Origin of the sequence: Marvinbryantia formatexigens DSM 14469 (genome assembly GCF_025148285.1) — a bacterium.
GTDB classification, from domain to species: Bacteria; Bacillota; Clostridia; order Lachnospirales; family Lachnospiraceae; genus Marvinbryantia; species Marvinbryantia formatexigens.
In genome coordinates, this window is record NZ_CP102268.1 from 1,547,734 (window position 1) to 1,595,000 (window position 47,267).

General features: G+C 50.3%; 45 protein-coding genes, 3 tRNA genes and 1 rRNA gene (2 of these 49 only partly in view). 9 read left to right on the top strand and 40 right to left on the bottom strand.

The genetic code is table 11. The features are described 5' to 3' along the window. Together NQ534_RS07570 and NQ534_RS07575 are read left to right on the top strand one after the other, a co-directional pair. Positions 1-407, top strand: partial view of a Fur family transcriptional regulator gene (locus NQ534_RS07570; protein ID WP_040784389.1) — the 3' portion only. The gene continues 16 nt to the left of window position 1, outside the view; 407 of the gene's 423 nt are visible here — the last part of the coding sequence; its start codon lies beyond the left edge, outside the window; it ends in the stop codon at positions 405-407. 240 nt (positions 408-647) lie between these two features. Next, entirely contained in the window at positions 648-1,190 is a 543-nt protein-coding gene (locus NQ534_RS07575; RefSeq protein WP_040784386.1) for an NADH peroxidase, read from the top strand. A gap of 366 nt (positions 1,191-1,556) precedes the next feature. On the opposite strand, the gene NQ534_RS07580 is transcribed toward NQ534_RS07575, so the two are convergent. The 9 genes from NQ534_RS07580 to NQ534_RS07620 all read right to left on the bottom strand — a co-directional run bounded on the left by NQ534_RS07580 (position 1,557) and on the right by NQ534_RS07620 (position 12,190). After that, positions 1,557-3,053, bottom strand: coding sequence for a sulfatase (locus tag NQ534_RS07580; protein ID WP_006863201.1), 1,497 nt, complete (start codon positions 3,051-3,053; stop codon positions 1,557-1,559). 17 nt (positions 3,054-3,070) lie between these two features. Continuing rightward, positions 3,071-4,579 carry a response regulator gene (locus NQ534_RS07585; protein WP_006863200.1) on the bottom strand — a complete coding sequence of 503 codons (1,509 nt, stop codon included), beginning with the start codon at positions 4,577-4,579 and terminating at the stop codon, positions 3,071-3,073. Beyond that, positions 4,557-6,374, bottom strand: coding sequence for a cache domain-containing sensor histidine kinase (locus NQ534_RS07590; protein ID WP_006863199.1), 1,818 nt, complete (start codon positions 6,372-6,374; stop codon positions 4,557-4,559). Before NQ534_RS07590 ends, NQ534_RS07585 begins: the two co-directional genes overlap by 23 nt. A gap of 18 nt (positions 6,375-6,392) precedes the next feature. Then, positions 6,393-7,829: a sulfatase family protein gene (locus tag NQ534_RS07595; protein WP_040784383.1), complete on the bottom strand. Its 1,437-nt coding sequence runs from the start codon at positions 7,827-7,829 to the stop codon at positions 6,393-6,395. 56 nt (positions 7,830-7,885) lie between these two features. Next, positions 7,886-8,635: an ABC transporter ATP-binding protein gene (locus tag NQ534_RS07600; RefSeq protein WP_006863197.1), complete on the bottom strand. Its 750-nt coding sequence runs from the start codon at positions 8,633-8,635 to the stop codon at positions 7,886-7,888. 16 nt (positions 8,636-8,651) lie between these two features. Beyond that, positions 8,652-9,440 (bottom strand): ABC transporter ATP-binding protein, encoded by a 789-nt coding sequence (locus NQ534_RS07605; RefSeq protein WP_006863196.1) that lies wholly within the window; start codon positions 9,438-9,440, stop codon positions 8,652-8,654. Beyond that, entirely contained in the window at positions 9,416-10,219 is an 804-nt protein-coding gene (locus NQ534_RS07610) for an ABC transporter permease (protein ID WP_006863195.1), read from the bottom strand. Before NQ534_RS07610 ends, NQ534_RS07605 begins: the two co-directional genes overlap by 25 nt. A gap of 1 nt (position 10,220) precedes the next feature. Beyond that, positions 10,221-11,006, bottom strand: a complete 786-nt coding sequence (locus NQ534_RS07615) for an ABC transporter permease (RefSeq protein ID WP_006863194.1) — start codon at positions 11,004-11,006, stop codon at positions 10,221-10,223. A 143-nt stretch (positions 11,007-11,149) separates the two neighbouring features. Further along, the gene (locus tag NQ534_RS07620) at positions 11,150-12,190 is read right to left on the bottom strand and encodes an ABC transporter substrate-binding protein (RefSeq protein ID WP_006863193.1); all 1,041 of its coding nucleotides are present in this window, start codon (positions 12,188-12,190) and stop codon (positions 11,150-11,152) included. A 410-nt stretch (positions 12,191-12,600) separates the two neighbouring features. On the opposite strand from NQ534_RS07620, the gene NQ534_RS07625 reads away from it, so the two are divergent. Next, positions 12,601-13,611, top strand: coding sequence for an asparaginase (locus NQ534_RS07625; protein WP_006863191.1), 1,011 nt, complete (start codon positions 12,601-12,603; stop codon positions 13,609-13,611). A gap of 12 nt (positions 13,612-13,623) precedes the next feature. Here the strand turns inward: NQ534_RS07625 and NQ534_RS07630 are convergent, their stop codons facing one another. The 4 genes from NQ534_RS07630 to NQ534_RS07645 form a co-directional block, all read right to left on the bottom strand. Then, complete coding sequence (locus tag NQ534_RS07630; protein ID WP_006863190.1) at positions 13,624-14,175, bottom strand: GNAT family N-acetyltransferase; 552 nt, start codon at positions 14,173-14,175, stop codon at positions 13,624-13,626. Between the two features lie 251 nt (positions 14,176-14,426). Next, the gene (locus NQ534_RS07635) at positions 14,427-15,020 is read right to left on the bottom strand and encodes an ECF transporter S component (RefSeq protein ID WP_006863189.1); all 594 of its coding nucleotides are present in this window, start codon (positions 15,018-15,020) and stop codon (positions 14,427-14,429) included. Positions 15,021-15,169: 149 nt separating this feature from the next. Then, a complete protein-coding gene (locus tag NQ534_RS07640) occupies positions 15,170-16,405 on the bottom strand; it encodes a toxic anion resistance protein (protein ID WP_006863188.1) in 1,236 nt (411 codons plus the stop codon). A gap of 44 nt (positions 16,406-16,449) precedes the next feature. Further along, positions 16,450-17,931: a 5-bromo-4-chloroindolyl phosphate hydrolysis family protein gene (locus NQ534_RS07645; RefSeq protein ID WP_050778348.1), complete on the bottom strand. Its 1,482-nt coding sequence runs from the start codon at positions 17,929-17,931 to the stop codon at positions 16,450-16,452. 270 nt (positions 17,932-18,201) lie between these two features. Between NQ534_RS07645 and trhA the strand changes: the two genes are divergently transcribed. Both trhA and NQ534_RS07655 read left to right on the top strand, forming a co-directional pair. Continuing rightward, the gene (gene trhA / locus NQ534_RS07650; protein WP_006863186.1) at positions 18,202-18,882 is read left to right on the top strand and encodes a PAQR family membrane homeostasis protein TrhA; all 681 of its coding nucleotides are present in this window, start codon (positions 18,202-18,204) and stop codon (positions 18,880-18,882) included. A 290-nt stretch (positions 18,883-19,172) separates the two neighbouring features. After that, positions 19,173-19,433, top strand: a complete 261-nt coding sequence (locus NQ534_RS07655; RefSeq protein WP_006863185.1) for a GIY-YIG nuclease family protein — start codon at positions 19,173-19,175, stop codon at positions 19,431-19,433. A 64-nt stretch (positions 19,434-19,497) separates the two neighbouring features. Here NQ534_RS07655 and NQ534_RS07660 read toward each other — a convergent pair whose 3' ends face one another. The 5 genes from NQ534_RS07660 to NQ534_RS07680 all read right to left on the bottom strand — a co-directional run bounded on the left by NQ534_RS07660 (position 19,498) and on the right by NQ534_RS07680 (position 24,651). Further along, positions 19,498-20,385: a DegV family protein gene (locus NQ534_RS07660; protein ID WP_006863184.1), complete on the bottom strand. Its 888-nt coding sequence runs from the start codon at positions 20,383-20,385 to the stop codon at positions 19,498-19,500. 6 nt (positions 20,386-20,391) lie between these two features. After that, entirely contained in the window at positions 20,392-21,441 is a 1,050-nt protein-coding gene (gene hydE / locus NQ534_RS07665) for a [FeFe] hydrogenase H-cluster radical SAM maturase HydE (RefSeq protein WP_006863183.1), read from the bottom strand. Between the two features lie 3 nt (positions 21,442-21,444). Next, positions 21,445-21,951 (bottom strand): flavin reductase family protein, encoded by a 507-nt coding sequence (locus tag NQ534_RS07670; protein ID WP_006863182.1) that lies wholly within the window; start codon positions 21,949-21,951, stop codon positions 21,445-21,447. Between the two features lie 128 nt (positions 21,952-22,079). Next, positions 22,080-23,480, bottom strand: a complete 1,401-nt coding sequence (locus NQ534_RS07675; RefSeq protein WP_006863181.1) for an MATE family efflux transporter — start codon at positions 23,478-23,480, stop codon at positions 22,080-22,082. Positions 23,481-23,637: 157 nt separating this feature from the next. Beyond that, on the bottom strand, positions 23,638-24,651 hold the full coding sequence (locus tag NQ534_RS07680) for an NAD-dependent epimerase/dehydratase family protein (protein ID WP_006863180.1): 1,014 nt from the start codon (positions 24,649-24,651) through the stop codon (positions 23,638-23,640). A gap of 210 nt (positions 24,652-24,861) precedes the next feature. On the opposite strand from NQ534_RS07680, the gene NQ534_RS07685 reads away from it, so the two are divergent. Both NQ534_RS07685 and NQ534_RS07690 read left to right on the top strand, forming a co-directional pair. Next, positions 24,862-25,542, top strand: a complete 681-nt coding sequence (locus NQ534_RS07685; protein WP_006863179.1) for a response regulator transcription factor — start codon at positions 24,862-24,864, stop codon at positions 25,540-25,542. A gap of 1 nt (position 25,543) precedes the next feature. Then, positions 25,544-26,599 carry a HAMP domain-containing sensor histidine kinase gene (locus NQ534_RS07690; protein ID WP_006863178.1) on the top strand — a complete coding sequence of 352 codons (1,056 nt, stop codon included), beginning with the start codon at positions 25,544-25,546 and terminating at the stop codon, positions 26,597-26,599. Positions 26,600-26,633: 34 nt separating this feature from the next. Here the strand turns inward: NQ534_RS07690 and NQ534_RS07695 are convergent. The 5 genes from NQ534_RS07695 to NQ534_RS07715 form a co-directional block, all read right to left on the bottom strand. Then, positions 26,634-26,705, bottom strand: a tRNA-Cys gene (locus tag NQ534_RS07695). A gap of 103 nt (positions 26,706-26,808) precedes the next feature. Beyond that, a tRNA-Glu gene (locus NQ534_RS07700) sits at positions 26,809-26,880 on the bottom strand. A gap of 272 nt (positions 26,881-27,152) precedes the next feature. Further along, entirely contained in the window at positions 27,153-28,187 is a 1,035-nt protein-coding gene (locus NQ534_RS07705; RefSeq protein ID WP_040784377.1) for a uroporphyrinogen decarboxylase family protein, read from the bottom strand. Between the two features lie 110 nt (positions 28,188-28,297). Then, on the bottom strand, positions 28,298-28,936 hold the full coding sequence (locus tag NQ534_RS07710) for a cobalamin B12-binding domain-containing protein (RefSeq protein ID WP_006863175.1): 639 nt from the start codon (positions 28,934-28,936) through the stop codon (positions 28,298-28,300). A gap of 36 nt (positions 28,937-28,972) precedes the next feature. Beyond that, positions 28,973-29,776: a methyltetrahydrofolate cobalamin methyltransferase gene (locus NQ534_RS07715; RefSeq protein WP_006863174.1), complete on the bottom strand. Its 804-nt coding sequence runs from the start codon at positions 29,774-29,776 to the stop codon at positions 28,973-28,975. A gap of 195 nt (positions 29,777-29,971) precedes the next feature. Here NQ534_RS07715 and NQ534_RS07720 point away from each other — a divergent pair, with 195 nt between their 5' ends. Next, positions 29,972-31,510 carry a PucR family transcriptional regulator gene (locus tag NQ534_RS07720; protein ID WP_050778347.1) on the top strand — a complete coding sequence of 513 codons (1,539 nt, stop codon included), beginning with the start codon at positions 29,972-29,974 and terminating at the stop codon, positions 31,508-31,510. Positions 31,511-31,564: 54 nt separating this feature from the next. On the opposite strand, the gene NQ534_RS07725 is transcribed toward NQ534_RS07720, so the two are convergent. The 11 genes from NQ534_RS07725 to NQ534_RS07775 all read right to left on the bottom strand — a co-directional run bounded on the left by NQ534_RS07725 (position 31,565) and on the right by NQ534_RS07775 (position 40,606). Further along, positions 31,565-32,098, bottom strand: coding sequence for a DUF2284 domain-containing protein (locus NQ534_RS07725; RefSeq protein WP_006863171.1), 534 nt, complete (start codon positions 32,096-32,098; stop codon positions 31,565-31,567). Then, the gene (locus NQ534_RS07730; RefSeq protein ID WP_143115763.1) at positions 32,088-33,593 is read right to left on the bottom strand and encodes an ASKHA domain-containing protein; all 1,506 of its coding nucleotides are present in this window, start codon (positions 33,591-33,593) and stop codon (positions 32,088-32,090) included. Before NQ534_RS07730 ends, NQ534_RS07725 begins: the two co-directional genes overlap by 11 nt. Positions 33,594-33,788: 195 nt before the next feature. Further along, complete coding sequence (locus NQ534_RS07735; RefSeq protein ID WP_006863169.1) at positions 33,789-34,151, bottom strand: heavy-metal-associated domain-containing protein; 363 nt, start codon at positions 34,149-34,151, stop codon at positions 33,789-33,791. 11 nt (positions 34,152-34,162) lie between these two features. Beyond that, positions 34,163-34,300, bottom strand: coding sequence for a hypothetical protein (locus tag NQ534_RS07740; protein WP_176944190.1), 138 nt, complete (start codon positions 34,298-34,300; stop codon positions 34,163-34,165). A 1-nt stretch (position 34,301) separates the two neighbouring features. Then, positions 34,302-34,487, bottom strand: coding sequence for a FeoB-associated Cys-rich membrane protein (locus tag NQ534_RS07745; protein ID WP_006863168.1), 186 nt, complete (start codon positions 34,485-34,487; stop codon positions 34,302-34,304). Between the two features lie 63 nt (positions 34,488-34,550). Further along, complete coding sequence (gene feoB, locus NQ534_RS07750) at positions 34,551-36,734, bottom strand: ferrous iron transport protein B (protein WP_006863167.1); 2,184 nt, start codon at positions 36,732-36,734, stop codon at positions 34,551-34,553. Positions 36,735-36,781: 47 nt separating this feature from the next. Continuing rightward, positions 36,782-37,000, bottom strand: coding sequence for a FeoA family protein (locus NQ534_RS07755; RefSeq protein ID WP_006863166.1), 219 nt, complete (start codon positions 36,998-37,000; stop codon positions 36,782-36,784). Positions 37,001-37,086: 86 nt separating this feature from the next. Beyond that, positions 37,087-37,296: a FeoA family protein gene (locus NQ534_RS07760; protein ID WP_006863165.1), complete on the bottom strand. Its 210-nt coding sequence runs from the start codon at positions 37,294-37,296 to the stop codon at positions 37,087-37,089. Between the two features lie 185 nt (positions 37,297-37,481). Beyond that, positions 37,482-38,015: an anaerobic ribonucleoside-triphosphate reductase activating protein gene (nrdG, locus tag NQ534_RS07765; RefSeq protein ID WP_050778346.1), complete on the bottom strand. Its 534-nt coding sequence runs from the start codon at positions 38,013-38,015 to the stop codon at positions 37,482-37,484. Next, complete coding sequence (gene nrdD / locus NQ534_RS07770; protein ID WP_006863163.1) at positions 37,993-38,151, bottom strand: anaerobic ribonucleoside-triphosphate reductase; 159 nt, start codon at positions 38,149-38,151, stop codon at positions 37,993-37,995. Before nrdD ends, nrdG begins: the two co-directional genes overlap by 23 nt. Before the next feature lie 139 nt (positions 38,152-38,290). Beyond that, positions 38,291-40,606, bottom strand: coding sequence for an anaerobic ribonucleoside triphosphate reductase (locus tag NQ534_RS07775; protein ID WP_006863162.1), 2,316 nt, complete (start codon positions 40,604-40,606; stop codon positions 38,291-38,293). Between the two features lie 321 nt (positions 40,607-40,927). On the opposite strand from NQ534_RS07775, the gene NQ534_RS07780 reads away from it, so the two are divergent. Then, positions 40,928-41,380: an Rrf2 family transcriptional regulator gene (locus NQ534_RS07780; protein WP_006863161.1), complete on the top strand. Its 453-nt coding sequence runs from the start codon at positions 40,928-40,930 to the stop codon at positions 41,378-41,380. Here NQ534_RS07780 and NQ534_RS07785 read toward each other — a convergent pair. From NQ534_RS07785 to NQ534_RS07810, 6 genes are all read right to left on the bottom strand, one after another. Next, positions 41,375-42,295: a SufB/SufD family protein gene (locus tag NQ534_RS07785; RefSeq protein ID WP_006863159.1), complete on the bottom strand. Its 921-nt coding sequence runs from the start codon at positions 42,293-42,295 to the stop codon at positions 41,375-41,377. The genes NQ534_RS07780 and NQ534_RS07785 overlap by 6 nt on opposite strands. After that, positions 42,292-43,035: an ABC transporter ATP-binding protein gene (locus tag NQ534_RS07790; protein ID WP_006863158.1), complete on the bottom strand. Its 744-nt coding sequence runs from the start codon at positions 43,033-43,035 to the stop codon at positions 42,292-42,294. The genes NQ534_RS07785 and NQ534_RS07790 overlap by 4 nt, the downstream gene beginning before the upstream one ends. Before the next feature lie 114 nt (positions 43,036-43,149). Further along, a complete protein-coding gene (locus NQ534_RS07795; protein ID WP_006863157.1) occupies positions 43,150-43,896 on the bottom strand; it encodes a carboxymuconolactone decarboxylase family protein in 747 nt (248 codons plus the stop codon). A gap of 123 nt (positions 43,897-44,019) precedes the next feature. Continuing rightward, the gene (locus NQ534_RS07800; RefSeq protein ID WP_040784422.1) at positions 44,020-44,496 is read right to left on the bottom strand and encodes a flavodoxin family protein; all 477 of its coding nucleotides are present in this window, start codon (positions 44,494-44,496) and stop codon (positions 44,020-44,022) included. 193 nt (positions 44,497-44,689) lie between these two features. Continuing rightward, a tRNA-Asn gene (locus tag NQ534_RS07805) sits at positions 44,690-44,761 on the bottom strand. 112 nt (positions 44,762-44,873) lie between these two features. Next, positions 44,874-47,267, bottom strand: a 23S ribosomal RNA gene (locus NQ534_RS07810); it runs 490 nt beyond the window's last position.

Genomic DNA, 47,267 nt, shown 5'->3' on the forward strand with positions numbered 1-47,267 from the left:
ATAGCCGCCAGAGAGAATCCATCAAACATTTTCTCGCAGGGCGCAAAGACCACCCGACAGCAGATACCGTTTATCAGAATCTCCGGCAGGTATATCCCAATATCAGCCTTGGCACCGTGTACCGCAACCTCGGTCTGCTCTCCGAGCTTGGCGAAATTACCCGCATCAACACCGGGGACGGCGCAGAGCGCTTCGACTACAACACCCAGCCGCACAATCATTTTGTGTGCCGCTGCTGTCACAGTGTATCTGATCTGGAAATGGAAAATATCGATTATATCATGGACACCGCACAGAAAAACTTTGGCGGACAGATTGAAAGCTACACCACCATGTTCTTCGGAGTATGCGAAAGCTGCCGCTCAGAGCAGGGTCTCACAAAGCTGGCGGCAACCGCGGATTCCTGAGTTATGCCCCTGCCCCCGGTAGCCGGTGTGCTGGAAACCGCCTGACGTGTTCCTGTTCACTCCGTTCACAGTAACCTTGCCAGGTGGCTGGCTGCCGCGGCCTGCCGTAATCGATAAAGATATTTAAAAAAAGTGTCGCGGATTACTTGACAAGGTTCATTTCTTATGGTATTGTTATATTACAGAAAACAGTAATGATTACTGTTTTTAATAAATCAAATATAAAGGAGAGATATTATCATGGCTAAATTTGTTTGTAATGTATGTGGATACGTTTATGAAGGAGATGCTGCTCCGGCTGAATGTCCGGTATGTCATGCTCCGGCTTCAAAATTTACAAAACAGGAAGGCGAAATGAGCTGGGCTGCTGAGCATGTAGTAGGCGTTGCACAGGGCGCACCGGAAGATATTATGGAGGATTTAAGAGCAAACTTCGCAGGAGAGTGCTCCGAAGTTGGTATGTACCTTGCAATGGCAAGAGTTGCTCACAGAGAAGGTTATCCGGAAATCGGTCTTTACTGGGAAAAAGCTGCTTACGAAGAAGCAGAGCACGCTGCAAAATTCGCAGAGCTCCTTGGTGAAGTTGTAACAGACAGCACCAAGAAGAACCTCGAAATGAGAGTAGAAGCAGAAAACGGCGCAACCGCTGGTAAATTCGACCTCGCAAAGCGCGCGAAAGCTGCAAACCTCGATGCAATCCATGACACCGTTCATGAAATGGCACGCGACGAGGCCCGTCACGGCAAAGCATTCGCTGGTCTTCTGAAGAGATACTTTGGCTAAGCTACAAGCCGGGTAAGGATAAAAATAAAATCGTTGGGGAGAATGCCTGCATTCTCATCCGACGATTTTTATTTTTAGACTTATAGGGCGACAGCCCTCCACTGAGATGAAGTGCAGCGTAATCGAAGGGGCTGCATGGCGCAGAATGTCACACCGGGCGACCGCCCTCCATCGAGAAGGAGCGCAGCGGATTCGAGATGGAACCCCGGCGTTGCCTCCTTTCATTCCTGGGGAGCTTGCTCACCTGGGCGTTTATTTTTGCGATTTTATAGGGCGACAGCCCTCCACTGAGATGAAGCGCAGCGTAATCGAAGGGGCTGCATGGCGCAGAATGTCACACCGGGCGACAGCCCTCCATCATCATCGTTATTCTCCGATTTTTCCCATTCCAAGGCGCTCAAACTGCTCTTTTGGGCAATCATTATCTATCATCATTTTTTTCATAAGCCTTATCATGCGGCGTTCCCTGTCAGAATCCTGCACAGGATAAAGCTCATCCGCATCATCTCTGACGCAAAACAGAAGGGTAGGATAATCCGCCTGAGAGACGTGCCCGATGCTCTCAAGTTCCAGTACCGGCATTCCTTTTGTAAAAGAAAACGGCTGGTGAAGACGCATTGTACGCAGTATTTCGTTATCTATAAAGGCCCGCCTTCCTCCGTGACGGGTGGGCATCAGGGTATACTCATGGCGCGGCTGGTTGCCTGGCAGAGGGCTCCTCATATAAACCCAATCACCATCCGTACAGCAGACCTGTCCGCCGAAAATTCCAAACAAAGCGCCCTCTCTCACCGCCTCATCCTGCTCAAGAACCGGCCGTAAAGCTTTTCCTTCCATATCCTCCGGCAATGACTGTCCAAAATATTCCAGTAAAGTAGCCGGTAAGTCAATCGTCTGTGCAAGACAACCGGTACGTACCCCCGCCCTGCGGCTCCTGGGATCCCATATGAATAATGGAGTGTGCGCAACCTCTGCATAGAACGGACAATGACATTTCGCCCATTGACCATGTTCTGCCAGAAGAAAACCGTGGTCTGTACTCACAATCAGCATTGTATCTTCCCAGAGACCATATTCATCCATCGCATCCAGCACCCGTCCCAGATTCTCATCGCAGAGTCTGAGTACCGCGGCATATTGTTTTCTCATGTGGTCAATAAATTCCGGACTGTCCGTATTATTTACCGGACGATAATCGGGCCAGTCACAGAAAGGACCACTATATCTGTCCGGAAACATATCTTTATATTCCGGCTGGACGAAAAACGGTTCATGCGGGTCAAAGGTTTCAATCTGCAGAAACCAGTTATCCTTATCATGATTAAGGCTCAAAAACTCCAGTCCCTTCTGAAAAGTACGGCACTGAGGCTGGTCAGAAACAGTTCTCATCACCGTCCGGTTTGCAAAATCCTGCCCCACCCAATTGTCCTTAGGTTCTCCGCATACGTTCCCTGTCACACCCGGATACCCCCGAAAGCCTACCATTGGCTGCCAGTTATCCCCTTCCTGTCCACGCTCGCACTCCCATGTGGTATATCGCTGATGATAGGTAGCACCACCATCCTCCCAATAATGGTAATGGTCACTGACTAAATGAGTATGAATCCCCGCCTCCTTCAGAATCTGAGGCATGGAATCATCAAACGGCTCCAGTGGTCCCCAACTGCGATGCAGAAAATTATATCGCCCCGTATGCAATTCCCTGCGCGCTGGCATACACGGCATGCTGCCAATCCAGAAATTATCGAAAGTCACTGTATGACATGCCAGCCGGTTAAAATTTTCCGTCTGCGTCCACTGACATCCATAGGGTCCAAGCATATGACGGTTAAGAGAATCATACATTACCATAATCGCTTTCATAAAAAACTCCCTCCCGGTTACTTTTCCTTACGCCGGTATTCATAAGGACTCATTCCATATTTCTTCTTAAAGATTGTCGAAAAGTAGCTTGCATTATAATAACCTACCTGCTGTGCAATCATCTGTACACGCAGAGCCGTATTTTCCAACAACCAGACAGACCGTGACAATCTGACATCCGTCAGGTAATTGACAAAGGTTTGCCCCGTTTCCATTTTAAAAGCTCTTGAAAAATAATCCGGATTCAGATATACAGAAGCCGCAACCTGCTCCAGACTCAGCTGCTCCGCATAATGCGCGTTAATGTATTCCACTGCCAGTTGTATATTCTTCGATTTGGGAGCATTCTGAAGCTCTGTCAAATGACACTGTCCGGCAAAAGCCTCCATAATCCGCCTGGCCTCCTCCAGGGAAATACATTCCTCCATCTGTTCCCGGAGAATATCCGTTCCAGTCAGGGATATCCCGTTTCCCTTAGCCTCAAATTCCAGAAGTTCAAAAGTATCTCTGCACAGTCCACACAGGGATTCCACCGCAAGAATCCGCCAGCTGGCTGCATTTTTAAGGAATTCATCCAACAGCTCATATCTTTGGTATCCCTTTGCCTGATACAAATGCATATTGAATTCTGTAAAAGCATTTTTCCACAATTCATTCTTTTTAAACAATTCCGTCAACGGGTACCTCGGCACATACACACGCTTTTTCCCCTCATAAAATCCCTCTCCCAAAGAGCAGGACGCCTGCCAGATTGCAAGAGGGATGCGCCTCATTTCATCCGTAATTGCACTTATACCCACCATGCAGTTGTTCATTTTCTGAATATCACCGGCATATACCGCCAGCTTCTCTGCCTTTTCCGCTTCACTGAGCGTTCTTGTAAAATTTCCAACAATTACATAAATCCGATCCGTATAATCAAACCCCGCAACATGACGTATCTGACTTGCACCAGGAAATACAAGACCCCCGTTTAAAATGCTTTTTTTCCACACGGCAAGAGCAAACAGTCCGTTATTGCGCCAGCGTATGTTGCACCTGCGCAGATTTTCAAGCTCTTCCTCTGTCAGTTCCTTATTCTGACGAAGAATACTTCCAATAACGTAATGAGCCTGTGATATACTTGCAGTATCTGTTTCGTCCCTGTTCTCGGCAAGGTGAAGTTCTCCAGCCTCCCTGTTAAGTAAATCCTGCAAAACATCATTCTGCATCTCCGTTTTTAAGAGATACTCCGAAGCTCCGTCCCTCAATGCCTGCCGAATCAGGTCAAACTCAGAAAATGCTGTCAGAAAAACTACCTTCGTCCGGCTGTTAAAAGACCGCAGGGCATGCAGAAACTCCAGTCCATCCATGACCGGCATTTTGACATCAGTCAGGACTAAATCCGGTTCCTCCTTTTGGAACAGTTCCAGCGCTTCCGCACCGTTGTGGGCGACACCGGTAAGCTGACAGAGCGGATTCTGTGAAATACAGAATTCCAGCCATTCGCAAATCATAATTTCATCATCCACGACCAGAACTTTCATGCTTCTCCTCCTTTTGAAAAATGGCAGGCATCAGTAAGGTAACCGTAGTTCCGATTCCTTTTGAACTCTCCACGGTCAGACCATACTCTTCTCCATAATTCAGCCGAATACGGTTATGTACATTCGGCATTCCAATAGAGCTGTCATCCTTTACTGCCGGCTGTTTAAGGCAGGCGCGTACTTTTTCCAGCGTTCTCTCATCCATTCCGGCTCCATCATCTGTTATCGTGAGAAGCAGCCGTTCTCCCAGAAGAGCCGATTCAATTACCACTGTACCCGTTTCATATTTTGCCTCAATCCCATGAAAAATTGCATTTTCTGCCAGCGGCTGCAAAATCAGAGGCAGCACCATACACTGTTCTGTTCCCTCCTGCAGCTCCAGTTCATAATTTATTTTTTCTCCATACCGCAGCTTTTGCACTACCAGATACTTTCTGGTAGCTTCAAATTCATCACATAACGGAATCATCGAATCTCTGACAGCTAACGTACTTCGCAGCAAATCGATAAACGCGCTAATCATCTGTGCAGCCTGATTGTTTTTTCCTACTTCCACCGCACAACGGATAGAAAACAGTGTATTATACAGAAAATGAGGATTAATCTGGGCACGCAGAAAATTTACCTCCAATTCTCTTTTCTGCTCTTCTCTCTCCTGTATGATATCCATCAGGTTTGAAATTTCGTAAGCCATATGCTGGAAGCTCTCCTGAAGATGATTGATTTCCTCAATGCCATTCTTTATGGCGGGCGGTTTAAAATCATTTTTTCCAACCTTATCCATTGCACTGCTTAAGTTTGCCAGCGGATTGGAGACATGCCTCGATATATATGCCGATACTGCCACAGCAAGAAGCAACCCCGCAATAAGAAGACAGCTCATAATCCACCACGTTTTATTCAGAGCTCCCAGAATAATTCTTGTCGGACTTTCCTCCACTATAGTCCAGCCGGTCTTTTCATCCAGATAGGTAGACAGCATGTATGTTTCTCCCATCTTTTCAATAATATTAGAACGGTCAGTTCCATAGACATCCCTCATATAGTCCACATTAATAAATTGTTTTCCAAGCATTTTTTTATTGGAATGTGATACAATGAATCCAGCCTGGTCGTATATATATATTTCTCCGCCCTGCTCCTGTGTAGATACGTAAAGGTCTTCCAGAAGCTGTTCGTCAATCAGAATCAGAAGCACACTCTGATTTTCTCCATTATCCAGCCTCTGTCCGGCTGCAAACCGGTAGACCGTATCACCATTCCGACTGCCGCTAAACGTACGCGAAAACTGCACTTCTCCGGCAGCCCCATTATCAAGCGCCTCCAGAAGTTTTTTATACCACGGCTGATAAACCCATGTGCTTACATCAGTTCCATCGCTATCCGAATTGTATAAAAACCCATTTTCTCCCAAAAGAACCACTTCATACCCAAGACCGATATAACTGAACACTTCATCATATACCTGTTTCTGGGCATCCAGATAGTCCCATGCTTCTTGCCTCTGTTCTTTTGTCATTTCTCCGGAGAGAAAATTATTGCTTAAAATTTCATAGCTGTATAGATTAGATAATGTAGTACTGCTGGTTTTAACAATATTTGCACGCTCCGCTATCTGACGCAGCACAGCCGTACGATTATTGCCAATCTGCCCGATGAGAATGTTCCGTATAGAAACACTCACAAGCAGAATTACTGCTAAAAAGAAGAGAGCAAACACGAGAAAATACGTCAAAAATAATTGTGTGCGCAGCTTTTTCGTACACCCGGCAAATTTTCTGAAGTATTGTTTCATCCTGTTCACTCCCACTATTTATCTGATTCTGTATGGTGCGAAGTTATGATTTTCCTTAATATAATCGTCGCAGCTATATGCCGGAACTCCTTTCCCCCACATACCTGCAAGACCTGTCTGCCCGGACCCATATACGGCTTCTCTGGCACCATCAATTTCCGGATTCACATATTTGGCAAACCATTCTTCCAGACGCTGGCGCATTTTCGTTTCAAGCGATTCAAATCCTCCCGCATTCAGCAAATTTTTCGTTTCCTGAGAATCCATCTGCAAATCATATAATTCATTTGGTCCATACGGATAGCGGACAACATATTTAAAGCGTCTTCCCCGTATCATGCGGTTTGGGCCATATTCGTCCAGCACCACCACTTCCTCATGCTGTGCAAAAGCTTCTCCCCGGAGCGCAGCCGCAAAAGACACCCCCGGTCGCGTTAATGTATCGGATGGCTTAATGTCCAGATATTCCAGCAATGTCGGCATAAAATCATAGGCGGAGACCAGAGCGTCACATACGCTTCCTTCCGGAATATGCCCCGGATGACACGCAATAAAGGGGACCTTTATAGATTCTTCATACATATTCAGCGGGAAAGTAGCGTTTCCTTTTCCCCAGAATCCATGATGCCCACAGGAAAAACCATTATCCGACGTAAATACAACCAGCGTATTTTCCGTCAGCCCCATTTCATCCAGTTTTCCCAGAATACGCCCGATTCCTGCATCCATCGCAGTAATTGCCGCATAATAGCCAATCAGATTTCCTCTCTCATCCTTTGCAACCTCATCGGTCAGATAAATACTGTCCGGGTGCCTTGGCAGATGAGGAACCGACTCAAACGGGCAGTCTTTATAAAGCTCTGTATATTCCTTCGGATGGTTATTCAACCAGGGAGCATGTGGAGCAGTATATGCTACATGAAGATAAAACGGTTGCCGGTCCTCTGTTCTTGATTCCAGAAAACTTACAGCATCATCCGTAATAGCATCTGTCACATAGCGTTCTTCCCGGTACAGTTTTCCATCCCGGTACATAGGCGCTCCATAGTAAGGACCTCCTCCCGATTTATGACTGAACCAGTGTGTAAATCCCTGCTGCACCTTTCCTGATGCACCCATATGCCATTTTCCTGACAGTGCACAACAATATCCGTTTTCCACCAGAGCCCTTGTGTAAGAATACTGTCCCGCCAGATATTCCAGAGACGCCTGGCGTTCATCATCATCTTTGAGCCAGTCATGCACACCATGCCGGGATGGAATCGTTCCCGTCAACAGACTTGCTCTTGCCGGTGAACATACCGGAGATGCACAGAAAAAGTTTTCAAATCTCATTCCACAGGCGGCAAGACGGTCAATATTAGGTGTAAGAATCTCTCTGTTTCCACTGCACCCCAGAGACCAGTATCCCTGGTCGTCCGAAATAATAAATACAATGTTCGGTCTCCTTTCCATTCCTGTCCCTCCCTCAATTATATCCGCAAGCCTTCTTTATGTAAAGCTTTGTTATTTTACCACCACTTAATCAAATCCGTCACCTCATTGCGCAGTTTCACAAAATCAGGACTGGCAATGTTCCGGGGACGTGGAAGTGAATTATCAATCGCCTGCTTAATACTTGTCGGTTTATTAGTAAGCACCAGAATACGCTCTCCCAGATAAACAGCCTCCTCAATATTATGCGTAATAAATATGACGGTTGTTCCAGTACGCTGCCACAGGCTAATCAGCTCGTCTTCCAGACGGTAACGAAGCTGAATATCCAGTTGTCCATAAGGCTCATCCATCAGCAGCAAATCCGGCTGTGTAGCAAATGCTCTGGCGATTACAACACGCTGCAGCATACTGGCGGATAATTGATCCGGATAGTATTTGCGATATTTTGTCAGTCCCACAATCTCCAGATATTCGTCAACCAGAACTCGTGCTTTTTCCTTTGGCACTCCTTTAATATCCAGTCCAAAGCCCACGTTCTCTTCTACCGTCAGCCAGGGCATCGTAGAATATTCCTGGAAAATATAAGCGATGCTCTGTTTCTTCAGGTCTACCGGTTGTCCGTCCAGCAGAATTTCTCCTGCTGTCGGCTCATACAGCTTTGTCAGACTGTTTAAAAATGTTGTCTTTCCACAGCCGGTAGGACCCACAATGCAAAGGAATTCTCCGGCATGAACATCGAAAGAAATATCGTTAAGTACCAGGAGGTCGCCAAACTTTTTTGTCAGATGACGTACCTGTACCTTTGGCATTTTATTGTCCTGCATAGTAACTTCTCCTCTCTTACAGCGTCAAATCCATATTATCCGTAATAAGCTGCCGCAAACGTAAAAACTCGGAATCCACATAGTCGCGGGGATGCGGCATATCGATAATATATTCTTCCTTAATATGAGTGGGGCAATTTGTGAGCAGAATGATACGGTCAGCTAAAAAAAGTGCCTCTTCAATATTATTTGTAACAAAAACTACTGTGCGCTTTTCTTTCTGCCAGATGCGCTGCAGTTCTTCCTCCATCATATAACGTGTCTGGGCATCCAGATGTCCAAACGGTTCATCCATCAGCATAATATCCGGCTGATTAGCGTAGGCCCTGGCAATACCAACGCGCTGCCGCATACCACCAGACAGCTGACCCGGATAACTCTTCTCAAAACCGGTCAGACCAACCAGTTCCAGATACCGCTTTACCAGTTCTCTGCGCTCTTTTTCCGGCACATGACGCACGCTCGGTCCAAAACCTACGTTTTCCTCAACAGTCATCCACGGAAACAAGGATGTTTTCTGATATACTACCCCTCTCTCTGGAGCCGGTCCTGTCACTTTTCTTCCTCTGGTATATACCTCACCCTCTGTCGGCATATCCAGCCCCGCCAAAATGTTCAGCAACGTGGTTTTACCGCATTGCCCCGCCCCAAACAACACAAGAAATTCATTTTCATGAACTTCAAAATTCATATTGCGAAGCACTTCATTCCTGCCGTTCCCATCATAATTATCAAAACTGCGCCCTACATTCCGACACTCCAGTACTGCTCCTCCTGCGATTACATTCCCTTCTGTTCGTTCCATGCACACAGTCTCCTTTCTAAAGCACTGGTCAGATTAGCAAGTATAAAGCCCACAATGCCAATCGCCATAATTCCCACCATAATCTGTACTGTATTTCCGGTATTCATTCCGCGCACAATAACCCATCCCACACCTTCATTAGACTGAATCATTTCCGCTCCCACCACAGCACTCCATCCGGCTGTAACCGCTATCTGCAGACCTGCAAAAATGTAAGGAACAGCAGACGGAAGAACTATTCTGAAAAAAATCTGTCGTTCATTTGCCCCCAACATCCTGGCTGCTCCAATCAGCTCCGGGTCCACATTTTTTGCTCCATCATATGTATTAACTGTAATAAAAGAAAAACATCCCAGAAAAATGATAAAAAATTTTCCTACATCGCTTAAGCCAAACCACAGAATCGAAAGCGGAATCCATGCCAGCGGCGGAATCGGACGGATAAATTCGAAAATCGGCTTGAAAATGGCTTCAGCAAGTCTGGAATAACCCATTGCTATGCCGAGTGAGATGCCAACAACCGTTGCAAAGAAAAACGCTACCGCCACACGGTACAGACTAACACCGATATGCACCAGCATGGTCTGTTTACCAATTGGTTCCGTAAAGCTTCTGATAAATGCCATCAGCACCTGACTTGCAGGTGGAAGAAACATAGATGCTCCGGTAAATCTGGCTGCCAGTTCCCAGACCACAAGCAGAGACAGCAGAGAAATCACTGTATAAATAGCAATCAACTGTTTTGATGAAAAACGGCTGTTTGATGTGGTATCAATCATACTATCTTGCCCTCCTTACAAATTTTTTCTGAAGCTTTTCAAGCACCGTATTAAGCAGAAGTCCAACAAATCCAATCGTCAGCATTCCTACGATAATCACATCCGGGCGCCCCATCATGCGGGATATCTGAATCATATATCCCAGCCCGCTGGTTGCCGCCAGCATCTCAGCCGCCACCAGCGCGACCCATGCGGAACCAAGCGCCAGACGCAGACCGGTAAAAATCATTGGCAGCGCCGTCGGAATCGCAATCTTAAATAACATCTGGCGATTTGTCGCACCAAATGTTTTTCCTACCCACAGATGCACCTGACTGGTCCTGCGTATTCCAGTATAAGAATTCACCGTCGCACTGATAAATGCTGCAAAGAAGATAATGCCAACTTTGGATGCATAGCCAATTCCAAGCCACAAAATCATCAGAGGAATCCATGCAAGCGCCGGAACCGGACGGATAATATCAAATAACGGCTTTGCAAACAGTTCAAATCTCTTATTCCAAGCCATGCCGATTCCAAGCGGCACCCCTACCAGAACACCTACCGCATAACCGCCCAGCGCAATCTTTAAGCTGGACCATATATTTTCCAAAAGGCTGGAACCATCCGGAACAGTTCCTCCTGTCAGTTTATACCAGAATGTATTTAGTATTTTTGCCGGACTTGGCAGCATTACTGCGCTGACAAGATGAAATCCGTCTGTGACAAGGTGCCATATGAGAAGCACCACCAGGAATGAACACACAGAAATTAATCTATATTTATACTTTTGAAAAAGCTTTCTCATACGTTCTCTACTCCCTTCTCAAATTTGTGATAAACGTATCCTCCCGATTACAAAATGTGAAAAAGCAAATGGTCCGCGGCTTGTAAAAGTCACAGACCATTTTTACCTGTCATTCTTTTCCTATAAGCTTTAAATCGTCTGTCTTATTGATAAGCCTCCACAAAGGTAGTAATCACATTGGTGGTAAATTTCTCGCTTGCACTGGCTTCCAGTTGTCCCTGCTCTATATAGAACTCGCCCAGTTCTTTCGCAAAAGTTCCAAGTTCACGCCCTTTCCAGTCTTCTTTTACCAGCCATTTTACACGTCCCAAATCAGACACGCAGTTTTCACGACTGGTCTCCATTCCGGAATCCTTCAGAAATTCCACAAGCAGGTCTGCCGCCATATCCGAATCCTCTGCCAGAGCAGCATTGGCTTCCATTACACAATCTACATATTTCTGAATCAGTTCCGACTTATCTTCCAGGGATTTGCGGTTGCCCACAATCATATCTACATAACGGGTTCCCATGTCTGCCAGATTTGCCACTTGTACCATTCCGTCATTTTCTGCGTCAAAAAAAGTGGGCACATTCAGCGATGCGGCATCTCCCTGTCCGGCCTGCAGTGCCTGATAGGCCTGCACAGTATCCATATTAACAATGTTTACATCTGTCGGTTCCATTCCCAGTTTTTCCAGCCATTTCAAAACAGTAAAATGCTGGGCGGTTCCCACAGGTGTCAGAATCGTAATGCCTGTAACAGAATCGGGACTGCCAAGAACTGTCGGATACGACGGATTATAACCTGTATCCTGCGCCACCGGGGAATCCGGTGTCACAAATACGCCTTGTCCGTCAGTGGATTCCAGCACTTCACCAATAATCAGTTCATCATAATTTGCCATTCCCGTAACAGCGGCAGCACCCATATGTCCCACATCCCACAAGTCAGCAGCCAGAGCTTCATTCATCGGGGCACCCGTATCAAACATGGTGATATCCATTTTAAATCCCGCCTGCTCATCTAATCCATTTTTCTGGATATAATAAGTTGGCAGACTTGTAATCGTCGGCATTGCCGCAACCCGCAGAACCGGAAGTTCTTCACTGCTCTCCGCTGCTTTGACGGACCCGCTGTAGCCTGTGAAAGAAAGCGCCGTAACTGCCGCCAGTAAAAAAGCTGCTCCTGTTTTCATTTTCATTCTAATTCCTCCTTCTATAATAAGTTTCTCCTGTTTTATTGTAATTAGATTATATCATGCCGGATTTTCTCCGCGTTTTGGATATTTTTACTTTTCTTTACCATGCTTTTTCAATGTTTTTCATTTTTTACATTTCATTTGTTTTTTCGATATTTTTCTTCTTATTTTTGTTGTATTTTCCCAATCATTTCTTGTGTTTTTCGTTATTATGTCTATTTTACTCTTATATTTTCGTTTTCATTCGCCATTATACATATTTTTCTGTATTTCAGCAAAAATCGTATACTCTTTTCCAGGCGAACGCAGCGCCTTCTATATATCTGTTTATCCCTCTTGACATCTTCCGGAAAATCCGCCAGAATAAGGCTATATGACATGTTTATGAATTGTGTCAGAATGTGGAGAATATTATGGGATCATTTTCAAAACTACTTTTAATCGCCACCGGCGGAACCATTGCCTCAAAATATACCGGAAGCGGTCTGTCTCCGCAGATCTCCGCATCGGAGCTGCTGTCCTACGTCCCTTCCGTCACAGAATTCTGCGAAATAGATACCCTGCAGCCATTCAGCCTTGACAGCACAAATGTCCGCGCCGCGCAATGGCTAAAGCTTGCTTCGCTCATCGAAGATAATTATGAAAAATACGACGGTTTTGTCATCTGCCACGGCACAGATACGATGGCGTACACGGCAGCCGCGCTCTCCTATCTGATTCAGAATAATTTAAAGCCGGTTGTCATCACCGGCTCGCAGAAACCTATTGACCTTGCGATCACAGACGCGCGCGCAAATCTGACAGACAGCCTGCGTTTTGCCGCCAACGACCGCGCGCACGGGGTAAACATCGTATTTGGAGGCAGCGTGATTGCCGGAACACGCGCCAAAAAAGAGCGCTCCAAAAGCTATAACGCATTTTCCAGCATCAACTATCCTCCGATTGCCGTCATCCAGGAAAACCGCATTATCTTTTATATCGACGATAAAGACCGTATCACCGGAGAACCCGTTTTCTACCGCACTTTAAATGACAATGTATTTCTTCTGAAGCTGATTCCCGGCTGCAGCGGACAGATTCTGGAGACCCTGTTCGACAAATTTGACGCCGTAATCATCGAATCCTTCGGCGTGGGCGGTCTGCCGGATTATGGCAGCGACAGCTTCCGCCATGCAATCCAGCGTCTGGTATCTGCCGGAAAAATCGTTGTCATGGCGACCCAGGTGACGCACGAGGGAAGCGATATGTCCATTTACCAGGTAGGCAAAGTGATGAAAGACGAATTTGCCCTGCCAGAATCCTATGACATGACCCTGGAAGCCACCGTCGCCAAAACCATGTGGGCACTCGCCCGGAGCACCGATGCCGCCGCCTTCCGGAATCTGTTCTATCAGACCATCAACCACGATTTGCTGTTCCGCTAGAGGGCGCGCAGCTTATTCTTCTGCTCCGCCAGACAACATGCAGCTCATCTCGTACCACTGCTCTCCTCCCCAGGAAGACGCCGAGATTCCCTTATTTTTGAATCCCATTTTTTCATACATCTTCACCTTATCCGGCAGACAGGTCAGTATCAGCAGCCGTCTGCCGTTTCCGGCTTCCCGGCAGGCATACCGGCGCATCAGTTCGCGCGCCAGTCCCTGTCCGCGGTATTCCGGGCGCACATCCAGTCCCAGCAGCATGACGACGCCTCCCTCCGGATTATACAGACCGGCATCCGTAAAAAACTCATCCCGGAAGGCTTCTTCCTCCGTGGAGATCCCGTTCAAAAACCCGGCGATTCTGCCGGTTTCCCGGTCCGCCGCCACCAGAAACAGCTCCGGTGCCTTTGCAATCCGCTCCAGCATCATTTTGCGTGAGCATGCCTCGTTCGGCGGAAAGCAGATATATTCAATCTCTGCCGCTTCCTCTGCCTCCTCCTGCCGGATGCTCCGGAAATCAAATCTTTCCTGCAGTGCCTTCTCTTCCTCTGTTCTTTTCTCTGTCATATATCCATTCCTCCATATCGAATATCATGATACCAGGTTTCTGCTCCATTGTATCCAATTACAATAAAAAGGTCAAGGCAGAGAAACTCCCGTTACTGTGAACGGAGCGGACAATAGCAAGCTCCCTGCATTCTGCGTGACACAGATGCAGGGAGCTTTTCCCGAAATATATCATATAAATTTTCCGTTGCGCAGACCATCCGGGCGCGCACTGACATGTAGTCCGGCACTTCCGTAATCGCTCACCCCGTTTACTCCGTCTGCACCAGCAGCCCCGCCTTCGCCAGCGCCGGGCGCAGAACATTGTAAATCACGGCAACCAGAATCACAGATACCACTGCGTTCACAAAGGTGGTCATCGTGCTCCATTTTGCCAGAACAGACGCCATTTCCTGCGGCTGTCCGAGAACGATCTGCTTGTAAAAGTAACCCACCAGCGGATCAAAAATGACATTAAAGCCAAGTCCGCAAATGGATGCAATCACACTCCACTTAAAAATATATTTCTTATCCGTACTTTGTCCGATTTTCGCGATTTTATGCGCAACCAGACCGGTAATCAGACCAATGCAGAGCTTCAGCACAAATGTTTTCGGCGCGCTCACAATGTAGACCGGGTCAAGAATATCCGCAATCGTCATCCCGACCGCGCCTGCCAGTCCGCCGTAACCGCCGCCAAGCAGCAGCGCCGCCAGTACGCAGAACGCATTTCCGATATGCAGCGAGGTGGCATCGCCGCCCGGCATCGGAATTTTAATCTGCAAAAATGTAAATGTGACAAAGCACAGCGCCGCCAGAAGGGCTGTCTGCGCCCATTTCAAAACTGTTTCATTTCTGTTTTCCATAATCTCCGCTCCTTCATTTCTGGTTCACGTGAATGCCTTTTTCTTCCTCATGAGCATGAAGCTATCTTATCACGCATCCGGATATATGGAAATGTCCAGTTTTTGTTTTTTTAACCAGTCCAGTTTGTCAGAAAGGTTCTGATTCCCCTTTATTTGCGAATCTCCAAAAGCTTCGCCTTCAGTTCGTTCTCCATCCGCAGCATCTCCGCTTCCGCCGCCATGCGTTTCTGACGGCCATCCGCCTGAATCTGCAGAACCTCATCGAAGGTCTGCACAAGCTTTGCGTTTGTCTGTGTAAGTGTCTCGATATCCACGATTCCGCGCTCCGCCTCCCGTGCCGTAGATACGGTGGCAGTGTGCAGCGCTTCTGCATTGCGCTTCAGCAGCTCGTTCGTCATTTCCGAAACCGCGTTCTGCGCCTTTGCCGCCTCCGAAGCATGCTCAAGACCCAGTGCGATCACCATCTGGTTTTTCCAGAGCGGAATCGTGTTCACCAGTGTAGACTGGATTTTCTCAATCATCATGGTGTTATTATTCTGAATCAGTCTGAGCTGCGGAGCCGTCTGCAGCGATACCATGCGGCTCAGCTCCAGGTCGTGCAGCTTTTTCTCAAAACGGTCGCAGTAGGATGCCAGGTCCTTCGCCGCCTGCGCATCCTCCGGCAGATTGCTTCTCTTCGCCTTTTCAGTCAGTTCCACAAGCTGCGTGCCGCGTACCTGCGCCAGCTTTTTCTTTCCTGCCGCAATATACATCGAAAGCTCTTTGAAATAAGTAGTATTCAGCTCGTACATCTGATCGAGCGTCGCCGTATCCTTTAGCAGACGCACCTGGTGCTCCTCCAGGGCATCACAGATTTTATTCACGTTGACTTCCGTTTTGTCATACTTCGCCTTCAGGTTTTCGACCCGGTTTTCATTCTTTTTCAGAAAACCGAAAAACCCTTTGGGCTGCTCCGTGGCATTAAAATTTTTCAGCTCTGTCACCACACCTGCCAGCATGTCTCCGACCTCTCCAAGGTCCTGCGTTTTCACATTTTCCAGCGCCTTCTCGGAAAAATCCGCCAGCTTCTGCTGCGCCGCCGCGCCGTACTGCAGAATCACATTGCTGTCCTGTATATTGATTTTCTCCGCAAATGCGGCGATCTGCTCTTTCTCCTCGTCGCTGAACATGCTCTCGTCCACCGCCGGCTCATCCGCTTTTTTCTCCGCAGGAATCTGCGGTTTTTCCTGCATCTGCAGCACCGGCGCTTCTGACGCCGCTTTCACTTCCTCCACTGCCGTCTGCGCCGCGCCGCTTACAGCGTCCGCCGTCTTTGCCGCCTCCGCAAAGGGGTCCAGCGTGAGCGTCGGTGTCTCCTTCGCCAGTTTCGCAAATTCGTCATTCATGTTTTCTGTCCTCCTTCAAATAATAAGTCCTTTTCTCTTTTTCACTAAAGTCTTTCTCCGGTCAGACCCTCCTGCGCCAGCAGCGTGTTCAGCACCGAAATATCTGACTTTATATCCATCGACATATCCTGGTAAAGATTGTCAAACAGCCGCGCAAACGCCTGATTCAGCGTATCCAGCGTATCTTCGATTTCTTTCTTCGACTTAAAAATGTTTGGTCCCTGCACGGGCTGGTCATTCAGCTTCTGATACGATTCCAGCAGTCTGATCGTCGTCGGAAGATAATATTTCATCAGCTTTTTCGTCTCCGGAGCACTCTCCGGATGCTGCTCCACATACTGGAAAATCTTTGTGATCACCGTTTCCAGTCCATCCAGTTTCTGCGACACCGTCTCGTCCTTTATCGCCTCGTTAATTTCGTGAATGCGGCTGATATAATTCTGCCCTTCCGCGATCATTTTCTTTACCTCTTCCGGCAGCGCCTCGTTATCCCTGTAAGCCTCCCTTGCTTTTTCCTGCGCGATGCTTTCCGCCCTGCGCTGCTCCATCCGCCTCTGCGTATCCAGATACGCCTCATATCCCTGGTCTGTCACAAAAAGATTTTTCCCTGCTGCATCCAGATGCCCCTGCCGGAACATCCCGTCCTCAATCATTTTACGGACGTCCTTCTGCACAGCGCCTTCGCCCTTTCTCACTTCCGCTGCCAGCTCTTTTATGCTGATACATGTGCGCGTACCAAGTGCGCGGATGTAATTTTTAAAGCGGCGGATTCTCCCAAGCATGGATGTTCCTTTCCACAGTCCCGCCACACTCAGCAGCAGAAACGGAAGCTGCACCGCCAGCGCAACGTTCACATTTACGTCCAGTGTCACCGATACGATCCACGGAATCAGCATTCCGATTCCAAAACCAAAGCAGCCCGTTCCGCCCAGAATACTGAGCGTATAACCCGCTATTTTCGTTCCCCCGCAGCCGGAATACAGCTCGTTGTCCGGCAAATCTGCTGTCCGTTTATATACAAATATCCCCTTTTCAGCGTGTCCGGAGCTCTGCCACGGATTCTGCGCCCTCTGCCGGGCGCCTCCGGCTCTTCCCGCCATTCTGTCCGCTGCGCGGTTAATGGAATCCCCCAGACTGCTCATGCCGCGGCTGAAGCTGTCCGCCGCGCTGTTCATGCTTTTGCCGAATTCATCCGCGGCATTGTTTATTCCTCTACCAAAGCTTTCCGCCGTACTGTTCATTCCTTTTCCAAAATTTTCCGCGCCCTCATGCATTCCGCGACCAAACTCCTCCGCCGCGCCGCTCATTCCGCTTCTGAATTCTTTCGCGGCGCCGTTCATCCCGTCTTTAAAGCCCTTCGTCGCGCCGTTCATTCCCTCGGCTACGCCTTCCGCCGCACTGTTGACTGCCGAAGTCACCGCTTTTTGTATCGTCTGGCTCAGTTTACTGTAATCACCGGAGTCGATTGCCTGCTGCACCATATCGCTGATATTATTTCCGATATCCGACCAGTCCTGGTTCCCCATACCTGTTTTCTCCTTCATATATTCCCAGCAGCCCGGTCCGCGCCGGATTCCTTCGCGGGCATAAAGCCCCTGTCATCCGGACGACCGCTGCTGCATAAATTCTTATATGTTCCCATCATACCGCAAAAATGAAAGCTTGTACATAAGAAAACTTCATTAAATTTTTTAATACCCCTTGCAATCTCTCTTTTTGCGTGTTATCATCTCTTTGTCACATGACATAGTTTTTAAAACTACATATAATAGTATTATATAAAAGGAGGTATTTTTATGACCAGTCAGACATCACGCACACATCATCTGAAGGACCCCGGCAGCGCAATTACGCATTTTATCGGTATGCTGATGGCAATTTTTGCGGCAACCCCGCTGCTTATCCGCGCCTGCAGCCATCGGGAGCCTGTTTATGTAATCTCTATGGCAATTTTTATCGTAAGCATGATTCTGCTTTACGCCGCCAGCACCATCTATCACTCCTTTGATATTTCAGAGCGCGCAAACCGCGTTCTGCGCAAAATCGACCATATGATGATTTTCGTGCTGATCGCAGGAAGCTACACGCCGGTATGCCTGCTTGTGCTTAAGGGAAAAACGGGCACGATGCTCTGCGCGCTTGTCTGGGCGATCGCCCTGGCAGGCATTCTGATCAAGGCGTTCTGGATCACCTGCCCGAAATGGTTTTCTTCCGTGCTATATATCGGAATGGGATGGCTGTGCGTACTCACCTTCACGCAGCTTATCAATTCCCTCTCCCCGGCAGCATTTGGCTGGCTGCTGGCAGGCGGCATTATTTATACAATCGGCGGTATTATTTACGCGCTGAAGCTTCCGCTGTTCAATGCGCGCCACAAGAACTTCGGCTCCCATGAGATTTTTCATTTATTTGTCATGGGCGGCAGCGCCTGCCACTTTATCGTCATGTACTTCTTCCTGGCGGCACCTGCGCTGTAAGCGATACAGTCAGCAAAACCAGGCATTGTACACCGTACAGAGCAATCCGGTATCACAGGGGTCAAAATACTTTTTGACCCCATCATCATAAAATAAAAAAATCTCCAGTTGCACAAAAAGCAAAAACCGGCGTATACTACAAGTATGAATTCCAGCCGGTTTTTTCTTACCATCTTTTCCGGGAATTTTCCCCATGAAATATACCGTGCATCCGGCTGTTTTTCATAAGGAAGGGCGCTGCAGCGTTTTTGCAGATGCCCTTGCATACATACCTGGAGATTTGACATATCATGAACTATACGTACATCGTAAAATGCAGCGACAACACGCTCTATACGGGCTGGACCAATAATCTGAAGCAGCGTATCCTGGCGCACAACCAGGGCCGGGGCGCCAAATATACCCGGAGCCGCACACCGGTTTCTCTCGTTTACTACGAAGAATTTCCGGACAGGCAGGCGGCAATGCGCCGTGAATACGAGATTAAACAGCTTTCCAGAAGTGAAAAAGAGAAGCTGATTGCGTCAAAGCAAGCGGCAGACGCCTTATAAAAATGAAAAATAACGCAGAGCGTCAATGACTTTCCATCCATCTGATGCCCTGCGTTTCTTCTGATTATTTCAGATATTCTTCAAATTTCTCCTCAATCGCATTTTCAAACACTATGCCAAGGATTCCCGGACCGGTATGCGCCCCAATAGCACAGCCGACCTGGGTTTTCAGGATTTCCTTTACGTGAAATTCTTCCCGCAGTGCGTGCTCCGCCTCCTCGCAGATGGATTCGTCCGCACCGTAGCAGAGTCCCACCGTCTGGCGCTCCAACTGCGTTCCTTTTTCCTTTACCAGCTCCAGGCAACGCTTCACAGCGCGCTTCATACCACGCACTTTTTCGGTTGCAACCAGTGCGCCCTTCTCATCGACCAGAATGATAGGCTTAATGTCCAGCACACTTCCGATGGCTGCCGAAGAGCGGCTCAGCCTGCCTCCCCGTGCCAGGTATTCCAGAGTCGTCACCGTAACGACATGCTCCATATGCCCGCAGAAAAACTCTGCCGCCTCAATGAGAAGCTCCCTGGGTGCACCGTTCTTCTGCATTCTCAAAAGCTTGTATACCACCAGCCCGAACCCGATGGACGCGCATTTGGAATCGATAATCGTTATCTTAAAATCCGGATATTTTTCCAGAATCTCATCCTTTGCCAGATTTGCCGCCTGGTAGGTTCCGGCAATTCCTGTGGAAAAACAGATATACAGCACTTCGTCGCCCCGTTTTGCGAACGGCTCAAAATGCTGTTCAAACATATACTGGCTGATATGATACGTCTTTATTTCTGATTTATTTTCTTTCTGAATCCGGTAAAATTCCTCCGGAAAAATCGTATCGCCGTCAAAATAATCCTTTTCATCTATCGTAACCGGTGTCGGAATCACATGCAGCCCGTATTCCTTAATCACAGACTGCGGAATATCCGACGCCGAATCCGTAATAATACAAAATGCCATATATCCTTATCCTTCCCGCCTGCTCTTGCAGGCAACATCTCCGCGTGCCGTCACAATGCGGTATCCGGCGGACGCAACGCGTTTCTCCAGACAGCCGCGGCACTCGGCAGACTCTTCCCCTGTGCAGATTTTGTTGTCATATAATTCATAAAGCCTGCGCACCTTCACCGGTGACAGGTTGGGCATCACCACGTTTGCCCCCGCCTTCAGCCCCAGCTCCCGCCCCTGCGGGTGAATCGTGCCAAGCGCTGTCGTGGCGGGAATCAGTGCATAGGGAAACATCAGCCGCAGAATCGCCACCATCCGAAGACTGAGCGTCAGTGTTCCACCTGCATATTCCCCAAACGGCGTCTGATGATGCGGAATAAAAGGTCCAATGCCGATCATCGCGGGCTCCAGCTCCTGCAGGAAGCGCAGGTCTGAAATCAGATTTTCCGTTGTCTGATACGGCGAGCCAACCATAAACCCAGAGCCGACCTGATAGCCGATTTTTTTCAGGTTCCACAGACATTGTTTCCGCACGGACAGCTTCTGTTCCGGCGGATGCAGCTTCCGATAATGCGTCTCATCCGCTGTCTCATGCCGCAGCAGATAACGGTCTGCCCCTGCCTTGAAAAAGGCAAGATAGCTCTCATACGGCTTTTCTCCGAGCGACAGGGTAATTGCACAATCCGGATACTGCGCACGGATGTCACTTACGATTTCGCATACCCGGTCGTCTGTATAATAGCCGTCCTCTCCGCCCTGCAGCACAAAGGTGCGGAAACCAAGCGCATATCCCTCCCGGCAGCATTCCAGAATATCCTGCCGGCTCAGCCGATAGCGCACTGCCTGCGTGTTGCTTCTGCGGATACCACAGTAAAAACAATCGTTTTTGCAGTAATTCGTCAGCTCAATCAGACCGCGGATATAAACATCCGTACCATAATACTGCCTTCTCACCTCATCCGCCTGACGAAATAATTCTTCATCATAATCCGCGCACTCTATCAGTTCCTTCAGAGCTGCCTCCGGCAGATTCCGACCGCGGCGCAGCTCCTCTACGATTGCCGTCACAGCCTACTCCCTCACCAGAACCTTCAGAATTTCCGCAATGTACATGGTGTGGTAGTCCTTCTGCGGATACCATTTCCCATCAATATCCGTCTCAACAAAGTTCTCCGGTTTTATCTCATCATGATACATTTTCCTGCAGACCATAATCATATCCGCCTCTGCAAATGCCGGTACGCCGTCCACAAAATACGGCGTCAGCCCCGCCTGGCTGATTTTATCGGTATCCCTGCCGGAAACGGTTCCGCAGAGGTTCAGTGCTTTGCGGTATTTTTCGTCGTAAAAGGAAATCGTAAATGCCTCCTCACGGTCCACAAATTCCTTCGTATAGCGCTGCGGACGAATGTATGCCGTTACAGCATTCTTTCCCCACATCACACCGACGCCTCCCCAGCTTGCTGTCATCGTATTACACTTTGCTTCATCTCCTGCGGTGATAAGCATCCATTCTTTTCCGATCTTTGTAAACGGATTGAAGGAAAGCTCTTCTATCTTCGCTTCTTTAAATGCCATATTCTGACCTCCCTGCTGTCATTTTCATTTCTTTCAACACTTCATATTATACGAAATCCGCCAATGGAAATCAACCACAATAAAAGAAAAACGGTATAGCCCTGAAAAAGCTATACCGCTGTCTGCTTTTACTCCGCAACGCGCGCCGCGCCCTGCCGGAGTATTTTATTGAATCGTGTCATAAATACTGTCGTTGTGACGGTCGCCGCCAGAATGTCACTGACCGGCTCTGCAAGAAAGACTGCAAATACCTTATCCTGCAACAGCATCGGCAGGATAAAGATGAGCGGAATCAGCAGAATCAGCTTTCGCAGGCAGGCAAGCAGCAGACTGATCTTTGCCTGTCCGAGCGCCATAAAGCTCTGCTGGCAGCACATCTGGAAACCGTTGGAGAAAATCCCCGCCATGTAAATGCGCATTGCCCAGGTGGCATAGGAAACCAGCTCCGCATCCGCTGTAAAGATTCCCGCAAAGAGCTGCGGCACCAGCATCAGCGCCGCCCAGAAGACGATCGTGAAGGTCACGCAGACCTTAAACTGCAGGAAAAACGCTTTTTTCACGCGCTCCGTTTTCCCGGCTCCGAAATTGTAGCTGATGATTGGCTGTCCGCCCTGGCAGATGCCCTGCACCGGCATACTGACAAGCTGGCTGACGCTGGTGATAATCGTCATGGCTCCGACTGCCAGGTCGCCGCCGTAGCGTGACAGGCTGGAGGTAAAACTGACGGACAGCAGACTCTCCGTGGACAGCATGACGAAGGTGGAAACGCCCAGCGCCAGGCATGAACCGATGATTCCCGGCATCAGTCTCATATTCCGCGCTCTCAGGCGGAGCATGGTCTGGCTGCCGGTGAGGAAGCGCAGAATCCACACCGCTCCGACCGCCTGGCTGAGCACCGTGGCGAGCGCAGCGCCCCGCACGCCCATTCCGAAAACAAAGATAAAGACCGGATCCAGAATAATATTGATTACCGCGCCGATGACCGTTGTCATCATGCTGATCTTCGCAAATCCCTGCGTTGTGATAAATGGATTCATTCCCATCACGATAAGCACAAAAACGCTGCCCAGAATATAAATTCTCGCATAACTGACAGCATAGGGCAGCGTTGCATCGCTGGCGCCGAACATACGCAGCAGCGCCGGCGCCCCGGCATAAAATGTGACCGTCAGCACAGCGGCAATCGCAAGCAGAAGCGCAAAGCAGTTTCCGACAATCTTCTCTGCCGTTTCGTTATCCTGCTGTCCCATAGCGATCGCAGCGCGCGGCGCTCCGCCGGAGCCGCAGAGCATCGCGAATGCATTTATCAGCATCAGTATCGGCATAAAAAGCCCCACGCCCGTGAGCGCGGAGGCTCCGATTTCCGGAATGTGTCCGATATAAATTCTGTCTACGATATTATACAGCAGGTTGATAATCTGTGCCACCACCGCCGGAACGGCAAGCTGCGCCAGCAGCTTTCCGATGCTGCCGCTGCCCATATCCCGGCTCTGGTTTTCCGTGGTTCCTCCCCTGGATTTCAGGTTCATAATAGCTTCATCTCTCTTTCTATACTGAAACTATTATAAACTTGTGCGGCTCCTTCGTCTACTGCAAAATTGCAGAAAATTTCTGTCTCCGCAGCCGCTCATCCAGGCGCTCCTGTCATTCGCCTTCTTCCATCTGCAAAAACATATTGCAAAATTTCTATGCGATTTTTCCGGTCTCCCGCAGCCACTGCACCTCATCGTGAATCGTTTCCTGGTAGGAACGCGTCGTGTAACCCAGCTCCTGCTGCGCCTTTGTGCAGTCGAAGGCATTGTTGCGCGCCAGATTGTAAACAGAAAAAGTGGTCATCAAGGGACGTTTTCCGCTGCGCTTCGCCTGCTTTTCCAGAATCCCCGCCATAAAATCTGCCACCCTGCACGGGAGGAAAAACTTCATTTTCCGGCAGCCGCTCTCCGCCGAAAGAATTTTTGCAAAATCCTTAAAAGAAACCTCTTCGTTGCCAAGAATGTAACAGCTTCCCTTCTTTCCCTTATCCGCCGCCAGAATCGTTCCATGCGCCAGGTCGCGCACATCACAAAGGTTGAAGGAGCCGTCAATACCCGCCGGCATTTCCCCGTTGATAATCTGAATCACCGTTTTGGTCGTTTCTCCGACTGCAAAATCCTCCGGTCCGAGAATACCGCTCGGATGCACTACGCAGGCATTCAGCCCCTGCCGTTCTGCCGCATCCAGCACCCTCTGCGTGGCAATCGCCTTCGACTGGCTGTAGCAGCCAAGCACCTTTTCCGGTTCAAAGTGGCTGACCTCCTTAATGCGCAGTCCCTTCGGCTGCTCCGGTATCGCGCCCGTGCTGCTGCAATATACCAGTTTTTTGCACTCCTTATGCGCAAGACAGAGATCAATGATATTCTGCGTGCCGCCCACATTAACATCCATCACCTTCTGACTGTAATCCGGATTTACCGTAACGATGCTCGCAATGTGAAGCACGATAGTTTCCACGCCCTCCGGCACAGTGAAGAACCGCTCCAGAGACTGCTTATCGCACAGATCGCCTTCTACGATCTCCGCCTCCGTCGGAACATAAACCTTCGCCCTGTCATTCGGCAATACAAACGCCCGCACCTTATCGCCGCGCGCAATCAATTCTCTGCAGATTGTCCCTCCCAGAAATCCTGCTGCTCCTGTTACTAAATACATTCTCTCTTTCATCTTTTCTTACCTTCCTTTTTTTATTTGTCCCAGTCACCCGCGGTGTCTGTATCTCTTTTCAACTGACAAACGCATTCTAAAAGACAAAGGTTAAACGAAAGTAAAAATAGAAAAGTTTTTTTCAAAAAATTTCTATTATGTTATATAATAATACCAGAGTGGTATCAGGGGCAGAGCTTTGGATGCCGCCTGAATTTGGGGAGGAATCAGATGATTACTATATTAATTGTTGAAGACGATGCGGCAGTCCGGCTTCTGACAAAGGCACGCCTTTCCGCAAAATATCACATTCTGGAAGCAGAAAACGGCGCGAAAGGTCTGGAGGTGCTGGATCATCACCATGTTGATCTGATCATTGCCGATATCATGATGCCGAAAATGGACGGCTACGAATTTGTCCGCACGCTGCGGGAGGGCTCCATGAACATTCCGGTCATCATGCTTACCGCCATGAACACCTTCGCCCACAAAAAGGAGGGCTACGCCAGCGGCATTGACGATTACATGACAAAGCCAATCCAGTATGAAGAGCTGGAATGGCACATTGAAGCGCTGCTGCGGCGCGCACGGATTGCGAATGATAACAGAATCACCGTCGGCGGTCTGGTTCTGGACCGCGATTCCATGTCGGCAAAATATGAGGGAACGGATATCCCCCTCACCGCAAAAGAATTTGAGCTGCTCTACAAGTTTCTCTCTTATCCCGATGTGGTCTTTACCAAGCAGCAGCTTATGGACGAGCTGTGGGGCTACGACACGGAGAGCGATTACAATACCATAAAAACCTACGTCAGCCGCCTGCGCAGCAAATTCAGCCACTGCCACGAATTTGAGCTGGTTGCACTGCGCGGGCTCGGCTACAAGGCAGTCATACATAAGGAGGGCGTCTGATATGAAAAACGCCAGAAATAATTCTGCCTCCGGGCAGCCGTACAAAATAAAGGTTCTGCAGGCAAAATGGATTTTCTTTCTGTCCGCCGCAGTCGTCATCGGCGGCATCATGTCTTTCGGTCTGCTTGCGTTTCTGTTTCTTGATTTGAACCGGGAGACATCCATCTACATGCTCGGCATGATTCTTCCTATGACGTTTATAGTCATATTCTGTCTATATTTTATTCTGAAAGCTATGGAAAAGCGGATTTCCCGGCTGCTGCTCGCCATTACCGAAGTGGCAGACGGCAATCTGGACGTTGTCATCGATACCAGAGGTGCTGAAGAATACAGGGACATCTATGAGAGCTTCAACCGCATGACAAAAGAGCTGCGCAGCACAAAAGAGGAAATGGATAGCTTTGTCAATAATCTGGCGCATGAATTTAAAACGCCGATTACCTCCATCAGCGGTTTTGCGGATTATCTCTATCAGACCGGCGGTTCCATAGAAACGGAAGAGCGAATGCAGTTTCTGAAGCTGATTTCCGACCAGGCACAGCGGCTTTCCAGTCTTTCCCAGAATACCCTGCTGCTCTCCAAACTGGAGGCATGTCAGATTGTCACGGAAAAGGAAACCTTTGCCCTCGGCGAGCAGATTAAGCAGTGCGTCATTCTGCTGCTGCGCCAGTTTGACGAAAAGCATATCACGGTCGATATCCCGGAGGAATTTGATTTTGATTACTGCGGAAACAAAGAACTGATGGAGCAGGTCTGGATCAATCTGCTGAACAATGCGCTGAAATTTACGCCAGAGGGCGGCACGGTCACTGTCCGCTGCGCCCGGACAGATTCTTCTCTGAAAATCAGCGTGGCAGATACCGGGGTTGGTATGAACCAGGAAACCCAGGAAAGGATATTTGACAAATATTATCAGAACGACACCTCCAGCCTTACCAAAGGAAACGGTATCGGATTATCCATCGTCCGCCGCATTACTGAGCTCTGCGGCGGCAGCATCGCGGTGGAAAGTCAGCCCGGATGCGGCAGCACCTTCATGGTCTTTCTGCCGGTGTAATGAAAAAAACACCGTTTTTACGGTGTTTTTCAAGAGGCGCAGACCGGATTTGAACCGGTGAGTCGAGGTGTTGCAGACCTATGCCTTACCACTTGGCTACTGCGCCATATTCATTTTTAATATATGCGGCTGCTTTCTTTTTATGCCTTTCAGCTCTGCCGCTTCTTATAGTTTAACAAAACATCTTGATTTTGTCAATCGTTTTGTAGTGACTCCAAGGGGATTTGAACCCCTGTTACCGCCGTGAAAGGGCGATGTCTTAACCGCTTGACCATGGAGCCTTATCTGACAGTGAGACATTCCTCACCAACAGTCTCAACGAGTGATATAGTACCACACCTTTTCCGTTTTGGCAAGAGGGAATTTACGAAAATTCCGAAAAAAAACAAACGACTTTGCGAAGGTTCCCGTAAGCAGTCCCGTAAGCAGTCCCGTAAGCAGTAACGACGCCCGCTCCACATGACCGGGCGCCCTCCAGTGCTTCCCCTGTTTCTCCCTGCGCCTGCAGTAACGACGCCCGGTCCGCATGACCGGGCGCAGCTTTCATCCGATGTCAGAACATAATATTTATCGGAATACGTGCGGAATCGGGATCTTCGATTCCGAATTTTTCTTTGTTGACCTTATCGATTGCGTTTGTCAGGGACATGTACACACCCGGATATACGGAGCCGGGACCGCCCTGGGCAATGCAGGGGATAAAATGCTTCATGCCGTATTTGTCGCAGACTCTCCGTACAACCTTCTCGCAGTTTTCATCTGTCCAGTCCTCAAAATCCACATCCGCATTTTCGATACAGCCCATAAAGCTGATTTTGCCCTCATATTTTACCAGAAGCTCATCCACCTTGTTTGTCTCCATGCAGCCCTGGAATACATCGATGCCCATCTCAATCATGTCCGGAACCAGCGTCGCCGCATAGCTGTCAGAGTGATGAACCACATACTGTACGCCGTGGCTCTTATAATAACCATAAATTTCCTTGTACGGCTCCAGGAAAAATTCCTCAAACATACTTGGACTTAAAAAGGTGCTGTCGTGTCCGCCCCAGTCATCGTGATGAAACAGCATATCCGGATGCAGGTGGCTGCAGATACCCTCCGCCAGCTTCAGCTCCCACTCCGTCAGATACTTAATCATATCGTGCATTTCATCCTCATACTCAATATAATATGTCAGCGCTCTGACCATTTCGCAAAGATGATGGCTCTGTTCGAACAGACCGGGCGCCACGAAAGCCGCCTTAAACGCTTTCTCCCCGTCAACCGCATCGTACATTGCCTTGCACTGATCCCACTGTTCCTGCGAAAAATCCAGTGACGGCGCGTGCACGTAATCCTTCCAGTGCTCAATGTCCTGGACAACAATCTTATCCGGAGTATGTACGGGGAAGGAACCCGGCGTCCCCTCCGGGAAGGTGTTGGTCACTCCCCAAGCATTTTTCACATTTTCCATTCCCTTCTGAAGAAGCGGACTGGCAAACATAAACGGATGATACAGAAGCGCGATTGCCTCGTACTGATTGACAAACCGGTCCGGATTTCCTCCCTTCATGCATTCAATCATATTCTGTTTTGCAGTTAGCATGTAAAGCCCTCCTTTTTTCATATTCTGACGGTTATGCGCCTTTCGGACGCCAATCCCTGCCGCCGTCGGTTTTCCTGCCTTCCGCGCGCGGAAAGCGGTGCCTTTCCATTTTAAGCCGCTGTCAGCTCCTTTGCCTTCTGTGCGCAGGAAGCGGCGTCCTCCGTATAAGCGTCCGCACCGATTTCCTCTGCAAATTCCGCATTAATGGGCGCTCCGCCCACCATAACCTTAATCCTGCTTCTCTCCGGCAGCGTATTAAGCAGCGCAACCGTGTCGCGCAGCGCCGGCATCGTCGTCGTCAGAAGCGCGGAGCAGCAGATAATTTTCGTATCCGGATTTTCTTCAAACGCTTCCACAAATTTTTCTTTGGCAACATCCACGCCCAGATCGATTACCTCAAAGCCGGAGGATTCCAGCATCATCGCTACCAGATTCTTGCCGATATCATGAAGGTCGCCCGCAACCGTTCCGATAATGACCTTGCCCGCCGCTCCGGATTCTCCTGAGGAAAGATACGGCTTTAACACCACCACGCCGTTTTTCATCGCCTTTGCCGCCACCAGCATTTCCGGGACAAAAATCTCGCCGTTTTTAAACTTCGCGCCAACCTCATCCATTGCCGCGATCATGCCCTCATTAAGAATTGCCACCGGCTCGCAGCCCTCTTCCAGCGCGGCTTCCACCGCCGGCGCAACCTTCTTCGCCTTTCCCTTTACTACAAGCTCGTATACTTCCTGAATTCCTGCCATATATAATACCTCCTGTCATTTTATTGGCATTGTTTTCTATTTCTTCGGTCCGAAAATACCTTCCCGGTATGCGCTGATATATTCCATGCAATACTCGTCCTCGCCCAGAAGTGCCTCTGTAGCGTAAATAATTCCCATCATGTCCCGGTTGGTGGGATCCAGGATGGCGCTGTCCAGTCCGGCGTTCATGGCAAGCACCGTGAAGCCCAGATTAATCATCTTCCGGACAGGAAGATTGAAGGATATATTGCTGACTGCCGCCGTAATATGGATATCCGGGCAGCGTTTCCGCACAGTGCTGATAACCTCCACGTTCATGGCAATGCCGTCCTCCGAGGTACAGAGCATTTCCACCAGCGGGTCGATATGCATTCTGGACTGGCTGATGTGATACTTCTCTGCCGTCTCCAGCACCCGGTCAAAGACCCGCAGCCGGTCCGCCGCTGTCTTCGGAATTCCTGTATCGTCGGAGAGCAGGCAGATGACCTCCCATTTCGTGTCCGCAATCAGCGGGAAAATGATTTCCATCTTGTCGCCTTCGCCGGAAACAGAATTTACCAGACCAGGCTTCTTACAGTACGGAATCACCTCTGCAAGCACCCGCGCGCTCGGACTGTCCACGGAAATCGGGAGATCCGTCGCTTCCTGGATACAGTCAATCATCCATTTCAGCGTCTCCACCTCCTCCGCCTCCGGCACGGACGCGCAGCAGTCGATAAAGGTCGCTCCCGCTTCATCCTGCATACGGGCGCGGTTTTTGATAAATTCAGCGTCTCTGTTAGCAATCGCCTCCGCTACCGCCGGGATAGAACCGTTAATTTTTTCCCCGATAATAATCATATTACACCTCCATATTCCACAATTTTAAGGACGTCCTGTTCTTTTCTGTAAGCCCATTGTAGCATAGCTTTTTGCGATTATCTATTTGCAGATATGTCCTTTTTTCACCCCTGTTTTCCTACAAATTGTAGGAAAACAAATCTTGCCATTTTCCGGGTATGGCGGTATGATAAAAAGAAAGAAAGGAGCCTCGCTATGGATTTAAGTCCCCGCCTGATTGTATGGCATTTAAAGAAAACGTACCCCCAGACAGACGCTTCCACCCGTCTCACCACCTCTCCTTGTCTGAAATACGGCGTCTGCCACAGACCGGACGCGCCCTTTACCGGCAATCTGGTCTGGATTACGCCGGAAATCCTCCCGGATTTTCTGCAAAATCCCCTGCACAGCCTGCTGATTGTAACAGAGCCCGCCGATTCCGCGCTCCTTAAGGAAACCCCGAATCTCTGTCTGATTCCTGGCGCAGACCCGGAAGCGCTGGCGGAGACAGTGACGCAGATTTTCCGCAAATATGAGGAATGGAACCAGGCGCTTTTTGAATCCCGGATGATGAACGGTTCCATCCAGAATCTGCTGGACCTCACCGGCTCCATCATATCCAATCCCAGCATAGTCATCAGCATGGATTTCACCATCATCGCCTCCAGAAACAGTCCTTTCGGAGAGCTTGCCACCCCGGTACTCGGCTCCACGGAGGACACCGCCGATCTGATTCTGGCGCTGAAGCAGGACCCCGCCTACGCGGATGCTTTCCATCGGATCGGATATTTCTATTATCCCGGAAACGGGATTGCCGGTCCCAGTCTCTGCGTCAATATACGGAAATTTGACCGGACGCTTTACCGTCTGCTGGTCACTTCGGGCGAGATTCCGCTCGACGATACCTTCGGCTTTATTCTGGAATACCTCGCGCGGGTTATCTCCCATGCGATGTCCACCAATATCGTGGACAGCCATGACGCCCGCCGCCAGCTCCGTCAGATTTTCCGGGCCGTTCTGACAGATTCCAGTGCGGATTATGTGGAAATCAGCCGTCAGCTCACCGCCTGCGGGTGGCTCTCCTCCCACCATTACCTCTGCCTCTTTCTGAAAACGGAGCAGATGGATTATAAAAATCTGACCCATCGTTCCATCTGCAGCTATATCGAAAACATGGTGCCCGCCTCCTGCGCCGTAACGCACAAAGGAAATATCGTGGCGTATATCAATCTGGACCTCTGCCATCTGTCGGAGTCGGACATCGAGCAGAAATTGGCCGGTTTTATCCGCGACAGCTTTCTGACCGCCGGATACAGCAGGAAGATGCTGGGACATTTCAATTTTCACAGGCAGTATGTGCAGGCTTCCCTTTCTCTGGAGGCAGGCTCCCGGAAATATCCGCACCGGTGGATTCATCATTTTAATGACATTGCCCTGACCTATCTGCTGGAGCAGACCACAAAAAAGCTTCCCGCGTACATGGTATGCCACGAGAAGCTTCTTACCTTAAAATATGAATCAGAGAAAAATCAGTCCCAGCTTTTCCAGACGCTGCGGTGCTACCTGGAAAACCAGCAGAGCGCGACAAAAACGGCAAACGCGCTGTTTATCCACCGCAGTACGCTGCTGTACCGTCTGGACCGGATACAGCATATTCTGAAAAGCGATTTGTCGGATCCCGACGAGCTGCTGTATCTGCTGCTTTCCTTCCGGCTGATTGATATGGAGGAGGAACGGGAGCAGGAGCAGGAATAATAGAGTGCCTGCGTGAGCAAGCTCCCGCCGCACTCCTGCATGGAGACGGGGCTTTCATAGTACGTAGCAGGAGGTATACGCTATTTTCTGCGGTCCGTAGTAATAGCCGATTCCATTACTTTTGCATAAATCGCTGACCACGATTCCAAACGCTTCCAGGGAGGAGATTCTTTTTTCCGGGAAGCGGCAGTTTCCCTCCGGACCGGCGCAGGTCTTACAGACGGTGCAGCAGCCGCAGCCCAGCGGCAGAACCTGCGGACAAATCTTGCGCAGTTTTTCCGCCATTTCGTAGAAATGCTTTTTGTGAAGAGCCTCCGCCTCCTGCATTCCCTCAAAGTCCAGGCTGTCCTCTATCTCGCCCACAGTCTGGACGATGATGCCCTCCCGGTGTCCCTCCAGCGCCCGCCGGCACTCCTCCAGTGTGCCGCAGGCGGGCGGACAGGCAAGATTCTTTCCGTACATGCCGCAGGTATTCGCGCCGCACATGTCCCGCACCTCCTGCCGCAGCTCAATCGTATCGCAGTTTAAATGCGCCGCATAGCTGAATCCAATCTCCAGCGCCATTTTTTCCCAGTCCTTATATTCCATAGAAATCCTCCTTTGCAAAACTCATTTCGTCCACATACACATCCATAAAATCCGCTTCGCACGCAAGCTCCAGAAAATCCGCGCGGGCAGCCATCTCACGGCTGCGGGCAAATTCCGTCTCAGACAGAACGGCAAGCCGCGCTCCCGCTCCGGCGGCATTTCCCACCGGAATGATGCGCTCCTTTAGAACCGGCGGCAGCAGCCCGATTGCACAGGCGCTCTCCGGGGCAAGATAGTTTCCGAACGCCCCCGCCAGCAGAAGCGTGCGGATTTCCTCCGGTTTTACGCCCCGCCTCCGGCAGAGGAGCCGGATTCCGGCGGCGATTGCCGCCTTGGCAAGCTGCAGCTCGCGGATATCCTTCTGTGTCAGGCTGACATTCTCTGAAAAGAAATACGGTTCCTTCATGTAGCCGGTCTCGTCGATCACTCCCAGCTCCAGAAGGCAGGCAGCTGCGTCCAGAAGCCCGGAGCCGCACAGCCCTGCAGGCGCGCATTCCCCGATCACGTGGAATTTCAGCTTTCCGTCCTCAATCTTAACATGGTCGATGGCGCCGCGGCTGCCCCGCATACCGCAGGAGATTTTCGCGCCCTCAAAGGCGGAACCGGCAGCCGTGGAGCAGACCGTATAGCCGTTGCGGTTTCCCAGCACCATTTCCCCGTTTGTCCCGATGTCGACCAGCAGCGTCAGCTTCTCTCTTTTATCAAACTCCGCCGCCAGCATACAGGCGGCTGTATCCGCTCCCACGAAGCCGCCGATATTGGGAAGCCAGCTTAAATTTGCCTCCGGATGCACATGAATGCCGCATTCCAAAGCCTTCCGTGTGACGGCATCTGTCACGCTGGGCGTATAAGGCGCGTGCACCAGATTGTCCACCGGAAGCTCCAGAAACAGGTGATGCATACAGGTGTTCCCCACCATCACAATGCGCACGATGTCCCCACTCTCCTGCCCGGCGCCGGCGGCAAGCCGCCCAAGCAGCTCATCGATTGCCTGCCGGATGCAGATACTGAGGCTTTCCGCTCCGTGCTCCAGGGCATAACCGCTGCGCATCACCACATCCGCGCCGAACTGGCGCTGGGGATTTAAGATACTTTCCATCCCCAGCGTTTCTCCGGTTGCGGCGTCCAAAAGATACGCCACCACAGAGGTAGAGCCCAGGTCCACCGCCGCCAGCAGAGGGCGCGCTGCCCCTCCGGGCAGTCTGCCCGGCTCGCAGGGCACCGACCGGAAGCTTCCGTCTTTCAGAATCTTCGCGCCCTTTTCTTCACTGCCCGGCGTTTCCACCGCGCAGCTTCGCTCCACCTTCGTCCGGCATGCGTATACCTCTTTTCCGTCCAGCTTTACTTTACATTTTCCGCATTTCCCCTGTCCGCCGCAGGGCGCATCCGGCACCAGCCCGGCCGCAATTTCCGCCGCCAGCAGGGTCGTCCCTTCCTCCACCTGCGCCTCGCGTCCTTCCCGGACGAAGCGCACCGTAAATACACGTCTGTCCATTTTCGTCATCGCCTCCGTCTGTTTCAGATAACATTTTCCGGGTAACTATATTCTGATTCTACCACGGCTCATTTAACTATGCAATCCGCCCGGCAAATCTGATTTCACATTTCCGGGCACTGATAAAGCCCCGCACCACTTTCTTTCGTGGCACGGGGCACCGTAATCATCGTTTTTTATTTTTTCTGCCGTAATTTATGATATACTTACCACCTCAAAACCGGCATCTTCCACGGCATGTTTAATATCTATTTCACTTACTTCGCGGTCATACGATACGACCGCAAGATTGTCGCTCAGGCTGACCCTGGCGGAAGCCCCATCAATTTTATTGATGGCATTTGTCACACTGTTTACACAGTTGTCACAGTGCATACCGGATATTTTTACCGTTTTTCTTCCTATCACCGGACCATCCAGCATCTTTTCCCCCGCTTTTTTTGCGGAACCGGAACCGCCTCCGCAGCAGGGACCTTCACCCTTAAAATGCTTTACCGAACCCTTCACGGCCAGTATAAGCACAATTAACACGATTATTACTATAATTGCATCTGCCATAGCAATCCCTCTTATTCGTCTTCATCATTCTTTCTGCGGTCGCGGCGTTTCCTGAACCACAGATATCCCTGATAAATGGACGCTCCTACGATATAGATAAGCATAAACGCGCCAAAGGCATAAAACATGGAACCTGTTGAATTTCCCATATCAGAGCTGTCCCTTCTTTTCTTCCATCACCTGCCGGGCGCCGCTGCAGCCCGCACAGCCTGCGCAGTCGCCGCCGCAGCCAACGCAGCCTACATGCTTTCCCGCTTTTTTGTTCTTGTATCCCCTGTACAGCAGGAAAATACAATATGCGGCTATGAGTGTCAGAATTACAATATTTGCTATCATAAACCCCACCTTCCTTTACAGGGAAAGCCGGATACATTGTATCCAGCTTCCCATAAAACCTTTTTACGCACCCTGTACGGAGCGTTTTGCATATGTTTTCTGATTCTTATACGGGTCCGGTCTGAATAGCAGCACCAGAAGAATAATCGCAAACAGGAAGCCTACTACTGTGCCTGCTGTAAACGCCCCTCCAAGGATAAAGGAACCAATCTGGTATACGCAGAGCGAAACAACGTATGCGAACACATTCTGGAAGATAATCGCAAACCAGAACCATTTTCTGGACTGCATCTGCTGTGCCATTGTAGCGATTGCCGCCAGACACGGAGAATCAAGCAGGTTGAACAGCAGGAACGAGAACGCTGCCACTGTTGTCGGGAACCAGGTTGCAACACCTGCTGCCACATTGACTGCATCTTCCGTATCGCCGCTTACATTTGCCAGCACGCCCATCGTGGAAACGATTGCCTCTTTTGCCGTGAAGCCGGACAGAGAAGCTGCCACTGCCTGCCAGTTGCCGAAGCCAAGCGGTGCGAAGAGCGGTGCGATAAGTCCGCCGATTGCAGCCAGAAGGCTGTCTGCGCTGTCTTCTACCATGCCAAAACCGCCGTCTGCAAATCCAAATCCGCCGAGGAACCACATAACCACACAAGCCAGGAACAGAATCGTACCAGCCTTGATGATGAAGCCTTTCAGTCTCTCCCATACGTGAAGCAGTACGGTTTTCACCTGCGGAATATGGTACTGCGGGAGCTCCATTACAAACGGAGCCGGTTTACCGGAGAACGGTTTTGTCTTCTTCAGAATAATTGCAGCCACAAGCACTGCAGCGATTCCGATGAAGTACATCAGCGGAGCGATAAAGGAGCTCTCTGTATAGCCCGCAACCTCTCCTGCCATTACGCCGCCCATCATAGCGATGACCGGAAGCTTTGCTCCGCACGGAATAAAGGTTGCTGTCATAATTGTAAGACGTCTGTCGTTATCCTGCTCGATGGTCTTCGAAGCCATGATTCCCGGAATTCCGCATCCTGAGGAAATCAGCAGCGGGATAAAGCTCTTTCCGGACAGTCCGAAGTGACGGAACACACGGTCCATAACGAATGCGATACGTACCATGTAGCCGCAATCCTCAAGGATGGACAGGAACAGGAACAGAATCGCCATCTGCGGAACGAAGCCAAGAACTGCGCCAAGACCGCCGATGATACCATCCACAACAAGGCTCTGTACGAGAGCGCCGCTTCCGATGCTCTCAAGGAAGCCGCCAACTGCATCCTGAATAGCTACTACGAACACATCATTTGTCCAGTCTGTAACCAGCGTACCCACGGTTGTTACAGAAATATAGTACACAAACCACATTACCAGAATGAAAATCGGAATACCAAGGATACGGTTCGTCACGATACGGTCAATCTTGTCGGAGGTCGTGAGCTTATCTTTTCCTTTCTTCACTGTCGTGGAAACGATTTTCTGTATGTATTTATAGCGCTCATCCGTCACGATGCTTTCCATGTCGTCATCGTGATTTTTCTCGATTTTGCTTCTCAGAGCGGAAATCGCGGATTTCGCCGCCTCGGAAACTCTTACGGAATCAACGACCTTGCTGTCGTTCTCCAGAAGCTTCACAGCGTACCATCTCTTCTTGTCGTCCGTGATGGACTCCGGAAGGTATCCCTTTACCTCTTCTACCGCCGCTTCCAGCTCTTTGGAGAAGATTTCTCCCGGCAGCTTTGTCTCTTTTTTCTTCGCAACCTTAACAGCTTCGTCAATCAGCTCCTGCAGACCGGTCTGCTTCAGCGCGGAGGTCTCCACGATCGTACATCCCAGCAGCATGGAAAGGCGCTTTGTATCAATTTTGATGCCTCTCTTTTCCAGCAGGTCCGCCATGTTCAGCGCGATCACCACCGGAACGCCCGTCTCTACAAGCTGTGTTGTTAGGTAAAGGTTACGTTCGATGTTTGTCGCATCGACAAGGTCAATGATGACATCCGGATTTTCGTTCAGCACGTAATCACGGCTTACCACTTCCTCCAGCGTATACGGAGAAAGCGAATAAATACCCGGAAGGTCTGTGACAACAACGTCCTCTCCCTTTGCTTTTTTGCTCTTTACTTTTCCTTCTTTTTTCTCAACCGTAACTCCCGGCCAGTTTCCTACATACTGGTTAGCGCCAGTCAATGCGTTAAACATCGTAGTCTTACCGCAGTTCGGGTTTCCGGCGAGTGCAATTTTAATTGCCATCCCTTTTTACCTCCTTGAAGTGTGTTGTCGAATTATGCTATGCGGTGCTATTTTACCTGCACACACTGGGCATCGTTTTTACGGACGGAAAGCTCATACCCTCTTACCGTTATCTCTACCGGGTCGCCGAGGGGCGCCACTTTTCTGATGTAGAGTTCGCTGCCCTTTGTGATTCCCATGTCCATAATACGGCGCTTGTACGCGCTGTCCCCTTCAATTTTGGTGACAACAACGGTGCTTCCTACCTGTGCATCTCCTAACGTCATCGTCTTATCTCCTTTCCCAAATGTAAATACTGCAGCGGCTCAGATAAACTGCTGCCAGATACTCTATATACAGCGGAGCAGTCCTTTCAGACCATAATATGCCGCGCCATATCAGCATTAATAGCGACCCGTGAATCTTTGATATTCACTATCACATTTCCTCCGATTGCAGACAGTACGGTGACTTCTGCACCGGCTACAAATCCCAGGTTCTCCAGGAAACGTCTCGTCTCCTCGTTTCCTCCTATTCTGCGTATCGTATTTACCGTTCCAACATCCGCCATTGCCAAAGGCATTTCCTATCCTCTTCTTTCTTAACGTAAAAAAACTTCTTTTCAACAGTATCCGTTTACTCAGAAGTTAGTATATGCTAACATTATTTAGTTGTCAAGGACTTCTTTATACTTTTTTTAGATTTTCTCGTCATCCATGCTGCCGCAAAAATACAGGCGGGCACATTCCGCCCATATTTTTGCGGCATTTACAGCTCATCGTATTCACTTTTGTACAACACAATCCCGCCGGTTTTCCTTGTTTTTACAAGGTCTATGACCCGCTGGTTTGCGCTTCCGCGGTACTGCAGCGTCAGATCCCGCTGCTCCAGAATAAAGGGACCGTCCACCAGGATATCCGCCAGCTCCAGAAGGCGCGCTACGCCCTCCTGCTGCATTTTCAGAAGCTGTTCGTAAAGATAACCGGTATAAATCATCAGGTGCTTTCCGCGCGCCTTTATTTCCTCCGCAAGGGGAACCAGCGCCGCTGCCTGCACAAACGGTTCGCCGCCGGAGAAGGTGACGCCGGACAGAAGCGGGTTACCAAAAATCTGCTCCAGGATCGCACCGGTGTCCGCCAGGCGCCCGCCCTCCGGATCATGGGTCTGCGGATTATGACAGCCCGGACAGTGGTGCGGGCAGCCCTGCGTAAAAATTACGTAGCGGATGCCGGGACCGTCCACAATGGAATCCTGCACGGTTCCGGCAATCCTCAGCGGCTCAGGACAGGCTGTGTTTAACACGGTCTCTTTCCTCCGCGCGCTTCGCGTTATTGAAGCGGTCCGTGGTTCCCACCAGATATCCGGTAATCCGGCGGATACGGTCAAATTTTACGTTTTCTCCTACTTTTCCATTTTCTGCAAGCAATTTTCCTGTCATAGTATTCCCTCCTGAAATTATATTGCTATTTGCTATTATTTATTTCGTTTACAGCGGCAGATTATGTCACGGCAGCCCGGATACGCCGTTCTGCCGCATCTGCCGTTACTGTCCGTTCCGGCGGCACGCGCCGGGCGCGTCAGTGATTCGCATCCAGGTACACCGGGATATCCGGATATTTTTTGCGCAGCTCGTTCAGTCTGATAAGCGGAACCGCCTCGCCCTCCCGGCGTCCGCACCTCGGACACACATCATCGATAACGCCCGTGTAGCCGCATACCGGGTCCCTGTCCACCGGATGGTTGACAGAGCCGTAGCCAATGCCGCACTCCTTCATAAAACGGATGACCGACTCAAACGCCTCCGGGTTTTTCGCCGTATCTCCGTCCAGCTCCACATAGCTGATGTGTCCCGCGTTGGTCAGCGCATGATAGGGCGCTTCGATGCGGATTTTCTCAAACGCGCTGATGGGATAATAAACCGGCACATGGAAGGAGTTGGTATAATACTCCCTGTCCGTAACGCCCGGAATGCTTCCGAACCGCTGCCGGTCAATCCGGACAAATCTGCCGGATAATCCCTCCGCCGGAGTTGCCAGAAGCGTAAAGTTCAGACCGGTCTCCTCCGACTTTTTATCCACAAAATCCCGCATGTGGGAGATAATTTCATAGCCCAGCTTCCGGCTCTCCTCACTCTCCCCGTGGTGTTTGCCGGTCAGCGCCACCAGCGCTTCCGCCAGTCCGATAAATCCGATGCTCAGGGTTCCGTTTTTCAGAACCTCGCCCACCTCATCATCAATGCCCAGCTTCTCCGAATCGATCCAGATGCCCTGTCCCATCAGGAACGGATAATTGCGCACCGTCTTTTTGCTCTGGATGCCGAACCGGTGCAGAAGCTGCCGGCAGCAGAGTTCCATCAGCTTATCCAGTCTCTCATAAAACGCCTGGATATCGCCCTTTGCCCAGATGCCCAGCCGCGGAAGATTTATCGACGTAAAGCTTAAATTTCCTCTTCCGCAGGTCACTTCCTTCTCCGGATTATAGCGGTTTCCCATAACGCGGGTCCGGCAGCCCATGTAGGCAATTTCCGTATTATAGTCGCCCTCTTTATAATACTGCAGATTAAAGGGCGCGTCAATAAAGCTGAAGTTCGGGAAAAGCCGCTTCGCCGACGTTTTGATGGCAAGGCGGAATAAATCGTAGTTCGGGTCTCCCGGATTGAAGTTGACGCCCTCCTTCACCTTGAAGATCTGCACCGGGAAAATCGCCGTCTCCCCGTTTCCCAGTCCTTTGTAAGTCACATCCAGCAGATTGCGTATCGCCATGCGCGCCTCCGGCCGGGTGCAGGTACCATAGTTGATGGAGCTGAAGGGCACCTGCGCGCCTGCTCTGGAATTCATCGTATTTAAGTTGTGAATCAGCGACTCCATCGCCTGATAGGTGAGCATATCCGTCTCCTTCATGGCGATGCGCACCGACGTCCGGTGCGCCCGGCGCACTTCCTCCTCCGACGGCGCGATTCCCAGGAAATCTTTTCCGGATTCCATCATCCAGCTTACAAACTGCACCTCATAGGTATCGATATTTGCCATGTCGATGCGATCCGGCATCACCTTCTTCAGCGCATCCCGGAAATCATCACCCAGCGCCTTCTCACAGTCGTAGGTAAGCCAGAAATACCGCTGGACGGCATCGTAATACTCCTTGCGGAAGGTGTACGCCACGCCGTCCGCCATAGCGTAATCAAAATTCGGAATCGACTGACCGCCGTGCATTTCGTTCTGGTTCGCCTGGATGGCGATACATGCCAGCGCCGCATAGCTGGCGATGGATTTCGGCGGGCGGATATACCCGTGTCCCGTGGAGAAGCCCTCCCGGAACAGCTTAATCAGATCAATCTGACAGCAGGTCTCCGTCAGCATATAAAAATCCTTGTCGTGGATGTGGATGTCCCCGTTGATATGCGCCGCCGCGATATCCTTCGGAAGGATGTAGTTGTCGATAAAATAGTTGGACCCCTCCGAACCGTATTTCAGCATCGTTCCCATCGAGGTATCCGCGTCAATATTGGCATTTTCGCGCTTCATGTCCGCGTCTGCCGCACTGACAAAGGTCAGCTCCCGGTAAATCTGCACCAGGTCCGCTTCCGTCTTGCGGACCTTGGTATGCTCCGCGCGGTAAAGAATGTACGCCTTCGCCGTTTTTGCAAATCCGTTGGCAATCAGACGCTCCTCCACCAGGTCCTGCACCTGCTCCACATCCGGCACTTCCCCCTCCGGAATGAACGCGATTACCTCATCCACCAGCTTTTCAAACTGACAAGGCGCAATCGCCTCCACCTTTGCCGCATCGTTCGCCTTGCGGATTGCATTTTCAATCTTTGTTCTGTCAAAAGTCACCGGCCTGCCGTTACGCTTTTTTATCGTATCGGGGCTCTGGACACCATTTTCCAGCATGTCATCTCCTCCAATATCTGCATGATGACGCCAGAAAGCAGAGGCTTCTTCTTATCAGATTCCGGAAGCACTCCGCGAAAAACTCCGGTGGCATCATCAATATATAGTGTTTTTTTATTTTTTCCCGTACTAAATAGAGTATCACTAACGGGCATAAGATGCAAGTACATTTTGGCGGATGGTTTGTGATTCTTGACATCACAACGCAGAGTTGATAAAATGTTACTGTTCGCTGCAGACATAAACACCTGCTTTGCAGACAAAGTGGACAGTAATGAAAAAATAAGCCTGTAAACGGGCAAATTCCAGGAAAGGAGTACCATGCAGATTACATCGAGATTTACGGTCGCAATACACACTATGCTCTGTATTGCCCATTATGAAGGGAAAAAGAAAATGACCTCCGCCGCTCTTGCCGGCAGCACGGGCGCGGACGCAACGATTATCCGTCGTCTGCTTGGCCAGCTCCAGACTGCCGGATATGTAAAGGTAAACGCCGGGGTGGGCGGCGCCCATCTGATAAAGCCATTAAAAGACATCACGCTGCTGGACCTCTTCCGGGCTGTCGATGCCGAAACCAGGAATCTCTTCCGGTTCTACGAAAATCCGGACTGCGTCTGTCCCGTCGGAAACAATATCCATTCCGTCCTGGACGGACATCTGTGCGAAGTCCAGCAGGCAATGTACAACAAAATGCAGGAAATCAACCTGCAGACGCTTTATGAAGAAATTGAGCCCCTTCTAAGCAAAGATGGGGAAAATTTATCGTCATGACAAAAATCCATTGATAATCTGTTCTTCCGCTTCTTTTTCCGTAAGCCCCAGCGTCATCAGCTTCATGATCTGCTCGCCGGCGATTTTGCCGATTGCCGCCTCATGCACCAGCGCCGCGTCAATGTCATTCGCCTCAAGCTGCGGAATCGCCAGAATCCGCGCATGGTCCATAATGATGGCGTCGCATTCCGTATGACCGCTGGACGGAGCGTTTCCGACAATTTTGGCGTCAAATTTCTGATAGGAAGAATCCCGCGCAACAGAACGTGAAATGACGTCCGCATTCGCCCCGTCGCCGTTTAACTTCACCTCGTAGCTGCTGACAGCGTTCTGTTCCCCGTGCGTCATCAGGCTCTCGCGCACAAGCAGCTTCGCCCCGGCAGCAACCTCCGCGTATGTCTTTCTTTCCGTGGAATCTACGCCTTTAATCTGCACCATTTCCATTTCCATCTGCGTGCCTTCCTGCAGATAGACCTCCGTGCCCGGATTCAGAATGCGTTTTCCCTTTCCATCTCCGGACCCGTAATGCTTCTCCACATATTTCACTCTGGAATTTTTCCCGACATAAAAGCGGTGAATGCCGTCATGCTCGGAATCCTGGATGCCGCAGTTGTCAATGCCGCAGCCCGCGACGATCGTCACATCGCAGTCGTCCCCGATGTAAAAATCATTGTATACCACCTCATGCAGCCCGCTCTGGCTCAGCACCACCGGGATGTGCACGCTTTCATTTTTCGTTCCCGGCTGGATGCGGATAACAAGCCCGCTTCCGTCCTCTTTCGTGGAAATATCAATATGAGCGGTCGAATTTCTTCCGACGGATTTTCCGTTTGCCCGGATGTTATAGGCTCCTTCCGGCACCTCATGCAATCCGGCGACCTCATTTAACAGCCGTTTCTGAATTTCATCCATCATTTTGCTTTTCCTCCCTTCTCATATTTCTCGCATATGCTGACTGCGGAATCGCTTCCCATAAGTCCCGGCAGGATTTCCTCCCGCGCTCCCTGTCTGGCAATGCGCCCGTCAGAAATCACGATAATTTCATCGGCAATATTCAGAATCCGCTCCTGATGGGAAATCACGAGAATGGAGCTTTCACGGTTCTGCGCCTGCATCCGCTCAAAGACCTCTATGAGGTTCTGGAAGCTCCAGAGGTCGATTCCCGCCTCCGGCTCGTCAAAAACAGACAGACTGCTTTTTCTCGCCAGCACCGTGGCAATTTCAATCCGCTTCAGCTCGCCGCCCGACAGGCTGTTGTTGACCTCGCGGTCGATATAATCTCTTGCGCAGAGTCCCACCTCGGAAAGATACTCGCACGCCTCCGATACGGAAATCGGCGTTCCCACCGCAATCCGTATCAGATCCTTTACCCTGATTCCCTTAAAGCGCACCGGATTCTGGAACGCATATCCGATTCCCATCCGCGCCCGCTCCGTGACGCCAGTCTCTGTAATATCTTTGCCATTAAAATAAATGCTGCCGGAGGAGGGCTTTTCAATGCCTGCGATAATCTTCGCAAGCGTGGATTTTCCGCCGCCGTTCGGTCCGGTAATCACCGCAAACTTTCCGTTTTCTACTGTCAGATTCACATCATGCAGAATCTCTTTTGAGGCATCCTCCGGTACATCAAAAGAGACATTCTTTAACTCCAGCATAAACTCACCTCTGTCGTCCTTTCTTCTATATTATCATCAATATTGTTGTGATTCTTCGTATCACAGCAAAGTGTATCACAGTATGGTTGCGGTGTCAACGGGCATGTCAGACAGTCAGATTTTTCCGCTCTCGTCGTTTTCCTTCATTATCTTTTCAGCCGCCTTATTTACACAATTCAGCGCATTCAGACTGCGCGGATATCCGATATATGGCAGGCACTGGGAAATTATTTTGATTAAAAATGCCCTGTCATTGCCAATGCGCATATTGGCGGCGGCGTGACTGGTAAGCTGCGGCTCACAGCCTCCCTGTGCCGCCAGAAAGCAGAAAGTAATCATTTCCCGCTGCCGGTAATCAAGCCCCGTCCGTGTATAATAATCTCCGAAACAGTTATCCGCCAGCCAGCGGTTGATGTGGCGGCTTTCCTCCGGACCGGATTTCCAGAAATCCCGCATTCCTTCACCAAAAATATCCACCTGGGCCTGTGTCCCGGCCTCCCGGCGGTTTTCCATCGTGGTCGTTGCCTGCGCAGGCAGCGGAAGCTCTGTTCCCATTTCCTTCAGCACTTCATTGGTAATCTTCAGAAACGGAAACACTCTGCCGATTCCAAGGTACGCCACCGCCTGATAGACAATTTCCTTCGCCTCCACCGGCGTCACCCCGAAATGCAGAGCGGCAGGAAGCATCATCCGGAATTCATCGCTCCCCTGGCAGCCCAGCAGTGTCGCCAGAATCGCCATAAATCTTGTCCTGTCGTCCAGATCATCCTGGTTTACCACCTCATCAAACGCAAAGTTATCAAACCGTTCGATAAACTCCGGGTCTGTCTCCTGCAAAGAGGAATCATTCCCCGAAAACATTCTGTCGTGATATTTTTTTTGCAGCTTCCGTAACTGCCATATTCTCCATCTCCTTTATTTGTCAAATTCCCTTGCCACTTCCGCAAGAAGCTCCCGTACTTTTCTGACTGCATCCTGCTTCTGTCACATTCCAATGCCGTCAATCCATGCCTCGATTTCTTTCTCCGGTGTCCGCAGAACCGCCTCATCGAATTTTACGTTGAGCCCCTTTCTCACGTCCGCACCTCTGCACTCTTTTTCAAAATCCCGGAAAGTATGCCCTATCCAGCCGCCGTTTGTGGCAAACGGATATACAATCTTTCCGGACAGGTCATATGTATTCAGAAAAGTTTTCATTGCCGGGGCAAACGTATACCACCACACCGGGCTGCCAAGAATGATTCTGTCATATTTCTGCACATCCGCTGTCAAAGGCTGTATTTCCGGCATATATCCGCTGTTTACCTCCCGCTGCCCCTGATTTACCACGGAATCATAGCTCCCGGTATACGGCTTCACCGTTTCAATTTCCGCTATATCTCCTCCGGTCCTCTTCTGAATCATCTCCGCGATTCTTCTTGTATTTCCGCCATAGGAATAATATATAATCAATGTCTTCATGCTCCGCTGCCTCTCATTCTTATAGATTTCCCCGTCAGTCATCCTCTGTCCGCGGGATACCTCTATTATAAACCGTTTTTTCTCCGCAGGGAATCTCCCGCATGTTACTATTGTTTAAACCTGAAGTTTATACATTGCTGTTCTGGAGCAAGCAAAAAAAACCTGCAAACATATTGTCTGCAGGTTTTATAAGCTCCCCGAGTTGGGCTCGAACCAACAACCCTTCGGTTAACAGCCGAATGCTCTACCATTGAGCTATCGAGGACCATCTTCCTTTTTCTGATACCCTGTTTCTTTCCATGTACCTTCAAAACCGCACAGGAACCACAATCTCTCCATCCTTCTCTCTTACCCGGACCTTCCGCCTTTCGGCTTTCCTGGTCAAGCTTTCGACCTATTAGTGACAGCCAGCTCCGTGCATTGCTGCACTTCCACCCCTGCCCTATCAACCTCGTCGTCTTCAAGGGGTCTTATGTTTTCACTGGGATATCTCATCTTGAGGGGGGCTTCACGCTTAGATGCCTTCAGCGTTTATCCCTTCCCGACTTGGCTGCCCGGCCGTGCCACTGGCGTGACAACCGGTGCACCAGAGGTCAGTCCATCCCGGTCCTCTCGTACTGAGGACAGCTCCTCTCAGATATCCTGCGCCCACGCCGGATAGGGACCGAACTGTCTCACGACGTTCTGAACCCAGCTCGCGTACCGCTTTAATGGGCGAACAGCCCAACCCTTGGGACCTACTACAGCCCCAGGATGCGATGAGCCGACATCGAGGTGCCAAACCACTCCGTCGATGTGAACTCTTGGGAGTGATAAGCCTGTTATCCCCAGGGTAGCTTTTATCCGTTGAGCGATGGCAATCCCACTTTATGCCACCGGATCACTAAGCCCTACTTTCGTACCTGCCCCACCCGTCGGTGTCGCAGTCAAGCTCCCTTCTGCCTTTGCACTCTGCGGATGGTTTCCAACCATCCTGAGGGAACCTTCGGGCGCCTCCGATACCCTTTCGGAGGCGACCGCCCCAGTCAAACTCCCCGCCTGGCATTGTCCCACCGCCGGCTCACGGCGGCTGGTTAGAAGCCCAGTACTGCAGGGGTGGTATCCCAACAGCGGCTCCGCTGCGGCTGGCGCCGCGGCTTCACAGCCTCCCACCTATCCTGTACGTGCAGTACCGGACCCCAGTACCAGACTGGAGTAAAGCTCCATGGGGTCTTTCCGTCCTGGCGCGGGTAACCAGCATCTTCACTGGTACTTCAATTTCACCGGATGCATTGTCGAGACAGCGCCCAAATCATTACGCCTTTCGTGCGGGTCGGAACTTACCCGACAAGGAATTTCGCTACCTTAGGACCGTTATAGTTACGGCCGCCGTTTACCGGGGCTTAAGTTCAAAGCTTCGCTTGCGCTAACTTCTCCCCTTAACCTTCCGGCACCGGGCAGGCGTCAGCCCGTATACTTCACCTTACGGTTTTGCACAGACCTGTGTTTTTGCTAAACAGTTGCTTGGGCCAATTCTCTGCGGCCTCTTCACAGAGGCACCCCTTCTCCCGAAGTTACGGGGTCATTTTGCCGAGTTCCTTAACAATGCTTCTTCCGTCGGCCTTGGGATTCTCTCCCCATCCACCTGTGTCGGTTTACGGTACGGGTACATCATGAACAATAGCGGCTTTTCTTGACGCATGGCACACACGCTTCCCTACTATGTTTCGGTCCGCATCACGGATTCCCGCTGCCTGGCGGATTTGCCTGCCAGACCGGTACCCCGCTTGCACGCGGCTTTCCATTCCGCGCCCGCGCTCTCCACACGTGTCCCCACAGTTCTGTCATGCTGCAGTACAGGAATCTCAACCTGTTGTCCATCGGCTACGGCCTTCGCCCTCGCCTTAGGTCCCGACTTACCCGGAGCAGATCAGCTTTACTCCGGAAACCTTGGATATCCGGCCGGAAGGATTCCCACCTTCCTCTCGCTACTCATTCCAGCATTCTCTCTTCCCTGCGCTCCACCGTTCCTTACGGTACGGCTTCATCGCGTGGGAATGCTCCTCTACCAATGATCTCTCATTCCTGAGCTTCGGTGGCGCATTTCAGCCCCGGACATTTTCGGCGCAGGACCTCTCGGCCAGTGAGCTATTACGCACTCTTTTAATGTATGGCTGCTTCTGAGCCAACATCCTGGCTGTCTCTGAAATCCCACATCCTTTTCCACTTAATGCGCACTCTGGGACCTTAGCTGCAGGTCCGGGCTCTTTCCCTTTTGACCGCCCGACTTATCTCGTGCGGTCTGACTCCCGTACATCATCTGTATGGCATTCGGAGTTTGATATTCTTCGGTAAGCTTTGACGCCCCCTAGGAAATTCAGTGCTCTACCTCCACCAGACTTGTACGAGGCCAGCCCTAAAGCTGTTTCGAGGAGAACCAGCTATCTCCGGGTTCGATTGGAATTTCTCCCCTATCCACACCTCATCCCCACCCTTTTCAACGGATGTGGGTACGGACCTCCACTGCCTCTTACGGCAGCTTCATCCTGGACATGGATAGATCACCCGGTTTCGGGTCTGCGCAGACTGACTTGGCGCCCTATTAAGACTCGGTTTCCCTCCGGCTCCGGACCTTCAGTCCTTAACCTTGCCAGCCAGCACAACTCGCTGGACCGTTCTACAAAAAGTACGCGGTCCCGCCCGTACGGCGGTTCCACAGCTTGTAAACACAGGGTTTCAGGTTCTCTTTCACTCCCCTCCCGGGGTCCTTTTCACCTTTCCTTCACAGTACT

What these genes read in the sequence shown, in the direction of transcription:
- NQ534_RS07575 (WP_040784386.1), top strand. Translation starts at nt 648, where the DNA reads ATGGCTAAATTTGTTTGTAATGTATGTGGATACGTTTATGAAGGAGAT.
- NQ534_RS07580 (WP_006863201.1), bottom strand. Translation starts at nt 3,053, where the DNA reads ATGAAAGCGATTATGGTAATGTATGATTCTCTTAACCGTCATATGCTT.
- NQ534_RS07585 (WP_006863200.1), bottom strand. Translation starts at nt 4,579, where the DNA reads ATGAAAGTTCTGGTCGTGGATGATGAAATTATGATTTGCGAATGGCTG.
- NQ534_RS07590 (WP_006863199.1), bottom strand. Translation starts at nt 6,374, where the DNA reads ATGAAACAATACTTCAGAAAATTTGCCGGGTGTACGAAAAAGCTGCGC.
- NQ534_RS07595 (WP_040784383.1), bottom strand. Translation starts at nt 7,829, where the DNA reads ATGGAAAGGAGACCGAACATTGTATTTATTATTTCGGACGACCAGGGA.
- NQ534_RS07600 (WP_006863197.1), bottom strand. Translation starts at nt 8,635, where the DNA reads ATGCAGGACAATAAAATGCCAAAGGTACAGGTACGTCATCTGACAAAA.
- NQ534_RS07605 (WP_006863196.1), bottom strand. Translation starts at nt 9,440, where the DNA reads ATGGAACGAACAGAAGGGAATGTAATCGCAGGAGGAGCAGTACTGGAG.
- NQ534_RS07610 (WP_006863195.1), bottom strand. Translation starts at nt 10,219, where the DNA reads ATGATTGATACCACATCAAACAGCCGTTTTTCATCAAAACAGTTGATT.
- NQ534_RS07615 (WP_006863194.1), bottom strand. Translation starts at nt 11,006, where the DNA reads ATGAGAAAGCTTTTTCAAAAGTATAAATATAGATTAATTTCTGTGTGT.
- NQ534_RS07620 (WP_006863193.1), bottom strand. Translation starts at nt 12,190, where the DNA reads ATGAAAATGAAAACAGGAGCAGCTTTTTTACTGGCGGCAGTTACGGCG.
- NQ534_RS07625 (WP_006863191.1), top strand. Translation starts at nt 12,601, where the DNA reads ATGGGATCATTTTCAAAACTACTTTTAATCGCCACCGGCGGAACCATT.
- NQ534_RS07630 (WP_006863190.1), bottom strand. Translation starts at nt 14,175, where the DNA reads ATGACAGAGAAAAGAACAGAGGAAGAGAAGGCACTGCAGGAAAGATTT.
- NQ534_RS07635 (WP_006863189.1), bottom strand. Translation starts at nt 15,020, where the DNA reads ATGGAAAACAGAAATGAAACAGTTTTGAAATGGGCGCAGACAGCCCTT.
- NQ534_RS07640 (WP_006863188.1), bottom strand. Translation starts at nt 16,405, where the DNA reads ATGAATGACGAATTTGCGAAACTGGCGAAGGAGACACCGACGCTCACG.
- NQ534_RS07645 (WP_050778348.1), bottom strand. Translation starts at nt 17,931, where the DNA reads ATGGGGAACCAGGACTGGTCGGATATCGGAAATAATATCAGCGATATG.
- trhA (WP_006863186.1), top strand. Translation starts at nt 18,202, where the DNA reads ATGACCAGTCAGACATCACGCACACATCATCTGAAGGACCCCGGCAGC.
- NQ534_RS07655 (WP_006863185.1), top strand. Translation starts at nt 19,173, where the DNA reads ATGAACTATACGTACATCGTAAAATGCAGCGACAACACGCTCTATACG.
- NQ534_RS07660 (WP_006863184.1), bottom strand. Translation starts at nt 20,385, where the DNA reads ATGGCATTTTGTATTATTACGGATTCGGCGTCGGATATTCCGCAGTCT.
- NQ534_RS07670 (WP_006863182.1), bottom strand. Translation starts at nt 21,951, where the DNA reads ATGGCATTTAAAGAAGCGAAGATAGAAGAGCTTTCCTTCAATCCGTTT.
- NQ534_RS07675 (WP_006863181.1), bottom strand. Translation starts at nt 23,480, where the DNA reads ATGAACCTGAAATCCAGGGGAGGAACCACGGAAAACCAGAGCCGGGAT.
- NQ534_RS07680 (WP_006863180.1), bottom strand. Translation starts at nt 24,651, where the DNA reads ATGAAAGAGAGAATGTATTTAGTAACAGGAGCAGCAGGATTTCTGGGA.
- NQ534_RS07685 (WP_006863179.1), top strand. Translation starts at nt 24,862, where the DNA reads ATGATTACTATATTAATTGTTGAAGACGATGCGGCAGTCCGGCTTCTG.
- NQ534_RS07690 (WP_006863178.1), top strand. Translation starts at nt 25,544, where the DNA reads ATGAAAAACGCCAGAAATAATTCTGCCTCCGGGCAGCCGTACAAAATA.
- NQ534_RS07705 (WP_040784377.1), bottom strand. Translation starts at nt 28,187, where the DNA reads ATGCTAACTGCAAAACAGAATATGATTGAATGCATGAAGGGAGGAAAT.
- NQ534_RS07710 (WP_006863175.1), bottom strand. Translation starts at nt 28,936, where the DNA reads ATGGCAGGAATTCAGGAAGTATACGAGCTTGTAGTAAAGGGAAAGGCG.
- NQ534_RS07715 (WP_006863174.1), bottom strand. Translation starts at nt 29,776, where the DNA reads ATGATTATTATCGGGGAAAAAATTAACGGTTCTATCCCGGCGGTAGCG.
- NQ534_RS07720 (WP_050778347.1), top strand. Translation starts at nt 29,972, where the DNA reads ATGGATTTAAGTCCCCGCCTGATTGTATGGCATTTAAAGAAAACGTAC.
- NQ534_RS07725 (WP_006863171.1), bottom strand. Translation starts at nt 32,098, where the DNA reads ATGGAATATAAGGACTGGGAAAAAATGGCGCTGGAGATTGGATTCAGC.
- NQ534_RS07730 (WP_143115763.1), bottom strand. Translation starts at nt 33,593, where the DNA reads ATGGACAGACGTGTATTTACGGTGCGCTTCGTCCGGGAAGGACGCGAG.
- NQ534_RS07735 (WP_006863169.1), bottom strand. Translation starts at nt 34,151, where the DNA reads ATGGCAGATGCAATTATAGTAATAATCGTGTTAATTGTGCTTATACTG.
- NQ534_RS07740 (WP_176944190.1), bottom strand. Translation starts at nt 34,300, where the DNA reads ATGGGAAATTCAACAGGTTCCATGTTTTATGCCTTTGGCGCGTTTATG.
- NQ534_RS07745 (WP_006863168.1), bottom strand. Translation starts at nt 34,487, where the DNA reads ATGATAGCAAATATTGTAATTCTGACACTCATAGCCGCATATTGTATT.
- feoB (WP_006863167.1), bottom strand. Translation starts at nt 36,734, where the DNA reads ATGGCAATTAAAATTGCACTCGCCGGAAACCCGAACTGCGGTAAGACT.
- NQ534_RS07755 (WP_006863166.1), bottom strand. Translation starts at nt 37,000, where the DNA reads ATGACGTTAGGAGATGCACAGGTAGGAAGCACCGTTGTTGTCACCAAA.
- NQ534_RS07760 (WP_006863165.1), bottom strand. Translation starts at nt 37,296, where the DNA reads ATGCCTTTGGCAATGGCGGATGTTGGAACGGTAAATACGATACGCAGA.
- nrdD (WP_006863163.1), bottom strand. Translation starts at nt 38,151, where the DNA reads ATGACAGGAAAATTGCTTGCAGAAAATGGAAAAGTAGGAGAAAACGTA.
- NQ534_RS07775 (WP_006863162.1), bottom strand. Translation starts at nt 40,606, where the DNA reads ATGCTGGAAAATGGTGTCCAGAGCCCCGATACGATAAAAAAGCGTAAC.
- NQ534_RS07780 (WP_006863161.1), top strand. Translation starts at nt 40,928, where the DNA reads ATGCAGATTACATCGAGATTTACGGTCGCAATACACACTATGCTCTGT.
- NQ534_RS07785 (WP_006863159.1), bottom strand. Translation starts at nt 42,295, where the DNA reads ATGATGGATGAAATTCAGAAACGGCTGTTAAATGAGGTCGCCGGATTG.
- NQ534_RS07790 (WP_006863158.1), bottom strand. Translation starts at nt 43,035, where the DNA reads ATGCTGGAGTTAAAGAATGTCTCTTTTGATGTACCGGAGGATGCCTCA.
- NQ534_RS07795 (WP_006863157.1), bottom strand. Translation starts at nt 43,896, where the DNA reads ATGTTTTCGGGGAATGATTCCTCTTTGCAGGAGACAGACCCGGAGTTT.
- NQ534_RS07800 (WP_040784422.1), bottom strand. Translation starts at nt 44,496, where the DNA reads ATGAAGACATTGATTATATATTATTCCTATGGCGGAAATACAAGAAGA.